Origin of the sequence: Pseudomonas sp. MWU12-2020, assembly GCF_023100605.1 — a bacterium.
GTDB lineage: Bacteria > Pseudomonadota > Gammaproteobacteria > Pseudomonadales > Pseudomonadaceae > Aquipseudomonas > Aquipseudomonas fluorescens_H.
In genome coordinates this window covers 461373-519043 of record NZ_JALMEX010000003.1, presented here as the reverse complement: position 1 = coordinate 519043, position 57671 = coordinate 461373, and the positions used below count along the sequence as shown (strand labels likewise).

Annotated in this window: 52 protein-coding genes (1 of these 52 only partly in view); 20 read left to right on the top strand and 32 right to left on the bottom strand. The window is 58.2% G+C overall.

Annotated features, from left to right (window positions below; translation table 11 throughout):
- Both M0814_RS09765 and greB read left to right on the top strand, forming a co-directional pair.
- Nucleotides 1-1390, top strand: partial view of an ABC transporter permease gene (locus M0814_RS09765; protein WP_103483840.1) — the 3' portion only. It extends 1115 nt beyond the left edge of the window; only the last 1390 of its 2505 coding nucleotides appear in the window; the start codon falls outside the window, past its left edge; the stop codon is at nt 1388-1390.
- A gap of 34 nt (nt 1391-1424) precedes the next feature.
- Nucleotides 1425-1922 carry a transcription elongation factor GreB gene (gene greB / locus M0814_RS09760; RefSeq protein WP_007964774.1) on the top strand — a complete coding sequence of 166 codons (498 nt, stop codon included), beginning with the start codon at nt 1425-1427 and terminating at the stop codon, nt 1920-1922.
- Nucleotides 1923-1927: 5 nt separating this feature from the next.
- Here greB and M0814_RS09755 read toward each other — a convergent pair whose 3' ends face one another.
- From M0814_RS09755 to M0814_RS09745, 3 genes are all read right to left on the bottom strand, one after another.
- Nucleotides 1928-2236 (bottom strand): hypothetical protein, encoded by a 309-nt coding sequence (locus M0814_RS09755; protein WP_103483841.1) that lies wholly within the window; start codon nt 2234-2236, stop codon nt 1928-1930.
- 248 nt (nt 2237-2484) lie between these two features.
- Complete coding sequence (locus tag M0814_RS09750) at nt 2485-2919, bottom strand: DoxX family protein (protein WP_003226822.1); 435 nt, start codon at nt 2917-2919, stop codon at nt 2485-2487.
- A gap of 106 nt (nt 2920-3025) precedes the next feature.
- Nucleotides 3026-4447: a transglycosylase SLT domain-containing protein gene (locus M0814_RS09745; RefSeq protein ID WP_103483842.1), complete on the bottom strand. Its 1422-nt coding sequence runs from the start codon at nt 4445-4447 to the stop codon at nt 3026-3028.
- Nucleotides 4448-4686: 239 nt separating this feature from the next.
- Here M0814_RS09745 and M0814_RS09740 point away from each other — a divergent pair, with 239 nt between their 5' ends.
- The 3 genes from M0814_RS09740 (at nt 4687) to M0814_RS09730 (ending at nt 7768) form a co-directional block, all read left to right on the top strand.
- Nucleotides 4687-5493 carry a TatD family hydrolase gene (locus tag M0814_RS09740; RefSeq protein WP_103483843.1) on the top strand — a complete coding sequence of 269 codons (807 nt, stop codon included), beginning with the start codon at nt 4687-4689 and terminating at the stop codon, nt 5491-5493.
- 215 nt (nt 5494-5708) lie between these two features.
- Nucleotides 5709-7190 (top strand): methyl-accepting chemotaxis protein, encoded by a 1482-nt coding sequence (locus M0814_RS09735; protein ID WP_003226828.1) that lies wholly within the window; start codon nt 5709-5711, stop codon nt 7188-7190.
- A gap of 212 nt (nt 7191-7402) precedes the next feature.
- Nucleotides 7403-7768: an Mpo1-like protein gene (locus tag M0814_RS09730; protein ID WP_003226831.1), complete on the top strand. Its 366-nt coding sequence runs from the start codon at nt 7403-7405 to the stop codon at nt 7766-7768.
- Nucleotide 7769: 1 nt separating this feature from the next.
- Here the strand turns inward: M0814_RS09730 and M0814_RS09725 are convergent, their stop codons facing one another.
- The 3 genes from M0814_RS09725 to M0814_RS09715 form a co-directional block, all read right to left on the bottom strand.
- Entirely contained in the window at nt 7770-8564 is a 795-nt protein-coding gene (locus M0814_RS09725) for an acyl-CoA thioesterase domain-containing protein (RefSeq protein ID WP_003226833.1), read from the bottom strand.
- A gap of 225 nt (nt 8565-8789) precedes the next feature.
- Nucleotides 8790-9557 carry a CHAD domain-containing protein gene (locus tag M0814_RS09720; RefSeq protein ID WP_103483844.1) on the bottom strand — a complete coding sequence of 256 codons (768 nt, stop codon included), beginning with the start codon at nt 9555-9557 and terminating at the stop codon, nt 8790-8792.
- 79 nt (nt 9558-9636) lie between these two features.
- Nucleotides 9637-9915, bottom strand: a complete 279-nt coding sequence (locus M0814_RS09715) for a hypothetical protein (protein ID WP_007963692.1) — start codon at nt 9913-9915, stop codon at nt 9637-9639.
- 216 nt (nt 9916-10131) lie between these two features.
- Between M0814_RS09715 and M0814_RS09710 the strand changes: the two genes are divergently transcribed.
- The gene (locus tag M0814_RS09710; protein ID WP_003226842.1) at nt 10132-11178 is read left to right on the top strand and encodes a patatin-like phospholipase family protein; all 1047 of its coding nucleotides are present in this window, start codon (nt 10132-10134) and stop codon (nt 11176-11178) included.
- A gap of 142 nt (nt 11179-11320) precedes the next feature.
- Here the strand turns inward: M0814_RS09710 and M0814_RS09705 are convergent, their stop codons facing one another.
- The 6 genes from M0814_RS09705 to kdpF all read right to left on the bottom strand — a co-directional run bounded on the left by M0814_RS09705 (nt 11321) and on the right by kdpF (nt 19481).
- Nucleotides 11321-12019, bottom strand: a complete 699-nt coding sequence (locus tag M0814_RS09705; protein ID WP_003226844.1) for a response regulator — start codon at nt 12017-12019, stop codon at nt 11321-11323.
- 48 nt (nt 12020-12067) lie between these two features.
- Nucleotides 12068-14719, bottom strand: a complete 2652-nt coding sequence (locus tag M0814_RS09700) for a sensor histidine kinase KdpD (protein WP_103483845.1) — start codon at nt 14717-14719, stop codon at nt 12068-12070.
- 127 nt (nt 14720-14846) lie between these two features.
- Nucleotides 14847-15392, bottom strand: a complete 546-nt coding sequence (gene kdpC, locus M0814_RS09695) for a potassium-transporting ATPase subunit KdpC (RefSeq protein ID WP_003226848.1) — start codon at nt 15390-15392, stop codon at nt 14847-14849.
- A gap of 228 nt (nt 15393-15620) precedes the next feature.
- Complete coding sequence (gene kdpB / locus M0814_RS09690; protein WP_103484360.1) at nt 15621-17678, bottom strand: potassium-transporting ATPase subunit KdpB; 2058 nt, start codon at nt 17676-17678, stop codon at nt 15621-15623.
- A gap of 10 nt (nt 17679-17688) precedes the next feature.
- On the bottom strand, nt 17689-19383 hold the full coding sequence (kdpA, locus tag M0814_RS09685; RefSeq protein WP_003226852.1) for a potassium-transporting ATPase subunit KdpA: 1695 nt from the start codon (nt 19381-19383) through the stop codon (nt 17689-17691).
- Nucleotides 19384-19391: 8 nt separating this feature from the next.
- Nucleotides 19392-19481: a K(+)-transporting ATPase subunit F gene (gene kdpF, locus M0814_RS09680; RefSeq protein WP_003226853.1), complete on the bottom strand. Its 90-nt coding sequence runs from the start codon at nt 19479-19481 to the stop codon at nt 19392-19394.
- 417 nt (nt 19482-19898) lie between these two features.
- On the opposite strand from kdpF, the gene eat reads away from it, so the two are divergent.
- The 3 genes from eat to M0814_RS09665 all read left to right on the top strand — a co-directional run bounded on the left by eat (nt 19899) and on the right by M0814_RS09665 (nt 22254).
- On the top strand, nt 19899-21263 hold the full coding sequence (gene eat, locus M0814_RS09675) for an ethanolamine permease (RefSeq protein WP_003226855.1): 1365 nt from the start codon (nt 19899-19901) through the stop codon (nt 21261-21263).
- A 129-nt stretch (nt 21264-21392) separates the two neighbouring features.
- Nucleotides 21393-21560, top strand: coding sequence for a DUF2897 family protein (locus M0814_RS09670; protein ID WP_003226857.1), 168 nt, complete (start codon nt 21393-21395; stop codon nt 21558-21560).
- Between the two features lie 136 nt (nt 21561-21696).
- Nucleotides 21697-22254, top strand: a complete 558-nt coding sequence (locus M0814_RS09665; RefSeq protein ID WP_045122570.1) for a TetR/AcrR family transcriptional regulator — start codon at nt 21697-21699, stop codon at nt 22252-22254.
- Here the strand turns inward: M0814_RS09665 and fabF are convergent.
- The 4 genes from fabF to M0814_RS09645 all read right to left on the bottom strand — a co-directional run bounded on the left by fabF (nt 22251) and on the right by M0814_RS09645 (nt 26990).
- On the bottom strand, nt 22251-23525 hold the full coding sequence (fabF, locus tag M0814_RS09660) for a beta-ketoacyl-ACP synthase II (RefSeq protein WP_103484361.1): 1275 nt from the start codon (nt 23523-23525) through the stop codon (nt 22251-22253). The two genes, M0814_RS09665 and fabF, sit on opposite strands and share 4 nt — an antisense overlap.
- A 17-nt stretch (nt 23526-23542) precedes the next feature.
- Nucleotides 23543-24340, bottom strand: a complete 798-nt coding sequence (locus M0814_RS09655; protein WP_103484362.1) for an SDR family oxidoreductase — start codon at nt 24338-24340, stop codon at nt 23543-23545.
- A gap of 209 nt (nt 24341-24549) precedes the next feature.
- Nucleotides 24550-24885 carry a helix-hairpin-helix domain-containing protein gene (locus tag M0814_RS09650; protein WP_103484363.1) on the bottom strand — a complete coding sequence of 112 codons (336 nt, stop codon included), beginning with the start codon at nt 24883-24885 and terminating at the stop codon, nt 24550-24552.
- A 110-nt stretch (nt 24886-24995) separates the two neighbouring features.
- On the bottom strand, nt 24996-26990 hold the full coding sequence (locus M0814_RS09645) for a nucleoside-diphosphate sugar epimerase/dehydratase (RefSeq protein WP_103484364.1): 1995 nt from the start codon (nt 26988-26990) through the stop codon (nt 24996-24998).
- Between the two features lie 671 nt (nt 26991-27661).
- Here M0814_RS09645 and M0814_RS09640 point away from each other — a divergent pair.
- Genes M0814_RS09640 through M0814_RS09590 form a run of 11 tightly spaced genes read left to right on the top strand, consistent with a single transcriptional unit; the run spans nt 27662 to nt 40965 of the window.
- Nucleotides 27662-28483, top strand: coding sequence for an ABC transporter permease (locus tag M0814_RS09640; RefSeq protein ID WP_103484365.1), 822 nt, complete (start codon nt 27662-27664; stop codon nt 28481-28483).
- A complete protein-coding gene (locus M0814_RS09635; RefSeq protein WP_103484366.1) occupies nt 28473-29753 on the top strand; it encodes an ABC transporter ATP-binding protein in 1281 nt (426 codons plus the stop codon). Before M0814_RS09640 ends, M0814_RS09635 begins: the two co-directional genes overlap by 11 nt.
- Nucleotides 29750-32821 carry a glycosyltransferase gene (locus tag M0814_RS09630; RefSeq protein WP_103484367.1) on the top strand — a complete coding sequence of 1024 codons (3072 nt, stop codon included), beginning with the start codon at nt 29750-29752 and terminating at the stop codon, nt 32819-32821. The genes M0814_RS09635 and M0814_RS09630 overlap by 4 nt, the downstream gene beginning before the upstream one ends.
- Before the next feature lie 8 nt (nt 32822-32829).
- Nucleotides 32830-34278, top strand: coding sequence for a glycosyltransferase family 39 protein (locus M0814_RS09625; protein WP_158547267.1), 1449 nt, complete (start codon nt 32830-32832; stop codon nt 34276-34278).
- Nucleotides 34278-35357 carry an acyltransferase gene (locus M0814_RS09620; protein WP_158547266.1) on the top strand — a complete coding sequence of 360 codons (1080 nt, stop codon included), beginning with the start codon at nt 34278-34280 and terminating at the stop codon, nt 35355-35357. The genes M0814_RS09625 and M0814_RS09620 overlap by 1 nt, the downstream gene beginning before the upstream one ends.
- Nucleotides 35354-36445, top strand: a complete 1092-nt coding sequence (locus M0814_RS09615; RefSeq protein ID WP_103484369.1) for a DegT/DnrJ/EryC1/StrS family aminotransferase — start codon at nt 35354-35356, stop codon at nt 36443-36445. Before M0814_RS09620 ends, M0814_RS09615 begins: the two co-directional genes overlap by 4 nt.
- Nucleotides 36446-36458: 13 nt before the next feature.
- Nucleotides 36459-37394, top strand: coding sequence for a glycosyltransferase family 2 protein (locus M0814_RS09610; RefSeq protein WP_103484370.1), 936 nt, complete (start codon nt 36459-36461; stop codon nt 37392-37394).
- Nucleotides 37384-38343 (top strand): WxcM-like domain-containing protein, encoded by a 960-nt coding sequence (locus M0814_RS09605; protein WP_103484371.1) that lies wholly within the window; start codon nt 37384-37386, stop codon nt 38341-38343. The genes M0814_RS09610 and M0814_RS09605 overlap by 11 nt, the downstream gene beginning before the upstream one ends.
- Before the next feature lie 4 nt (nt 38344-38347).
- Nucleotides 38348-38725 (top strand): GtrA family protein, encoded by a 378-nt coding sequence (locus M0814_RS09600; RefSeq protein WP_218565912.1) that lies wholly within the window; start codon nt 38348-38350, stop codon nt 38723-38725.
- A gap of 42 nt (nt 38726-38767) precedes the next feature.
- Entirely contained in the window at nt 38768-39862 is a 1095-nt protein-coding gene (gene wecB, locus M0814_RS09595) for a UDP-N-acetylglucosamine 2-epimerase (non-hydrolyzing) (RefSeq protein ID WP_103484372.1), read from the top strand.
- Nucleotides 39862-40965 (top strand): glycosyl transferase, encoded by a 1104-nt coding sequence (locus M0814_RS09590; protein ID WP_103484373.1) that lies wholly within the window; start codon nt 39862-39864, stop codon nt 40963-40965. The genes wecB and M0814_RS09590 overlap by 1 nt, the downstream gene beginning before the upstream one ends.
- A gap of 82 nt (nt 40966-41047) precedes the next feature.
- Here the strand turns inward: M0814_RS09590 and M0814_RS09585 are convergent, their stop codons facing one another.
- The 16 genes from M0814_RS09585 to serC form a co-directional block, all read right to left on the bottom strand.
- Nucleotides 41048-42139 (bottom strand): acyltransferase, encoded by a 1092-nt coding sequence (locus M0814_RS09585; protein WP_103484374.1) that lies wholly within the window; start codon nt 42137-42139, stop codon nt 41048-41050.
- A gap of 117 nt (nt 42140-42256) precedes the next feature.
- The gene (locus M0814_RS09580; protein ID WP_103484375.1) at nt 42257-43273 is read right to left on the bottom strand and encodes a glycosyltransferase family 4 protein; all 1017 of its coding nucleotides are present in this window, start codon (nt 43271-43273) and stop codon (nt 42257-42259) included.
- Nucleotides 43270-44232, bottom strand: coding sequence for an SDR family oxidoreductase (locus M0814_RS09575; protein WP_103484376.1), 963 nt, complete (start codon nt 44230-44232; stop codon nt 43270-43272). The genes M0814_RS09580 and M0814_RS09575 overlap by 4 nt, the downstream gene beginning before the upstream one ends.
- Nucleotides 44229-45152 (bottom strand): glycosyltransferase, encoded by a 924-nt coding sequence (locus M0814_RS09570; protein WP_103484377.1) that lies wholly within the window; start codon nt 45150-45152, stop codon nt 44229-44231. Before M0814_RS09570 ends, M0814_RS09575 begins: the two co-directional genes overlap by 4 nt.
- A gap of 54 nt (nt 45153-45206) precedes the next feature.
- The gene (rfbA, locus tag M0814_RS09565; RefSeq protein ID WP_103484378.1) at nt 45207-46097 is read right to left on the bottom strand and encodes a glucose-1-phosphate thymidylyltransferase RfbA; all 891 of its coding nucleotides are present in this window, start codon (nt 46095-46097) and stop codon (nt 45207-45209) included.
- Complete coding sequence (gene rfbD, locus M0814_RS09560; RefSeq protein ID WP_103484379.1) at nt 46094-46987, bottom strand: dTDP-4-dehydrorhamnose reductase; 894 nt, start codon at nt 46985-46987, stop codon at nt 46094-46096. Before rfbD ends, rfbA begins: the two co-directional genes overlap by 4 nt.
- Nucleotides 46984-48060: a dTDP-glucose 4,6-dehydratase gene (gene rfbB, locus M0814_RS09555; protein WP_103484380.1), complete on the bottom strand. Its 1077-nt coding sequence runs from the start codon at nt 48058-48060 to the stop codon at nt 46984-46986. The genes rfbD and rfbB overlap by 4 nt, the downstream gene beginning before the upstream one ends.
- A 223-nt stretch (nt 48061-48283) precedes the next feature.
- Nucleotides 48284-48523: a lipopolysaccharide assembly protein LapA domain-containing protein gene (locus M0814_RS09550; protein WP_103484381.1), complete on the bottom strand. Its 240-nt coding sequence runs from the start codon at nt 48521-48523 to the stop codon at nt 48284-48286.
- 27 nt (nt 48524-48550) lie between these two features.
- Nucleotides 48551-48847, bottom strand: a complete 297-nt coding sequence (gene ihfB, locus M0814_RS09545) for an integration host factor subunit beta (protein ID WP_003189779.1) — start codon at nt 48845-48847, stop codon at nt 48551-48553.
- A gap of 152 nt (nt 48848-48999) precedes the next feature.
- Nucleotides 49000-49278: a hypothetical protein gene (locus tag M0814_RS09540; protein WP_103484382.1), complete on the bottom strand. Its 279-nt coding sequence runs from the start codon at nt 49276-49278 to the stop codon at nt 49000-49002.
- A 211-nt stretch (nt 49279-49489) separates the two neighbouring features.
- The gene (rpsA, locus tag M0814_RS09535) at nt 49490-51178 is read right to left on the bottom strand and encodes a 30S ribosomal protein S1 (protein ID WP_003226898.1); all 1689 of its coding nucleotides are present in this window, start codon (nt 51176-51178) and stop codon (nt 49490-49492) included.
- Nucleotides 51179-51297: 119 nt separating this feature from the next.
- On the bottom strand, nt 51298-51987 hold the full coding sequence (gene cmk / locus M0814_RS09530; protein WP_003226900.1) for a (d)CMP kinase: 690 nt from the start codon (nt 51985-51987) through the stop codon (nt 51298-51300).
- Nucleotides 51984-54191: a bifunctional prephenate dehydrogenase/3-phosphoshikimate 1-carboxyvinyltransferase gene (locus M0814_RS09525; protein ID WP_247868477.1), complete on the bottom strand. Its 2208-nt coding sequence runs from the start codon at nt 54189-54191 to the stop codon at nt 51984-51986. The genes cmk and M0814_RS09525 overlap by 4 nt, the downstream gene beginning before the upstream one ends.
- A 28-nt stretch (nt 54192-54219) precedes the next feature.
- The gene (gene hisC / locus M0814_RS09520; RefSeq protein WP_003226905.1) at nt 54220-55332 is read right to left on the bottom strand and encodes a histidinol-phosphate transaminase; all 1113 of its coding nucleotides are present in this window, start codon (nt 55330-55332) and stop codon (nt 54220-54222) included.
- Between the two features lie 12 nt (nt 55333-55344).
- The gene (gene pheA, locus M0814_RS09515) at nt 55345-56439 is read right to left on the bottom strand and encodes a prephenate dehydratase (RefSeq protein WP_003226907.1); all 1095 of its coding nucleotides are present in this window, start codon (nt 56437-56439) and stop codon (nt 55345-55347) included.
- On the bottom strand, nt 56439-57524 hold the full coding sequence (gene serC / locus M0814_RS09510) for a 3-phosphoserine/phosphohydroxythreonine transaminase (RefSeq protein ID WP_103484384.1): 1086 nt from the start codon (nt 57522-57524) through the stop codon (nt 56439-56441). Before serC ends, pheA begins: the two co-directional genes overlap by 1 nt.
- Nucleotides 57525-57671 lie beyond the last annotated feature (147 nt).

Here is a 57671-nt window from a genome sequence, read left to right as displayed (position 1 = left end):
ACCGCTTGCCGCGCTGGGCCGGGTGCCACCGCTGCGCGTATTGCGTCGCGACATGCTGCCGATTCCGTCGAGCACCTGGATGGTTTATGGCGCAGCGCTGGGTGCGCTGGGCCTGATCATGTGGCGCCTGAGTCTGGATCTGTTGCTGACTTTCGCCCTGCTGGGCGGTGGTGTGGTCGCTGCGCTGCTATTGGGAGGCTTGCTGCTGTTGTTGCTCAACAGCCTGCGGCGGATGCTCGCCCGTGCGCCTCTGCCGTGGCGCCTCGGTCTGGGTCAGTTGCTGCGTCATCCGCTGGCCGCTGCCGGGCAAGCGCTGGCGTTCGGGTTGATCCTGCTGTCGATGGCGCTGATCGCTCTGCTGCGCGGTGAATTGCTCGACACCTGGCAAAACCAGTTGCCGAAAAACGCCCCCAACTACTTCGCCCTGAACATCCTGCCGGCTGACAAACAGGCCTTCACCGATCATTTGATCAAGGTGTCCGCACAAGCGGCGCCGCTGTATCCAGTGGTGCCGGGACGGCTGATCAGCATCAACGGCGAACCGGTGCAGCAGATCGTCAGCAAGGATTCGGCGGGTGATCGCGCGGTGCAACGTGACTTGAGCCTGACCTGGGCGGCTGACCTTCCGGCCGGCAACAAGCTCACCGCCGGTACCTGGTGGACCGAGCAACCCTCGGATGACGTGCCGGGCGTTTCAGTTGAAGGCAAAGTCGCCGAAAGCCTCAAGCTCAAACTCGGCGATCACATGGTGTTCAGCGTGGGCGGAGTCAATCGTGAAGCGAAAGTCACCAGCCTGCGCGAGATCAACTGGGACAACTTCCAGCCGAACTTCTTCATGATCTTCCAGCCCGGCACCCTGAAGGATCTGCCGGCAACCTACCTGACCAGTTTCTATCTGGCACCCGGTCACGATCAGCAGATTGTCGAGCTGTCGCGGGCATTTCCGGCAGTGACCATTCTTCAGGTCGAAGCCTTGCTGGAACAACTGCGCAGCATCCTCGCCCAGGTCACCCTGGCGGTGGAATACGTGTTGTTGTTTGTGTTGGCGGCGGGGATGGCCGTGCTGTTCTCCGGCTTGCAGGCAACCCTGGATGAACGCATTCGCCAAGGCGCGCTGTTACGTGCGCTGGGGGCGCAACGGCAGTTGCTGGTCAAGGCCCGGCGCATCGAGTTCGGCTTGCTCGGGGCGGTCAGCGGTTTGCTGGCAGCCATTGGTTCGGAGGTAGTGAGCCTGGTGCTGTATCGCTATGCGTTCGATCTGCCGTGGCATCCACATCCATGGTTGCTGGTGCTGCCATTGATCGGCGCCGTGCTGATTGGTGGGGCGGGTGTATTCGGCACACGCCGGGCGTTGAATGCGAGTCCGCTGACAGTCCTGCGCGAGGGTTGATAGACTCCTGTCTTCGTCACCACAAGAAGCTGCCATGAGCCGTTATCGCCCTCCCCGCACCGCCGGCACCGCGCTGATCACCCCTGAAGGTGAAGCGCGGATGCGCGCCGAATTCCATGAGCTGTGGCATGTGCGCCGCCCGCAGGTGACGCAAGCGGTCAGCGAGGCAGCGGCGCAGGGTGATCGCTCGGAAAACGCCGAGTACACCTATGGCAAGAAAATGCTGCGCGAGATCGACAGCCGCGTGCGTTTTCTCACCAAGCGGCTCGAAGCCTTGAAGGTCGTCAGCGAAAAACCCAGCGATCCGAACAAGGTCTACTTCGGTGCATGGGTGACCATCGAGGACGAAGACGGCAAGCAGTCGCGCTACCGCATCGTCGGCCCGGATGAGCTGGATCTGAAACTCGGCCTGATCAGCATCGACTCACCGCTGGCCCGCGCCTTGATCGGCAAGGCGCTGGACGCCGAAGTCCGGGTACAGACGCCAACCGGTGAGCAATTTGTCTATATCGTGGCGATCGACTATCCCTGAGCGTTTCAGCGGCGGGTGATCAAACCCTGCCGCGCGACGCGAACCAGTTGCTTGATCATTTCCGGGGCATCTTCCTGGGTCGGTGCCTGAATCACTGCCAGATCGAAACTGTCACTGGCAAAGCGCGCCAGCGATTCACCATCTTCGACAAACTGGATCAGGAACGCGGCAGGACCGCCGCTGCGACGTGGCCAGCCATCGAGATAACGCAACAGCGTCGGCTGGTGTTTGCCGCCAAGCAGGATTTTTGGGTTGCGCTGGGTGATATGAGCCGTGATCGGCGCGGGACGTGCTGGAGGGCGTAGTGCATTCATCGTGTCGTGTCTCTGCCTCAAAAGTCTGCATGGCAGGTGAGAGGCAACACCGAACCAGCGCTTTAGCGGTATTTCGAAGCCCTGTTCCGGCTTCTGACGGCAACTGTAGAAGTCACCTGGCGCCCCGCAAGTAGCTGTTTAAATCGGCGCATGAGCAACATCCTAGAGAACGTGACCGATGAGTGTCAAGAATCGGCCGCAACAAAAAAGGCCCGCACAATGCGGGCCTTTTGCTGGAGCCAGAGCGCTCAACCGGCGATGGCGCGATCCACCGACAGTTTGCCGGCGCCTTCGATCATCACCGCAAGACTGCCACCCAGCAGCGCCAGAGCAAATTCGTAACCGTTGTTGGCCATGAACAGACCGTTGCTGATGTGAACGGTGAAGATCGCCACCAGCGACAGGAAGGTCAGACCCAAGGCTGCCGGACGCACAAGCAGGCCGATGATCAGCGCCAGACCGGCAAAGAACTCGGTGCCGCCGGCCAGCGTGGCCATCAGGTAACCCGGGTGCAGACCGAGGCTGTCCATGTACTGCGCAGTCCCCGCCAGACCGTAACCACCAAACAGACCAAACAGCTTTTGCGAACCGTGGGCGGCGAAGATCACGCCAACAGCGATACGCAGAATGGTCAGGCCGTAACCGGCGCGGGTGAACAGTACCTTGTTGATCAGAGAGCTCATGTGGGTCATTCCTTTTGGAGAAGTGTGTGTTGGTTGGCCGCCATATTAATCAGATAATTTCATGTTAAAAGCGGAAATATTCCACCATACCAATCGATTTATTTGATTATTTGCGTGAGGCTACTTTCTGTCCCCGGGGCTCCAACGACTCCCGCTCCCGGTCGAACGCCAGGTAATACTTGTTCACGCTATTAACATAGCTGACCGGCCCCATGCCCACCTGCTCCATGGCGATGCGCTCGACCTGAAAGAACCACTGGTTCGGATTCAGCCCGCGCCGCCGTGCCTCGGCGCGCATGCCTTGCACACGCTCCGGGCCGATGTTGTAGGCCGCCAGGGTGAACGCCATGCGCTCACGCTCATTGAGTTTCGGACTGTTGAAAAACTTGCGACGGATCATCGCCAGGTACTTGGCCCCGGCCTGCACATTCGCATCAAGATTCTGGATGTTGTTCACCCCGACCCGCTGCGCGGCGGACGGGGTGATCTGCATCAGCCCGGTCGGCCCACTGCCGCTGCGGGCGCTGGGTTGCAGGGCCGATTCCTTGAAGGCCAGCGCCGCCAGATTCAGCCAGTCCATGCTTTGCGCGTCGGCGTGTTTTTGCAGGGTCGGGCGCAGTTTTTCCAGACGCTGACGATCAGCCTTGGCCAACGGATAGTGCACCTGGTAAAGGCGCCGATAGATCCGCAGAAACTCAGCATCCTCGTTCGCCGGTTTCTTGTAGCCGACCAGGAAGCGATCAATGCTTGCCCGCAGCATCGAGGCATCACGGCGCACAAACCAGTATTCCTCACCCGGCTCGCTGATCATCAATTGCCGATCGAAACGCAGCTTGGGCAGGATCTTGCCCCAGCGTTCGGCGATCGGTTGCTCGACGATGGTCAGATGAAAAATCCCGCCCTGCACCATCTCCAGCACGTCCTCGACCGCCAGGGTCGGATCGACCCATTCGATCTTGATCGGTGCCAGTTTGCGCAGCGCCAGTTTCTGATTGAGCTGACTGACCGCCTCCCCCGCCGCACTGCCGGTCGGCAAGGCCAGGGTCTTGCCGGAAAGCTGTTCGACCTTGGTGTAGCGACGCTCGCCCTTGATGCCGACCAGCACCAGCGGCACGTTGCTGGCGATCGGCTCGCTGCTGGCCACCGCGTGGCCGGGTTGCAGATCGAGCAGTTCGCCGGGCGCGACCAGATCACCTTCGCCGCGCTGCAACGCGCCGAGCAGTTGATCCTTGGCTTTGGGAATGATTTTTAGGGTGATTTCCTGGCCATCGCGGGCGTGGCCATTGAGGTATTGCTCGAAGGCGCGCAGGCGATGGTATTCGACACCGATGGCCTGGCCCTGGACTTCACCGGAGCTGTTGCGACTCTGGTTGACCAGCACGCGCAACACGCGACTACTGCGTATCTCCGACAGGTCGCGGACCTTGGCGGCCGGCACGGCTTGCAGTGGCCCGGGCAAGCGCGCAACCGCCGTTATCGGCAGCAGCAGCGACGCACACAACAGGAGCAAAACCGAGGGACGATGCATCCACTCTCCGGAAAGAATACGGGGGCGTTTTCTAACCGCTGAACGGTCGAAATCGCCGACGAAAACAGAGCGCCTGGAGCGCTGACAAAGTGCAAGAGACTGGCACGAGGATGGCATTTGCGCCAACCCAAGCAGTCTCGCGGCATCAAAAGACAGCTATAACTCGTTGTAGTTCTTGGCTTTTCTTATGAATCTACAGCTCTGGTATGCTTTCCGGCCTTCGGCCCGAGGTAGCAACCATGCAACTCATCGATATCGGCGTCAACCTGACCAACCCAAGTTTCGCCGAAAAACATCAGGCCGTGCTCGACCGCGCCTACGCTGCCGGGGTCTGCCAACTGGTGCTGACCGGCACCAGCGTCGAGGGCAGCGAACAGGCGCTGGAGCTGTGCCAGCAACTGGATCAAAGCGGCCAGCGACTGTTCGCCACCGCCGGCATTCACCCGCATTCGGCCAGTGACTGGAACGCTGACAGCGCGCGCCGTTTGCGCAGTCTGCTGCAAGAAGCAAACGTGGTCGCCGTGGGCGAATGCGGGCTGGATTTCAACCGGGATTTCTCGCCGCGTCCGCAGCAGGAAAAAGTCCTCGAAGAACATCTGGCGCTGGCCGCAGAACTGCAGTTACCGGTGTTCCTGCACGAGCGTGACGCCAGTCAGCGTCTGCTGGAAATCCTCAGGGACTTCCGCGATCAATTGCCCGCCGCCGTGGTGCACTGCTTTACCGGCGAGCAAAAAGCCTTGTTCAGTTACCTGGATCTGGACCTGCACATCGGCATCACCGGCTGGATCTGCGACGAGCGACGGGGCACGCACCTGCATCCGCTGGTCAAGGAGATCAAGCGCGGACGGCTGATGCTCGAAAGCGACGCGCCGTACCTGCTGCCCCGCACCTTGCGCCCAAAGCCGAAGAACGGGCGTAATGAACCGGCGTATCTGACCGAAGTGCTGCGCGAAGTGGCGCTGCATCGCGGCGAGACAGAGGAAGATCTGGCAGCACATACCACAGCGTGCGCCCGCGCATTCTTCAACCTGCCCACCCTGCCCTGATACACCTCAAATCCCATTGTGGGAGCGGGCTTGCTCGCGAAAGCAGTGTGTCAGGCAGAAATGAGCTGAATGACACACCGCATTCGCGAGCAAGCCCGCTCCCACAAAGGGGCTCAGCGTAGAACCTGTTGACCTGTATCAAGATCTTCAGACCTGCATAGCGGCACAATACTGGCACCTTGCCAAAACTGTTTCCGCTATCAGAGAAGACCTCCATGGGTGCCTGGCTTAGCAATATCTCGCTGAAATACAAATTCTGGGCGGTCAATGCGGTCGCTTTCGTCACCACCCTGCTGCTGGTGCTGTACGCCGTGCAACTCGAGCAGCAGGCCCGCAGCCAAGCCTCACAAGCGTCTGCTCAGGCTCAGGCGCAATTGCTCAAGGCCTGGCCGGCCGGGCAGGCGTTGCCCAAGGCTGACCAGGTGCTGACATTCAAACGCGGTGAAGCGCCGCGCCTTAACGACCAACCTGTGCTGGAGATCAGCGAAAGCAACGGCTGGAACGAGATCAATCACCTGCCGCTGTTCGGCAACAACCCGCTGATGGGTGCCGAAGTGTTCAGTCGCGCCGACGGCCAGCAAGTCGCGGTCATTGCCTATGGCCCAAGCCTGGCGCAAGTGTTCAGCGAGCGTTTTGCCAACTACGCCGTGGCGGTGTTCATCCTGATGTTCGCCATGCTTTGCGCCTCACAGTTGCTGATCCGTTTCCTGCTCAGTCAGCTCAACACGCTGAAAGACGTGATGCTGCACGTCGAAAAAAGCGGTGACCTCTCGGCCCGCGTGCCGCTGGCCTGCAAGGACGAAGTCGGGCAGATGGCCAATGCGTTCAATGCGATGCAGGCCGGTTATCAGCGCGTGGTCACCACCGTCGCCAACACCGCGCGGCAACTGGACGTCGGTGCCGCACGTCTGGCGGCGAGCATGAACGACGTGCGCCACGGCATGCTCGGTCAACAGAGCGAGACCGATCAGGCCGCCACCGCGATCAACGAAATGACCGCCACGGTTTATCACATCGCGCAGCACGCCGGTGCCACTCGCGACCTGTCGCAAACCGCCGACAGTCTGGCCGGCAGCGGCCAGCAAGTGGTCAGCCGTGTGCAGCAGTCGATTGCCGGACTCTCCAGCGGCGTGCAGCAAACCGCCGAGATGATTCAGCGTCTGGCCGAGGACAGCCAGAAAATCAACGGTGTGGTCAGCGTGATTCACAGCATCGCCGAGCAGACCAATCTGCTGGCGCTGAACGCCGCCATCGAAGCGGCCCGTGCCGGCGAGATGGGTCGTGGCTTTGCGGTGGTCGCCGATGAGGTGCGCAACCTCGCCAAGCGCGTGCAGACCTCCACCGATGAAATCACCACCATGGTCTCGGCACTGCAGGCAGGCACGCGCGATGCGGTGGACTTCATGCAGGAGAGTTCGTACAAGGCCGACGACTGCGTGCAGCAGGCGCAGGAGGCTGGCGAAGCGCTGGCGGAAATCACTGGCGCCGTGGCGCAGATGCGTGAGAGCAACACGCAGATTGCGGTGGCGGCGGAGCAGCAGAGTCAGGTCGCGGAAGAGATGAATCGGGCGGTGGTGAGCATTCGTGATGTGACCGAGAATACCGTGCAGCAGACCGTGGATTCGGCGACCACCAGTAATGAGTTGGCGACGTTGGCCGGGGAGCTCAACAAGGCTATTGGTCAGTTGAAACTCTGACGACGCCTTCGCGAGCAAGCTCGCTCCCCAGGGAATCTGTGGCGTACACCAATCCCCTGTGGGAGCGGGCTTGCTCGCGAAGGCGTCAGTCGGGTCAACATCGAATTCGGCGATGACGCCTATCACTTCAATAGCCAACCTTGATTCGCCGCCCCACCCGCCCCGGCCTATTCTCCAACCATGTGTTCAACATGGATCGAGGAGTAGCAAACATGGGCAAACGTCACCCCAACCTTCCCGCGTGGCAATGGCGCGCGTACCCGAACAATCACCAGCACCCGACCAATCTGGTGTTGCACCTGATTGCCGTACCGTTGTTCATCGTCGCGTTTCTGTTGATCGTCTCTGGCGTGTTCAGCCTGAGTCTGGCCAGTGTCGCCATCGGCGTGATTGGTATTGTCGCGGCGCTGGCTTTGCAGCGCCACGGCCACAGCCTGGAGGCGCAAGCCTCCGAGCCGTTCAGCGACCGCCAGGATGCAGTGTCACGCTTGCTGGTCGAACAGTTCCTGACCTTTCCGCGGTTCTTGCTCAGCGGTGGCTGGTGGCGCGCCTGGCGGGAGCGGCACCGTCGGCATTGATTCAGGCAAAAATCGTTACGGTCTGACGACTCATGGCGATCAACTCCCCGTCCGCACTCCACAGCTTGGCGGCGACATGGCCGTAACCGTCGGCGGCGTATTCGATGTCTGCCAGATATTTGCACCAGTCCAGGGTGCTCAAGTCGCGTAGCGGCTGCACGAATTCAATGGTCCAGGTCAGCGTACTGCCCGGTGCCGGCTTCTTCAGATACGGCAACAATGCCGGTGGCCATGCATCCACCAGTGCCAACAGATGCGCCTCATTGACCGGCTCTTCCTTCACATCGCCACGCAAACGCACCCAACCGCCCATCTGCCGCGATTTATTGCCGGTGAACGGCATGCCGCCGACACTCCAGCGCATCGATAGATGCCGCATGAACTCCGGGGTCACGCCTTTGATATAGGGCAACTCCTGGCATTCATCCCAGTGTTTCATTTCGGCAGCGGGATAGGCCTCAACCGCCACTTCCGAGGGCCGCGAAGCGCCGAAACTGCCTTGCACGATCGTTACCACCTGACCGTTCTGCATGGCCCGCCCCAACACCTGGCTGACTGCTTTGCCTTCGCGCAACACATCGACTTCGAAACTCACCGGTACTTCCGGCTCGACCGGGCCGACAAAGGTGATCGCCAGCGAACGCACCGGGCGCTCGGCTGGCACTTTCGCGCGCATGGCTTCGTATTGCAGCGCCGCGACCAGGCCACCAAAACTGGCCCGACCCTGGCCCCACTCGGCGGGAATGGTCAGTTCTGGATCGCGACGGACCGCATCGAGCAGATCGGAAAAGCGCATGACAACCTCAGCAAGCGAAAATTGAATGCTGCGATCTTAACCAGCATGAGAGAGCGCCGCAGCGTCTATTCCGGTCAAATGGACTGACAGAAAGGCCTTAAGGTCAGGAAGATATTCGAATGTGGGAGCGGGCTTGCTCGCGAAAGCGCTGTGTCAGTCACCGATGTGTCTACTGATACAGCGCTTTCGCGAGCAAGCCCGCTCCCACAGGGGATATGAGTGGATTCAGGATTTGAAGCAGCTTGAACTGAGTTTATCCAGCACCCGATCGGCCTTGGCTTCAGCCTTGATCAGGCCCGCCTGCCAGGTCGCGACGCACGGTTGCAGATCGCTTTCCAGCTCGGCCCGCGCCAGCCACTGCCAGCAATCGTGCCAGTCGCCCAGCGCGCCCTGCGCCGACTTCAGCCGTGCCAGCGCCGCTTCAGGCAGGCGATCCAGTTCCGGATAGGCTTCGATGCCATAGCGCACGCGCTTGATCAGCAAGCGCAGGCGATGCCGATCGTGGGCAGGATCGTGCAGGGCCTGGTCGAGTTTTTTCCATTGTTTGTGCAGGCGTTTTTCGATTCGTTTGGCCAGGCCCTTGAGCAATCCCTGGCGCTCGGAGGCGCGCAGGAATCGCGGGAACGCGTCGAGGATGATCAGCAGCGAAGCCACCTCGGCACTCGCCGCCAGCGTCGGATACGCTTCCGCCATCTGCGCCATGCGCCGCTGCGCGGCCTGCGGTTGATCGTGCTGGAGCAGGTAGGCAGCCAGCACCTCGCGGTCGCGCCACGGTGTGGTCAACTGACCGACCGCCGACGCGGCGCCCTCCAGTTGTTCTACACCCGGCAAGCCACGCAAGGGCCGCAACAGGCTGCGCAAGCGGCGCACCGTGGTGCGCAAGTCGTGCAGCGCCTCGGGGTCGGTACGCGCAGTCATACGCGCCTGACAGGCCAGCAAACGCACTTCCAGACTCAGGACATGAGCCACCAACCGGTCAACCAACGCAGACATCGCTTGCTCCTGATTCACATGGTTTGAAGGATGAGTCTGCCGTGGTCCGCCAGCCGCATCCTTGCGTCAAGTCAGCAGCTTAGCGCCCGGCGCGGGATTCGCGAATATAGAAACGTGCCTTCTCGGCTTTGTTGCTGCAGCCCTCGAAACCTTCAAATTGCTGTTGGGTCTTGGCAGCCGTCAGCAACGACAGCGCCTTGGAGTAACTGACCGTGCCGGCGAAACCTTCGGCCTTGGCCAGATCCAGTTCATGCCACGCCGCATCGAGCTGACTGCCGCAGCTGTCGCGATAAGCAGTCTTGCCAGCGCAACCGGCCAATGCCAGCGCGATCAACGGCACACAGATCCAGGCTTTCATCACTAACTCCTCAAATAGGTCAACAGTCGTGCAGGTAAGACGTTACGGCGCGAAAAAAGTGCCTTGGCGCCCGGTGAATCTGCGGTGACGAAAAGATAACCCCGACGGGTCACACAGTATCGGAAAACGACTCTGCTGCCGCCCCGAACGACTCTGGCGATTGTCGCCCGCCCATGGATGGGTGCATTGTGGTGCCTTGTCGGGGGAGGAAGTTTGATGAAAAAGCGTGTCGCACTGGTGCTGGGCTCCGGAGGCGCCCGGGGCTACGCCCATATCGGGGTCATTGAGGAGATCGAAAGACGCGGTTACGACATTGCCTGCATTGCCGGTTGTTCGATGGGCGCAGTGGTCGGCGGGATCTATGCGGCGGGCAAACTCGACGAGTACCGCACCTGGATCGAAACGCTCGATTATCTGGATGTGCTGCGTCTGGTGGACGTGAGCTTTCGCCTCGGGGCGATTCGCGGTGAGAAAGTCTTCGGGCAGATCCGCAAGATCGTCGGCGAGATCAATATCGAAGACCTGCGCATTCCCTACACCGCCGTCGCCGCCGACCTCACCAACCAGCAGGAAATCTGGTTCCAGGAAGGCTGCCTGCATCAGGCGATGCGCGCCTCGGCGGCGATTCCCAGCCTGTTCACCCCGGTGATGCAGGGTAACCGGATGCTGGTGGATGGCGGCATTCTCAACCCGTTGCCGATCGTGCCGGTGGTCTCCAGCCACTGTGATCTGATCATCGCGGTCAACCTCAACGCGACCAACCAGCGCCACTACAAATTGCCGGTGATCCAGCGCCCGCCAGCCTTTCGTTCGCGCTTCGACAGCTTGCTCAGTTCGCTGGGTTCGAAGATGCCGTTCCGCCGCAAACAGGCCGAGCAGTTGCTGTTGCTGGAGCAGGAAGCGCTGCGCGCCGAAGCGGGCGAGATCAACCCGTGGCTGGAAGGCAGCGAACCGGAGAGCCAGCAACCGGCAGCGGCTCCCGAACGCGAAGGCGCGCCGAAATCCGCCACCGGCTCGTTCATCATCGACAACGTCGGACCGGCGTCACTGCTGGACCTGATCAACCAGAGTTTCGAGGTGATGCAGACCTCGCTGGCGCAATACAAGATCGCCGGCTATCCGCCGGACATCCTGATCAACGTGCCGAAGCGCGTGTGTCGGTTTTTCGAGTTCTACAAAGCGCCGGAGTTGATCGCTTTGGGGCGGGAGATTGCGCGGGATACGCTGGATCGGTACGAGAGTGAGCAGAGCAGAGAGCCCTGAAGTTCTCGGCTGGCTTTCAGGGCCTCTTCGCGGGCAAGCCCGCTCCCACAGGGTTCTGGGGTGTTATTAAAATTTGTGTATCACACCGACCACTGTGGGAGCGGGCTTGCTCGCGAAGGGGCCAGACCAGACCACACAAAACCTACAGACTGTTCTCACTCAACAGCCGATACCCAACCCCCGCCTCCGTCACAATAAACCGCGGCCGGGTCGGATCATCCGCCAGCTTCTGACGCAAATGCCCGACCACAATCCGCAGGTAATGACTGTCCTCGGTATGCGTCGGCCCCCAGATATCCTTGAGCAATTGCTGCTGGGTGATCACCCGTCCCGGATGCCGCGCCAGTTGCGCCAGCACCGCGTATTCCTTGCGGGTCAGCGCCACTTCGACACCGTCGAGCAGCACCCGCCGATAAGCCAGATCCACGGTCAGCGGGCCGAACGTCAGCGCCGCTTGCTGGGCCTCGCCGGCCGGCGCCTGACGCAACAACGCGCGGACCCGGGCGAGAAACTCCTGAATGCCGAACGGCTTGGTCACGTAATCGTTGGCGCCGCCATCCAGCGCCTGGACTTTCTGCCCCTCACTGGCGCGCACCGAGAGCACCAGCACGGGCGCGGTGGCCCACTCGCGAAACTCGCGCAGCACCTGCTGGCCGTCCATGTCCGGCAAGCCGAGGTCGAGCACCAGCAGGTCGGGTTTGTTCAACGCCGCCTGGGCCAGGCCCTCGGCGCCGGTGCCGGCCTCCAGCACTTTGTAGCCTTGTGAGGCGAGGCTGATGCGCAGAAATTTACGGATCTGTGGTTCGTCATCAATGACCAAAATGGTCGCGGTCTGGCTCATGAATTCACATCGACACAAAAGATTGGCAAGAGAGTAGCGCAGTCGCGATCAGGCTTCATTGTCCATCCCCGGTTGCGTCTGCAACGGCAGGTGCAGGGTGATGCAGGTGCCGCGGCCGTCGATGCCGTCGGCCACGCTGATCCGCCCGCCATGCGCGCCGACCATGCCCTGACAGATCGCCAGCCCCAGCCCCGTGCCCTGCCCTCCGCGATCACCCCGCGCGGCGGTGTAGAACATGTCGAAAATCTTCGCCCGCTCGTCCTCGGGAATCCCCGGGCCTTCGTCGCTGACCGAGAAGAAAATCTCTTCGTCACTGGCGCCGGCACGCAGTTGCAAACGCCCATGGGTCGGCGAGAACCGCGCAGCGTTTTCCAGCACATTGACCAGCGCCTGTTCGATCAGCGCCGCGTGCACGAACAGCAACGGCAGCTCGGCGGGCACGTCGGTGCTGACCTGCAATGGCGCGAGTACCGCACGCAAGCGATTGAGCGAACTGCCGACGATGTCTGCCGGCGACACCCAGTCCCGCGCCAGCTTCAACGCACCGTGGCCGAGGCGCGTCATGTCGAGCAGATTCTGGATATAGCGATCGAGGCGTTCGGCTTCATCGCGGGTGCCTTCGAGCAACTCGCGGCGATCCTCCAGCGGAATGGCTTCGCCGAGGGCCAACAGGCTGTCGATACTGCCGCGCATGGACGTCAGCGGTGTACGCAGATCGTGGGACACCGAGGCCAGTAGCGCACTGCGCAGTTGTTCGGTTTCGCCGTGCAGGCGCGCGGCTTCCAGATCATCGGCCAGTTGCGCCCGGGACAATGCCTGAGCCAGTGGCTGACTCAACGCGGTGAGCAGGCGTCGGCGCTGGCCGCTCAAGGTCTGGCCCTCTTTGGCGCAGACCCCGAGCAGCGCCAGCGGCCCGTCCTCCACCGACAGCGGCCACCACCACCAGCGACCGAACGGCAGCGTGCCGGTGCCCATGCCGGCCGGTTGATCGTGCTGCCAGGCCCAATCGGCCGCAGCCCGTTCCGCCTCGGTGAACTCCAGCGGCCCGCCGGTCTCGACTTTCCAGCCGCCCTGCCCGTCCCGATTGAGCAGGCACAACTGCAAATCGCTCCAGCCATTGAGGTGCTGCGCCGCAGCGCTGATCACCGCCTGACGATCCGTCGCGGCAGTCAGTTTACGTGACAGGTCGAGCAGTTCGCTGGTCTCCTCCTGCGTGTCGCGCAGGGCCTGTAACTGGCGGCGCTGGCGTGCGGCGAGATTACCGGTGAGCGCGGCCATCAACAGGAAGAACAGCAAGGTCAGAACGTCTTCTTCGCGCTGGATGGCAAAGGAAAAATTCGGCGGAATGAACAAAAAATCGTAAGTCAGAAACGACAGCGCCGCGCACGCCAGCGCCGGCCCCAGGCTGCTGCGCACCGCCACCAGCAACACCGCTGCGAGGAACACCAGCGAGATGTTCGGCAGCGGCAAAATACTCGACACCGCCCACGCCAGCGCACTGGCCAATACCGTGGCGACCAGTGCCAGCGCGTAATCGAACCACACCAGCGTCGGCGTGACGCGAAGGCGCGGCGCAGGCTGCTCGCGATCATTGTCGAGCACGTTGATTTCCAGGCCGTGGGCCTGACGCAGCAAACGCGCCGCCAGACCACCGCCCAACAGGCGACGGCGCAGACTCGGCCGCGACTGGCCGACCAGCACCAGACTTGCCCGGCGTTCGGCGGCATGCTGGATCAGGGTTTTCGCCACTTCGCCGGCGCGCAACAACACCACTTCGCCGCCGAGGCGTTCGGCCAGTTGCTGGGCATTTTGCAGGCGCAGGCGCGATTGCTCGTCGCGCACCGTGCCGTTGTCGACATGCACCAGACTCCACGGCAGATGCCGACGCTGGGCCACCCGGCTGGCGTGGCGCACCAGGCGTTCGGCATGCGCATCGCCATCGACGCCGACCAGCAAACGCCCGCGCACCGCCGGCGCCGCCTGACCGAGTTGGCGATAGCCTTGAGCGAGATCGTTATCGACCTGCGCGGCCGCCGTTTGCATCGCCAGTTCACGCAGCGCGGTGAGGTTGGTCTGGGTGAAAAACGCATCGATCGCCGCCCGCGCCTGTTCCGGCACGTAGACCTTGCCTTCGCGCAGACGCTCCAGCAATTCACGCGGTGGCAGGTCGATCAGCAGCAGTTCGTAGGCTTCCTGCAGCACCCAGTCCGGCAGGGTTTCGCGCACCTGCACACCGGTGATCCCGCGCACCTGATCGTTGAGACTTTCCAGGTGCTGGACGTTGACCGTGGTGTACACGTCGATGCCGGCGGCGAGCAGTTCCTGAATGTCCTGCCAGCGCTTGGCGTGGCGACTGCCGGGGGCGTTGGTGTGCGCCAGTTCGTCCACCAGCACCAGTTTCGGTTTGGCCGCGAGCAAGCCGTCGAGGTCCATTTCTTCGAGCATCACGCCACGGTATTCCGAGCGCACCAGCGGCTGCTGCGGCAAACCGCCGAGCAGCGCTTCGGTTTCCGCTCGGCCATGGGTTTCGACGACGCCGGCAATGATTTTCACGCCCTGACGCAATTGCGTGTGCGCGGCCTGGAGCATGGCGTAGGTCTTGCCGACACCGGGGGCGGCGCCAAGGAAAACCTTGAGTCGGCCACGGCCGTCGCGGGGCAGTTCTGCTAACAGTGCGTCGGCGCGGCCGGCGTCGCTCATGCTTGATCTCTTCAGTCAGATGTTGATGTGTTGCCAGTTATGGCCTCTTCGCGAGCAAGCTCGCTCCCACAGGTTCAGTGTTGCTCTTGTGGGAGCGAGCTTGCTCGCGAATGGCAGCGCCGCAGAATTACAGTTTTTCCAGCGCCATGTTCAGCTCCAGCACATTCACCACCGGTGGCCCCACCAGCGGCTGTTCGATGTGCGCATCGAGCAGTTGCTGCAGGGTCGACACCGGGAGATTGCGCGCTTGCGCGACACGCGCCAGTTGATAGGCAATTGCCGCCGGTGGCAAGTGCGGATCGAGGCCGCTGCCGGAGGTGGTCAGCAGCGCCAATGGCACCGGCCCCTGGCCGGGCACCTGCAACTTGTTGGCGTCATCGATCACCCGTGTGGCGAGTGCCGGATTGCTCGGCGCCAGGTTGCTGGCGCTGCTCGACACGGTTGCAAACGCGCCCGCCGAAGGACGTGGATGGAACCACGCATCACCGACGAAATCCTGAGCGATCAGGGACGAGCCGCGCACCTTGCCATCGGCATCGTGCACCAGGCTGCCATTGGCCTGTTCAGGGAAAGCGACCTGCGCAACGCCAGTCACCACCAGTGGATAGGCCACGCCGGTGATCAGGGTCATCAGCACCAGCAGGCTCAGGGCCGGACGTATCATTGTGGACATTGCAAAATCCTCGAATTCGTTGGGCAAACTTTTGCGGGGTGCCAGGGAGATCTTTTCCCCCTCACCCCAGCCCTCTCCCCCAAGGGGGCGAGGGGAAAGGGAGCCGATCTCTGCGCTTTTCCAGACCTGAGTTCGGCTCGCTATCCCAGGTCGGTACGCCTCTTACAAACACCTCGATCAGTCCCCTCTCCCTCCGGGAGAGGGTTAGGGTGAGGGGCTCTTCCAACCTCAAACCAAATGCAAAGCCGTGAGCAGCATGTCGATCGCCTTGATCCCCACGAACGGCACCAGAATCCCGCCCAGTCCGTAGATCAGCAGATTGCGCCGCAGCAGTGCCGCGGCACTCGCTGCCTGTACGCGTACGCCACGCAATGCCAGTGGAATCAGCACCACGATGATCAGGGCGTTGAAGACGATGGCCGAAAGGATCGCGCTCTGCGGACTGGTCAGGTGCATGATGTTCAGCACGCCCAGTTGCGGATAGATCGCGGCGAACAGCGCCGGCAGAATCGCGAAGTACTTGGCGACGTCGTTGGCGATGGAGAAAGTCGTCAGCGCGCCACGGGTCACCAGCAATTCCTTGCCGATCTGCACCACGTCCAGCAGCTTGGTCGGGTCGCTGTCGAGGTCGACCATGTTTGCGGCTTCGCGTGCGGCTTGCGTGCCGTCATTCATCGCCATGCCGACGTCAGCCTGGGCCAGCGCCGGAGCATCGTTGGCGCCGTCGCCACACATCGCCACCAGACGACCGTCGTTCTGCTCATGACGGATGCGTGCGAGTTTCTTCTCCGGGGTGGCTTCGGCGAGTACGTCATCGACGCCCGCTTCTGCCGCAATGGCCGCCGCGGTCAACGGGTTGTCACCGGTGACCATCACCGTGCGAATCCCCAGTTTGCGCAGCTCGGCGAAACGCTCACGAATGCCTGGCTTGACCACGTCCTTGAGGTGGATCGCACCGAGCAGTTTGCCGTCGGCGCAAACCAGCAACGGCGTACCGCCGCTCTGCGCGATCTTGTCGATTTCCCGCGACAGTGCCGGGGCCAGATCGGAGCGTTGTTGACCGAGGAACGCCAGCAGCGAATCGACTGCGCCCTTGCGGTACACGCGGCCCTGATAGTCGATACCGGACAAGCGGGTTTCCGCGCTGAACGGCACCGCTGTCAGGCTATCCAGCGCCGGCTCGGTTTGCGGGTGCAGACCGCGCAGGTATTCGACGATGGATTTGCCCTCGGCGGTTTCGTCCGCCAGCGAGGCGAACAACGCGCCTTCGGCCAACTCGCGACCACTCACGCCCGGCGCGGCATACACCGCGCTGCAACGGCGGTTACCGAAGGTGATGGTGCCGGTCTTGTCCAGCAACAGCACGTGCACGTCACCGGCCGCTTCCACTGCACGCCCGGATTTGGCAATCACGTTCAGCCGTACCAGTCGATCCATCCCGGCGATACCGATAGCCGACAACAGGCCACCGATGGTGGTCGGAATCAGCGTGACCAACAGCGCCACCAGAAACACCAGCGGCAGGCTGCCGTTGGCGAAGTGGGCGAACGGTTGCAGGGTCACGACCACCAGCAGGAAGATCAGGGTCAGGCCGATCAGCAGGATATCCAGCGCGATTTCGTTCGGTGTTTTCTGACGTTTGGCGCCTTCGACCAGCGCGATCATACGGTCGAGGGTCGATTCACCGGGGTTGGCGGTGATCTTCACCAGCAGCCAATCGGACACCAGGCGCGTGTTGCCGGTGACCGCCGAGCGGTCGCCGCCGGACTCGCGAATCACCGGCGCCGATTCACCGGTGATCGCCGCTTCGTTGACCGCGGCGATGCCTTCGATGACTTCGCCGTCACCGGGGATCATCTCCCCCGCTTCGACGCGCACCACATCGCCTTTGCGCAGGTTGGCGGCGGGCACCACCTGGAAGCTGCCATTGGCCATTTTGCGTCGTGCGCTGAGGCCTTCGCTGCCAGCCTTGAGGCTGTCGGCGCGGGCCTTGCCGCGACCTTCGGCCAAGGCTTCGGCGAAGTTGGCGAACAGCACGGTGAACCACAGCCACAGGGCAATCTGCGCGGCGACGAACGTCGGCACGACGTTGTCCGGGATGAAGCACAGCACGGTGGTGAAGATCGCCGTCAGTTCGACCACCAGCATCACCGGCGAACGCACCAGTTGGCGCGGGTCGAGCTTGACGAAGGCTTGCAGCAGCGCCGGACGCCACAGGGCCGAGATCGCGGTTTTCGCTTGTTCCGGTGCCTTGACGGCAGCGGGTTTGATTGCAGGCATATTCATGATCTATTCCTTAGAAACCCATGCTCAGGTGTTCAGCAATCGGACCCAGCGCCAGCGTCGGCAAGAACGTCAGGCCGCCCACCAGCAAAATGGTCACGGTCAACAGAGTCACGAACAGCGGGCCATGGGTCGGGAAGCTGTTCTGGCCGATCGGTGCGGTTTTCTTCATCGCCAGGCTGCCGGCCAAAGCCAGTACCGGAAGGATGTAACCGAAGCGACCGATCAACATGCCCAGACCGAGCATCAGGTTGTGGAACGGCGTGTTGGCGCTCAGGCCACCGAAGGCCGAACCGTTGTTCGCGCTGGCCGAGGTGTAGGCATAGAGCAACTGGCTGAAACCGTGCGGGCCGGGGTTACTGATAGTCGCCGCCGGGCCAGGCAGAGTGGCGGCAATCGCACCGAGCACCAGCACGCCGACCGGCATCACCAGCAGGGTGACGACCAGCAATTGCACTTCCCGCGCCTGCAGTTTCTTGCCGAGGTATTCCGGGGTGCGGCCAATCATCAGGCCGGCGAGGAACACCGCGATGAGCACGTTGAGCAACATGCCGTAGAGCCCGGCACCGACGCCGCCGAAGATCACTTCGCCGACCATCATGTTGACCAGCGCGACCATGCCGCTGAGCGGATTGAGGCTGTCGTGCATGCCGTTGACCGAACCGTTCGACGCCGCGGTGGTGGTCACCGACCACAGCACGGTGGCGGTGGTGCCGAAGCGTGCTTCCTTGCCTTCCAGCGGCGCGGTCTGCTCGACGGCAACGTTGTTCAGCGCAGGGTTAGGCTGATATTCGGCCCACAGCGAAGTTGCGCCGCCGATCAGGAACAGTGCGAGCATGCAGGCGATGATCGCGCGGCTCTGACGCAGGTCCTTGACGTAGTGACCGAAGGTGAACACCAGGGCCACCGGGATCAGGATGATCGAAGTGACTTCGAACAGGTTGCTCCACGCGGTCGGGTTCTCGAACGGGTGCGCCGAGTTGACACCGAAGAAGCCACCGCCGTTGGTGCCCAATTGCTTGATCGCAATCTGACTGGCCGCCGGGCCGAGCGGGATCACTTGATCAACGCCCTGCATGGTCACCGCGTTCACATATTGCGCGAAGGTCTGCGGTACGCCCTGCCACACCAGGTACAGCGCCAGCAGCAGGCACAGCGGCAGCAGGCCGTAGAGGGTGGCGCGGGTCATGTCGACCCAGAAGTTGCCCAGGGTCTTCGCCGACTTGCGACCGATGCCACGGCACAGTGCAACCAGCACGGCGAGGCCGGTAGCGGCGCTGACGAAGTTCTGCACGGTAAGGCCGACCATCTGGCTCAGGTAGCTGAGGGTCGCTTCACCGCTGTAGGACTGCCAGTTGGTGTTGGTCATGAAACTGACCGCGGTGTTGAACGCCTGAGTCCATTCCTGGCCCGGCAGGTTTTGCGGGTTCAGCGGCAGGTGATCCTGGAACAGCAGGATCGCAAACAGCAGCAGGAAACCGGCGAGGTTGAACGCCAGCAAGGCCAGCGTGTACTTCTGCCAGCTCTGTTCAGCCTGCGGATCAACCCCGGAAATGCGATAACAGCCACGTTCGACCGGGCCCAGAATCGGCGTCAGCCAGGTGCGCTGACCTTCCATCACCTTGTAGTAAAAGCGCCCGAGGAACGGCGCCGGCAACAACACCACCGCAAAAAACGCGAGGATCAGCCAATAGTCATAACTGTGCATAGCCGCTCCTAGCCCCGATCCGCGCGCAATAGCGCAACCAACAGATAAATGAACAGCCCGGCTGCCAACAGCAGGGACACCCCGTCCAGAACGCTCATGGAAGATCTCCGTGTTACGGCGTATTGCCGCTTGTCGGGGCATTGTCGGAAAGGAGGCTGTAAAGGCGCGAGACCGAGGGAGTTGGCTGGGCATAAAGAAAGCGTAAAGAGTGGGTTTATGCTGGCGTTACAGGTGGGTTTTGCGCCGTATGGGCTGGCCTCTTCGCGAGCAAGCCCGCTCCCACAGGAGTAGGCGTTGTCTGGGCGAGCGCATTTCAAAAATGTGGGAGCGAGCCTGCTCGCGAAGACGGCATAACCGCCTACATCGCACCCAACTGGCGCACAAAACGCAGCTATCCCACCGCGAACATCCTCGATACGACAGCTTTCTTCACATTACGACCTGATTCACGGCAATGGCACGCCCACTGCACACGCCCTCCCCCGAGCTTTCCAAACCGTTCAGGGAGCATGCGCATGAACACACAACTCAAACCCACGCTGGGCACCTTGCACCTGTGGGGCATCGCTGTCGGGCTGGTGATTTCCGGCGAGTATTTCGGCTGGAGTTACGGCTGGGGCGTGGCCGGTACACTGGGCTTTCTGGTGACCTCGTTCATGGTCGCGACCATGTACACCTGCTTCATTTTCAGCTTCACCGAACTGACCACCGCGATTCCTCATGCGGGTGGGCCGTTCGCCTACAGTCGCCGAGCCTTCGGGGAAAAAGGCGGACTGATTGCCGGGCTGGCCACGCTGATCGAATTCGTCTTCGCGCCGCCGGCCATCGCCCTGGCGATTGGCGCCTACCTGAATGTGCAGTTTCCGGCGCTCGATCCGAAACACGCAGCGGTCGGCGCATATATCGTCTTTATGGGTTTGAACATTCTTGGTGTGAAACTGGCGGCGACGTTCGAACTGATCGTCTGCGTGCTGGCGGTGATCGAATTGCTGGTGTTCATGGGTGTGGTCGCACCGGCCTTCAGCTTCAGCAGCTTTGCCCTGAATGGCTGGGCCGGTTCCGATGTGTTCGGTGTGCCGGCGATTGCCGGGATGTTCGCCGCGATTCCGTTTGCGATCTGGTTTTTCCTCGCCATCGAAGGCGCGGCGATGGCCGCCGAAGAGGCCAAGGATCCCAAGCGCACGATCCCCAAGGCCTACATCAGCGGGATCCTGACCCTGGTATTACTGGCGATGGGCGTGATGTTCTTCGCGGGCGGCGTCGGTGACTGGCGCACCCTGGCGAACATCAACGACCCGTTGCCACAGGCGATGAAAACCGTGGTCGGCGACAACTCCGGCTGGTTGCACATGCTGGTGTGGATCGGCCTGTTCGGCCTGGTGGCGAGTTTCCACGGGATCATCCTCGGCTACTCGCGGCAGTTCTTCGCCCTCGCCCGCGCCGGTTACCTGCCGGCATCGCTGGCGAAACTCTCGCGCTTCCAGACTCCACACCGCGCGATCATCGCCGGCGGCATCATCGGCATCGCCGCGATTTACAGCGACGGCTTGATCAACCTCGGCGGCATGACCCTGACCGCCGCGATGATCACCATGGCCGTGTTCGGCGCGATCGTGATGTACATCATGAGCATGCTCAGCCTGTTCAAACTGCGCAAATCCGAACCGAATCTCGAGCGTACTTTCCGTGCGCCGTGCTACCCGCTGATTCCGCTGATCGCACTGGTGCTGGCAGTGGTGTGCCTGATCGCCATGGCCTGGTTCAACGCACTGATCGGGCTGATTTTCCTCGGCTTCATGGCAGTCGGCTTCGGCTACTTCCTGCTCACCGGGCAGTTGCGCGCTGACGCTCCGGCCGATGCGATGCTGACCGGCCGCTGAGGGATTTCAGATACACCGGGCATAACCAGCCTAGAATGGAACCACTGCGAACTCACTTCGCTCAAAAGTGGTATGCAGCGTCGCACCGCGAAATCCTCGCCCGTCGAACTGCCCTTAAGGAGAGCCGTTATGCCCTGGTATGCCTGGTTGATTCTGGTCGTTGCAATCGGCTCGATCGTTGGCGGATTGATGATGTTGCGCGATACCGCCAACAAGGTTGAACTGACCGATGAAGAACGCAAACGCGTTGCGCAGCGCAACGCCGAAGCGGACATCAAGGACGCGCAGGATCGCTGAACGAAGAACCCCGCCTGAATCGGCGGGGTTTGTTTTTTATGGCTTTGGACTTATCCGCACGCTTTTTAGAAGTAGAAGTACAGTCACCATTTAATTTTCCGTGGTTAAGATGGTGGCCTTGTCGCGGAGAGTCGAAATGCGTTACTCGCAGGATCACAAAGCCCAGACCCATCAGCGCATCATCAAGGAAGCCTCGGCACGCTTTCGCCAGGACGGTATCGGCGCCACCGGTTTGCAACCATTGATGAAAGCGCTCGGGCTGACCCATGGCGGGTTCTATTCACATTTCAAGTCTAAGGACGAATTGGTGGAAAAAGCCTTGCAGGAGGCTGGCGCGCAGCTGGACGCGCATTGCGCCATGCTGTTCTCCGAGGAACGCCCGCTGGAGGCGTTCATCGACAGTTACCTCTCCGAATGGCACTACAGCTCCGCGCACGAAGGCTGCCCGTTGCCGACCATGTCCTCGGAAATGGGTCTGCGCGGTCAGCCCAGCCCGACCACCGACGCGGTGCTCAACAGTCGACTGGAACAAGTGCAAAACACGCTGGAAGGCCCATCCGCCGCTGATCGCAGCATTGTCATCATGGCCACACTGGTTGGTGCACTGGTGCTCGCACGCAGCGTCGAAAATCCGCAGTTGGCCCAACGGATTCTCGACGTCACACGTGACACCCTGAAGAAAGATCAGGACTAGCCTTCCCAGCGCTTGAACAGCACGCTGGCATTCACCCCGCCAAAACCGAAGCCGTTGGACAACGCATATTCAATCGGCATCGACCGCGCCTGGCCGTGAACGATGTCCACACCAGCACTTGCCGGGTCAGGGTTTTCCAGATTGAGCGTCGGCGGCACCACCTGATCGCGGATGGCCAGTAACGTGAAGATCGCCTCCAGCCCGCCGGCCGCGCCGAGCAAATGCCCGGTAGCGGACTTGGTGGAAGTGACGGCGATTTTGTTCTGCTCGCCAAACACACTTTTGATCGCCGCCAACTCACCCAGATCGCCGACCGGGGTGGAGGTGGCATGTGCGTTGAGATGTTGCACCTGATCCGGCGCGATACCAGCCTGAGCCAGCGCCAACTGCATCGCCCGTCGTGCACCACTGCCGTCCTCCGGACCGGCGGTCAGATGATAGGCGTCGGCACTGGTGCCATAACCCACCAACTCGGCCAATGGCTGTGCACCACGTGCCAGCGCATGCTCAAGCGACTCGATCACCAGCAAACCCGCGCCCTCACCCATCACAAAGCCATCGCGACCGCTGTCAAAGGGCCGCGAAGCGCGCTCGGGAGTGTCGTTATAGCCGCTGGACAAAGCTCGCGCGGCGGCAAAACCGGCCAGGCTGACCCGATCGATGCAGGCTTCCGCCCCGCCGCAAACCGCGATATCCGCTTCACCGGCACGAATCATCCGCGCAGCATCGCCGATCGCCTGGACGCCGGCAGCACAAGCAGTCACCGGTGCACCCAACGGGCCTTTCAAAGCATGCTGGATCGATACGTGTCCGGCCGCCAGATTGACCAGAAACGATGGGATGGTGAACGGCGACAGACGACGCGGGCCACGACTGTCGGTGGTGCGTACAGCGTCGGCTATTGCCCCGAACCCGCCAACACCGGAGCCGATGATCGTTGCGGTGCGCTCCTGATCCCTGGCCTCGGACGGCTGCCATTCGGCCTGCGCCAACGCCTGGCGCGCCGCTTCCATGGCGAACAGGATGAAGCGATCCATCTTCTTCTGCTCTTTGGGTGGCGTGGCAAGGTCCGGATCGAAACCGGCCTCGACGTCCTCTGCCGCCGTTGGCACCATCCCGGCGACCCGGGTCGGCAGATCTGCACTCACCGCGTCCGGCAAATTGCGCAAGCCCGAGCGCCCGTCCAGCAAGCGCTGCCAGACAACCTCGACGTCACTGCCCAAAGGAGAAACCAGGCCCATACCGGTGACAACAATTCGACGCTGACTCATACCGCAGTTACCTCTGATCAATTTTTGTAGCGTTCAGCCGCCGAACTGCGCGACAGATTTGGTGCCATGACATGCCGCGCACGCACGAATGCCTGCCATTCACCTTCGTCCGGTAGCGACGGGATGGTGATCAACTCACCCTGATCCAGACCGGCCAGCGCCGCATCCACCATCTCACCGGCCTCCATCACCATCTCCGCCGGAATGCCGCTGGCGTCGATGCCCGAGCGTTCCCAGATTTCAGTACGGGTAACGCCGGGCAACACCGCTTGCACCTTCACGCCAGTACCTTCGAGTTCGGCGTTGAGCGATTGAGTCAGGCTCAACACGTAGGCTTTGCTGGCGCTATAGGTCGCGTTGAAGCGCTCCGGAAACAGCGCCACCACCGAGGCGATGTTGATGATCGTGCCGCGTCCGGCCTTGGCGAAACTGGCGGCTGCTGCTGATGCCAGCAACGTAACGGCGGTGACGTTCAACTGGATCAGACGCTCCAGTTGCTCGGCGTCGGAATTGGCCAGCAAGCCATCGGCTGCAACCCCGGCGTTATTCACCAACAGGCTGATGCTCGAATCACTGCGCAGGCGTTGCTGGAGTTTCAGCACATCGTCCTTTTGTGTCAGATCGGCTTTAAGCACTTCGACCTGAACACCATGGGCCTCGCGCAACTGGCTCGCAGCGTTTTCCAGACGCTGCTGATCGCGGGCGACCAACAGCAAATCAAAACCACGTGCTGCCAGCCGCTGCGCGTAGATGGCACCGATACCTGATGATGCCCCGGTGACGACGGCCGTACCTTGAGACTGGACTGAACTCATGAGAGCGCTCCTGAAATACTTTGGGATTGGCCCTCAGCGTTGTTTGCATGAAGGCGGCGGAAATTATTATAGGCATAATCTCACGGCAATATGATACCCATAATTTTCAGCTCACCGACAAACGCGACGCCGCTCCCTCTGTCGCATATCTGCCACTAGAAAGCAGAAAGGCCGGTCAATGACCGGCCCCTTGGCGTTGAATTATCAGCTTAGTTCACTTCCAGCTTGTCGCGATTGCGATCAAGGATCGCCTTGCCGATGCCCTTCACTTCCAGCAGTTCATCCACCGAGGCGAATGGCCCATTAGTATCACGATACGCAACAATGGCTTTTGCCTTCGCCTCGCCGACTCCGGACAACTGTTTTTGCAGAGTTGTTGCGTCGGCGCCGTTGAGATCGACCTTTTCACCTAGAGATACCGTTACCGCCTCCGTCACCATCGTCGCCTTTTCCACCTGAGGGGCCGCAACAGGTGCCGCAATCGCAGCGATCGAAGCACTTGTGAGGAAGGCGAAAACCAGGGAGTAGAAAAAACCGTTACGCATAAATGACGCTCCATCATCGTTTGAGAAAGCAGCTTTTCCGAAGCTGCTCTTCAAACTTAGGCGATGGTTGGCGGGTGTCAAAAATGCGTCTATTACAGGATGTGAAACAATCAGGGTTCGAGACGGCGTTGCTGATAGATCCAGTCGACGATTTCGCCGTCGGGGGTGTAGCCGCTGACGGTTTCTCGCAGCAACTGACGGACTCGTGAGTAATCATCCTTTTCGACCGCGACAAGCAATTCGTGCAGGCGAGCCTTGAGTACGTCCCAGGGAAGATGATCCTCGTTGGCGGTCATGATCATCGGGTGTGGGGTTGCTGCCACGTTGTCGCCGATCAACAGCTCCTCGTAGAGCTTTTCACCTGGCCGCAAGCCAGTGAACTCGATGGAAATATCGCCCTGGGGGTTGCGCTCGGAGCGAATGCTCAAGCCCGACAGGTGGATCATTTTTTCTGCCAGCTCGACAATCCTGACCGGTTCCCCCATGTCCAGCACGAAGACATCACCGCCCTGCCCCATGGATCCGGCTTGAATGACCAACTGCGCAGCTTCCGGAATCGTCATGAAGTAGCGGGTGATCTTGGGATGGGTGACCGTCAGCGGGCCGCCTGACTTGATCTGGCTGTGAAACAGCGGGATCACCGAACCCGACGATCCCAGCACATTACCGAAACGCACCATCGTAAAGCGGGTTTTATTGACTCGGGACACGTTTGAACTGTCGCCAAACAATACCGGTGCAATCTCACGGCTGAGAGCCTGAAGGGTCAACTCGGCCAAACGCTTGGTACTGCCCATGACGTTAGTCGGGCGCACGGCCTTGTCAGTAGAAATCAATACAAAGTTAGATACCCCAGACTGCAGCGCCGCCTGGGCGGTATTAAGGGTACCGATAACGTTATTAAGTACGCCCTCAGCGATATTGTGCTCAACCATCGGCACATGCTTGTAAGCCGCCGCGTGATAGACGGTATCGACTTTCCAGGTTTTCATGACATCGAGCAGCTTGTCCTGATGACGGATCGAGCCAAGAATCGGTAGCAGGCGAACCGATACCGACTCCCTGTCCGCACGTCGCTCGAGCTCGGTCAGGATGCTGTAGAGATTGAATTCACTGTGTTCGAACAGCAAAAGCGTTGTGGGCGCCAAGGCAAAAATCTGCCGACACAACTCCGAACCGATCGAGCCGCCCGCACCTGTGACCATCACCACTTTACCCTTGATGCATCGCTCGAGCAGATCGGGCTGGGCCGGCACTGCATCTCTGCCCAACAGATCGGCGATATCCACCTCCTGAATGTCCTCGACTTTCACCCTGCCGCTGGCCAGATCGGTAAAATTGGGAACACTTCTTACATGAAGTGGAAATCCTTCCAGCAGATTGAGGATTTCTCGACGCCGGGCGCGTGTCGAAGATGGCAGAGCCAGGAGAATTTCCTGCGCACCGGTGACATCGATCATTTGCTGGATGTGCTTGGGTTTGAAGACCTGAAGACCGGAAATAGAGCGATCAGCAATGCTCGCATCATCATCGATGAATGCGACCGGCCGCATGACACGCCCCATTCGCAGAGCCGCAACCAACTGGTTCCCCGCCACACCCGCACCATAAATCGCCACCTTGGTAAGGCCATCTTCACGATTGGCGAACGGCACGTGTTGCACCGCAGTAAACCAGTCCCCCATGAAGTATTGGCGCATGCATAGACGCAAACCGCCAATAATGACAAGGCTAAGCCACCAATAGTTGAAAATGATCGAGCGTGGAATGACCGCTTCGTGATTACTGTACCAATAGACCACAAGCGCAAGAATCAAGGAAGAAAGACTGACAGCCTTGATAATAGCAACAAGGGCATCATTACCGAAGTAGCGCATTACCGCGCGATACATGCCGAACCGGATGAACAGCGGAATGGCAATCAAAGGTGCACAGGCGAACAACCAGAAATGGACGCGAAAAGGGTTATACATGTCGTCGATGCCGAGACGCACGATGAACGCAAGCCAAAGTGCCAGCCACACCAGCATGCAATCAGTGGCGACTTGCAATAGCCGTTTCTGCCGCCGCGGTAGACTCAGTAAAAAAACCCTAAATTTATCCATAAATCTCCAGTCGCCTTTCCGACTTCGCTCCTCGCAAAAACTGCGCTTCATTGTACGTAAATGGAAACACAGTGCACGGCTAAAAAAGGAACAACATACACATTCAGCCAGTTACCATTGGACCACCCGAGTAACGTTTTCTTCCGGCAAGCTTGCCCGCCACTCAAAACCTGGCTGTTTCGGACATGCCCTCACAACCCCTAATGTATAGCTGTCGAGCCAAAAAATTCGTGAAGATTTCAAACGAAAGGCCGTCGCACAGCAAAATCATGCCCAAGTATTTCATCAACATATTTGACCGGATCCGGCGATCAGAAGCGGCTGCGCAGTCAGGATCAAGCGAACCAATGGCAATATGACTCCATTTCTGCCATGCGCAGCAAAGCCATGATGCGTGCAAGTGGCTGACCGCTCGGGAAATCGGAGATTATTGGGTGAAATGGCATGCCCCAATACGATATCATGCGCAACGCGGTCGAGACGTTGGGCTCATAAGCCGGGCCATGCTTGCGAGCAGCCAATTGTTCCTCCTGTTCAAGACTAAATTTACATGGATTGGTAGCAGCCGACCTGATCAGGCCTCGCCTGATCAGCCTGAAAAATGGACACCCCTCGCTGTCAAGATTGAACACTAATAGGCCACCTGCACGAAAAGTCGAGTCAAATTACTGATGCAAAATTATTCAGCAAAGCCGATAGAAATGATCAGCAGTTTTTGGCGTAACAAACGCTTGATAATGCAACTGAGCAAGCGCGAAGTACTCGGGCGTTATCGCGGTTCGACACTGGGCTTATCGTGGTCTTTTTTTAACCCAATTCTAATGCTGATCATTTACACCTTCGTTTTCTCGGTTGTATTCAAAGCGCGCTGGGGAGTTTCTGCTGACGAAAGCAAAACTGACTTCGCCATCATCCTTTTTGTTGGACTTCTCATTCACGGTTTATTTGCCGAGTGCATTAATCGCGCACCGACACTAATAACCTCCAATGTCAGCTATGTGAAAAAAGTCGTTTTCCCTCTGGAAGTGCTTTCATGGGTGACATTCATGTCGGCGCTGTTCCATGCCGCCATCAGCCTGATCGTACTACTGCTGGCGCAAGTCATCATCAACCATGGAATCCCATGGACAGCGGTGTTGTTTCCATTCGTCATGCTGCCGTTGTTTCTCGCCATCATGGGAATGAGCTGGCTTTTCGCCTCGCTGGGTGTCTACTTGCGCGACATCAGTCAGATCACGGTCATGTTCACCACCGTGATGCTGTTCATGTCTGCCGTGTTCTTCCCGATTACCGCGCTGCCGGAAAAATACCAGTTCTGGATAAGGATCAATCCATTGGCCTACATCATTGAACAAAGTCGTAACGTTCTGATATTCGGCCAGGTACCGGATCTCAAGACCTGGAGCATCATGCTTGTCGTGGGCGCCGCGGTGGCCTGGTGCGGATTTGCCTGGTTCCAAAAGACTCGCAAGGGGTTTGCCGATGTACTCTGAGCCAGCCATTACCGTAGAAAACCTCAGCAAATGCTACGAAGTGTATGACAAGCCGCACAAACGGCTGCTGCAGATGCTGTTTCGCGGAAAACGCAAATACTTCAGCGAATTCTGGGCGCTGAGAAGCGCCTCGTTCGAAGTCCAGGCCGGGGAGACTGTCGGGATCATCGGAAGTAACGGCTCCGGGAAGTCCACATTACTGCAGATGCTTTGCGGCACCCTGAACCCAAGTGCCGGCGAGATCAACGTACGCGGGCGCATTGCAGCTCTGCTGGAGCTCGGCGCCGGCTTCAACCCGGAGTTCACCGGCAAGGAAAACGTTTATCTCAATGCCGCAATCCTAGGGTTGTCGCTCAAGGAAATCGATGAGACGTACGCCGACATTGAAGCCTTCGCGGAGATCGGCGAGTTCATCAACCAACCAGTCAAGACGTACTCTTCCGGTATGTACGTGCGCCTGGCTTTTTCCGTGGCGGTACACACTAAACCAAGCATTCTCGTCGTTGACGAAGCGCTCTCGGTTGGCGATGCGCGCTTTCAGGCCAAATGCCTTGATCGCATCAAGCAAATGAAGGATTCCGGCGTCAGTATTCTTTTCGTGTCCCACGATGTCGCGGCGGTTCGCACGTTGTGCGACCGTGCACTTTGGCTGGACAAAGGCAGCGTTCGCGCGATCGGCGATGTGTTTCCGGTTACCGCGCAATACACCGAATTCCTGTTTGACCGCAGCCCGGAAAAGGTGCCGGATATCTCCTCTCCCGACGCCAAGCCAGAACCGCGTCAGGCGCAGCAGCCGATCAATCACTGGGGCTCGCATATCGGTATTATCGAAAGTGCCGGGATTTATGACGAACAGGGCGTCAGAAAGAATCTCTACACCGACCATGAGAAAATGATCATCAAGATCCGGTTCAATACGCAACCGTTGAAATCTACCGATGGCTTGTCGGTTTCATTCTCTCTGAAGAACCTAGCTGGCAGCGATCTGATTGTCGGCAGCACCTGGAATCAGAAGCTGACGTTCAGCCCGGACGATGGAGCCGGCCAGGAAGTGCACTTCGAAGTTGATAACTACTTGTGTTCCGGTGATTACCTGCTGGTGGCAGCTATCGAAAACAGAACTTCAGCGGCCATCCACTACTACGAATATCTTGAAGGGGCGCAGTATTTCTCCTCCTCTTTTATAAGCAATGCATCCGGACAATTCATGCCGAGAATTGCCATGACCATTGAAAATAATGCGGTGAGTAAAGGAGCACTTACACCATGAAAAAACCAACAGACGACGCAGCTGCAACTGGTGAAGTCAACTCCAAAACCTACTGGGACCATCGCTTTTCCAGCGACTGGGAAGAAAACTTCGGTCGTGAACAAAGCATCTTCTTCAGTAACGTTGCGGCCGACAACTTTCCCTCCTGGCTCACCGCGCAAATCAAAGACCAGCATCTGACAATGTGCGACTGGGGTTGCGCACAGGGTGATGGCACGCAAAACCTGGCTAAACGCTTGAGCCTCCCGGATCTGGTGGGCGTGGACTTTTCATCCGAAGCCATTGCCAAGGCCAGCGCGGCATACCCTGAATACCGGTTTGTCTGTGATGACTTTCTCGGTGAAAGTTCCGATGCCGCGTGGGATGTGTTGTTCTCCTCCAATACGCTCGAACACTTTGCCTCGCCGTGGACGGTACTCGAGCAGATTCGTGCCAGAGCCAAAAAGTTTATTGTGCTGCTCCTGCCATTCAGGGAGCAGGAGCTGATCGATGAGCATTTCTACTCCTTCGACTTCGACAACGTCCCGGCCAGCGTCGGCAATTGGGCGCTGACGCACAGCAGCATCGTAGATACCTCGCAGCACGAGCCCAACTATTGGCGCGGCGAGCAGATCCTGCTGATCTACTCCAACCTGGATAACCCGCAGGGTACGCAACTGCACTTGAGCAATCTCAATATCGATGCCGGCATCTTGCGCGACTTGAATAGCCGGATCATGACCCAGCGCCAACGCCTTGAACAAGAGCACGCCGAATTCGAAGAGGCGCGCCGCAACCTTGAGCTCCGCCAGGCAGAGCTGATGGCAAGCCAGGCCGAAACCGAAGCCAGACTTAACGCGAGCCTGCAGGACAATCAAGCCTGCGTGGAAGCGCACAAGATCACCTCCGATCAACTCAAGCTTGTCGAGGCTCAATATCGCCAGTTGATCAACAGCCATTCCTGGAAACTGACCAAGCCACTGCGCCTGGCCACTCGCCTCGCCCGGCATGGACTGTCGGCGGGTGATAAGCGCGCCCTGAAAAACAAACTGCGCAGCATTTATCACAAATTGCCACTACCGGCAGCGGTAAAGCGCGGACTGCGCCAGTCCTACTCGAAAGTGGTTGAAGCGCCCATCTCGGTTGTAAAGAACCAGTTGTTGGACGGCAACACGTTCAAACTGCCGACGCTGCGTCCGGCACCGCAAGAGAAAGGTCTGGCCGACTATATTTTCTGGGGGGTAATTGACTGGCACTTCCGTCACCAGCGCCCACAGCAACTGGCTCAGGCACTGGCAGGCGCCGGGCGCCGGGTGTTTTACATCTCGGTCAATCTGGTGGATGACCCACGCCCCGGCTTCAATGTCGAACAACTGGATACGCAGGGGCGCCTGTTCCAGATCAACCTCTACGCCAAAGGCGCACCGGTGATCTACACCACGGCACCGGGCGTCGATATCGCCGATCAGCTCAAAGGTTCGATCGGACAGGTACTGGACTGGGCGGGTACTCGCCAGATCGTTTCGCTGATCCAGCATCCATTCTGGTATGAAACCTCGTCGATGCTGCCCGACAGCGAACTCGTCTACGACTGCATGGATCACCATGAAGGTTTCGGCAATGTGTCCGAGGAAGTGTTGTCGATCGAGCGCGCACTCATGCGCAATGCCGACATCACGATCACCACCTCGACGTGGCTGGACGAAATCGTTTCGCAGCATACGCAGAACCGTGTACTGATCCGCAACGCCGGTGAGTTCGAACACTTCGCCGCGCGTCCGGCCGACGTGTATGTCGATCCGCAGCAACGCAAGATCATCGGCTATTACGGTGCAATTGCCGAATGGTTCGATCTCGATCTGCTGGAAAGTGTCGCCAAGGCCTTCCCGCAACACAGCGTACTGATGATAGGTGCTGATACCGTCGGGGCGCGCGCCAGATTGGCACATCTGAGCAACGTCACCTTCACTGGTGAAATGCCCTACAGCGAACTGCCGAAATACCTGCACGCGTTTGACGTTTGCCTACTGCCCTTCCAGGTCATTCCGCTGACTCTCGCCACCAATCCGGTCAAGGTTTACGAGTACCTGAGCGCTGGCAAACCTGTGGTCTCCGTCGATCTGCCGGAAATCAAGCAGTTTGAAAACCTGGTGCACGCCGCAGCGACCACCGATGACTTCATCAAGGCTATCGCCGAAGAGATCGAGGCCCCAGACGCTGCAGAACGTATACCCGCGCGCCAGAATTTCGCCAGAAACCAGACTTGGGGTCATCGTGCCGAACAGATGATTCAACGCATCGAGCACGAGCGCACCGTACCGCGCGTCAGCGTTATCGTGGTCACGTACAACAACATAGAACTGACCAAGGCCTGTCTCACCAGCCTGGAAGAGAACACCAATCACGAGAATCTCGAGATCATTGTTGTCGACAATGCCTCCGCCGATGGCACGCCTGCGCTGCTCAGCGAATGGGTGACCCAAGGCGAAAACCGCAAAATCATCCTGAACGAAGATAATCGTGGTTTTGCCGCCGGCAACAACCAAGGCCTGGCCATTGCCGATGGCGAGTATCTGGTGCTGCTCAACAACGATACGTTTGTCACGCCAGGCTGGATTCGCACGCTGTACCGCCACTTGGAGCGTAACAAGACCATCGGCATCATCGGCCCGGTCACCAACAACATCGGCAACGAAGCAAAGATTCAGATCAGCTACCAGACGATGGACGAAATGCTGGTCGAATCAGGCAAATACACCCACAGTCACATTGGCAAACTGCAGAACATTCAGACCGCCGCCTTCTTCTGCGTCATGTTCTCGCGCCAGACCTACGAGGCCGTGGGTCCACTGGATGAAGCGTTCGGTCGCGGGTTCTTCGAGGATGACGACTATTGCCGACGCGTCGAGCAGCTTGGCCTGTCCATTGCGTGTGCAGAAGACGTGTTCATTCACCACCATTTGTCGGCCTCCTTCAACAAACTCAGAAGCGCCGATCGACAAGCCCTGTTCGAGCAGAACAAAGCCACTTATGAGGCCAAATGGGGCACATGGACGCCACACTCTTACAAGAACGTAGAAAAAAAATGAATGAACCAATGAACACGATGCAAAACTCGGTGCAGTCAAAGCTCTTGAATATCCTTTCATTTGCATTGATTTCGGTCGTCTTCTACTACATGGCCTACTACTCCGTGTCGGATCTGCTGCCCAGTTCCGTGCCGGTTCACCATGACGACTACACCAACTACTCATCCGCGGCCGGCGGATTGGCCCTGTCGTGGATCCGCCCGTTGTCGACCTGGCTGATTTTCATATTTTCCTCGCTGGGCCCTGAATGGTTGATCTGGTCTGTCAGAATCTTCACCGCCACCTATGTCTTCCTGGCCTGGAAGATCCTGATTGAAGTCGTTCGACCTCGTCAGTACTGGATCAGCCTGCTGCTGTTCGCTGTGGCAGCACTGTGCAGTCCGATCGTGGCCGAGTACGCACGCTACACCGGCATGGTGACGCACATGATGTCCGGTTGCCTGGGCCTCGCGGCGGTGTACTGCCTGTTCAAAGATGACCGTGAAAGCAATAACGGCTGGCTCTATGCGTCGGTGGTTCTGCTGGTGCTGTCCACACTGGCCAAGGAAGACTTCATCCTGTTTTACGTGTTTTCCTTTGTGTACGTCATGATCAAGTCGGACAAGCCGCTCAAACCACGCCTGCTGGTCGGGTTGGCCGGACTGGCGGTGTCCCTGCTGATGGTGGCAGGTGCGAAGTTTCTCGCCGCCTCCAGTTTTCTCGGGGCAAGTGACACCCAATCGTCGTACTTCATCGATACTTCGATCATGGGCGTCGCCACAACGGTCTGGCGCTACCTGACCGGAGCCGGACATCCGGCCATGGCCGGACACGGCCAAATCATTGCAGGCGCCATGATATTTGCCAGCATCGCTTCGCTGATCGTGCTGATACGAGACAGAAAAATCCCGAAATCGCTTTATGTCGTGGGTGCCACCCTGACTTTGATCGCGCCGTATTCGGTTCTGCCAAATCACGTCAATGCCTATTACGAACTGATCTGGCTGCCCTTCATAATCGGCGCGGTGTACGTAGCGCTGGCAGAATTGCTCAACACCTGGAAACCGGCTGCCACACGATCCTATGCAGCGTGCGCGGCGCTCGCCGCACTGGCATTCTGGCTGGCCATGACCGACGCACCGGGTCGATTAAGTGTTGCGCACTGGTATGACGCCGTCGGTTCCGACAATGCCAGGTTTTTCAAACAGCTTGAGGACAATAAAGCCGCCATTAACGCTGCACCGTCGGTGTGCGTTTACGGCGCCAATGCATTCTCTCCGTGGTACATGCACAGTGGCCAGTATCTGGAAACCGTGATGGGACTGCACACCGTATGGAATGTAGTTGCAGACAAGAGCTCCGCGCTCTACCCGGGCTTTGCCCAAGGCGCTGGTTCTTCCAAGGGGCGAGTGGTCGTGACGGATGCGTCCGAGACCAATGCGAACTGCCTGAAACTCACGCTCGCAGGGGCTCAATAATGCGTACGCTTGCGGACGTCTTCGTTGGAAAAAACAACAACCTGACTTTCATTCGGCTTGTCGCTGCATTGTCAGTCATCTATGGGCATACCTCGGCAATAGTCGCGGGGGCGCCCGCAGACTGGGTGGCAGTCACTACCGGCTATGCATTCATCGGCGGTGTGGCGGTTGACCTGTTTTTCCTTATCAGCGGTTTCCTGGTCACTGCCAGCATCATGAACGGCGGTGTAAAGAACTATGTCATCGCGCGTGCTCTGCGCATCTATCCGGCACTATGGGTCAACCTGATACTGGTCACTTTTGTGCTGGGCAGCATCGTCACCACCCTGTCCGTGTCGGATTACCTTACCCGTGGCGAGACCTGGTCCTATTTCAAGGGGTTGGCTTTCACCTTCCGGGGTGGCTTCTTCCTGCCCGGCGTATTCACAACCAATCATGATCAGGCAGTGAACGGCTCAATCTGGTCGGTACTTTATGAAGTCTGGCTTTATGTAGTGGTGCTGTTTTTCTATATTTTGGGCCTGATGCGCAGTCGTGCCGTCTTCAACACTCTGTTCTTTGTATTGATCGTGGTGCTATGGAACGATAAATCCTACGTGCCAGCGGCTGTCAGCAGCGCAACAGCAATGCACGTCTGCCTGCTGTTCTATATTGGTTCATTCCTATATATCAATCGGGACAGCGTGCCGATCAGCCCATACTTCCTGTTGATCGCACTGTTCCTGGCAGGCATTACGCTGGGCACTGATAAATTCCCTTACGGCTACATCCTGTTGTTGGTAACGTTCTTTTGCACTGTGAGTTTCCTGAAACAATTCGCCTGGATGGACAAGTGGGGAGATTATTCCTACGGCGTTTATCTGTATGGTTGGCCTGCACAACAACTTGTCGCCTGGGTGTTTCCTGAATTTTCAGGTACTCAAAACTGCCTGGCAGCGAGCGTGATCGCCCTGGTTTGCGGCATTGCCTCTTGGCATCTCATCGAAAAGAAAGCGATGCGCCTGAAAAAGGTTTTTCTCGGAAAACCAAAAACCTCTACAACCAATTCCGGCTTGAACACCCAAGGAGCATCGATATGATCCCCCTCTTTTCCGACGTGGCAATGAACAAAAACCTCGACTTCCTTGGCGCAGTCAAGAAAGTGCTCGACCGCCACTGGTATGTACTGGGCGAAGAGGTAACCGGATTCGAGGCTGAATTTGCTGACTATGTGGACGCAAGTCACTGCGTATCGATGGCCAATGGTACAGATGCCATTGAAATTGCGTTGCGCAGTGTCGGCGTCGAGCGTGGCGACCTGGTCGTGACAGTGGCCAACGCCGGTTTCTATAGCAGCACGGCGATTCACGCCATCGGCGCCACGCCACTGTATGTCGATATTGACCCATCGACCATGACCATGTCGGTTGACGCCCTCGCCGAAGCGCTGAAGCAAAATCCCAAGTGCGTGATCGTCACCCACCTGTATGGCCAATTGGCGAACATCGAAAAGCTGCTGGATCTGGCCAAGGCTGCCGGCGTCAAGCTGATCGAAGACTGCGCACAGTCCCACGGCGCCAAGCGTGACGGTCGTCAGGCGGGCAGTTTTGGCGACGTCGCCTGCTTCAGCTTCTATCCGACCAAGAACCTTGGCGCAATGGGTGACGGCGGTGCAGTCGTGACCAGCGACGCCGATCTGGCCGCGCGTCTGAAAACTCTGCGCCAATATGGCTGGTCCTCTAAATACCACGTCGGCCATGCTGGCGGGAAAAACAGCCGCCTGGACGAAATGCAGGCGGCTATTCTGCGCATCAAACTGCCTTTGCTCGACGCATGGAACGCCTCTCGCCGCGACATCGCAACCCGTTACAATGCGGCCTTTGCCACACTTGGTTTCGACGCGCTGCCATCGGTAGATGATTCCTACGCCGCGCATCTGTATGTTGCGCGCTTGCAGAACCGCGATGGGTTCCGTGAGTTCCTGAAATCCGAAGGCGTTACTACGGACGTTCACTACCCGGTTCCGGACCACCTGCAAGCGGCTTACACCGAGCCTCGTATTGCCGGCACTCTGGAAGTGACCGAGAGTACCTGCAAAAACCTGGTGACACTGCCTTGCTTCCCGGGCATGGCCGACGAAGCGGTGGAAGCGGTCATTGCGGCCGTGAAAAAATATTTCGCACAATAAGGAGCACCATCGCTTGCTAACGTTAGTCATCCCTGTCTACAAAAATGAAGGCTCGTTGCCTGACTTGTTGGTCGCCATCGATGGACTGAACAGTAAGTTGGCAGGCGATTTCGAAGCGGTCTTCGTGATCGACGGCAGTCCTGACCGGTGCTATGAAATCCTGCGCGACGAGTTGCCCAAGCAGCGCTTCGAGTCACGCCTGGTTCTGCTCTCGCGCAACTTTGGCTCATTCCCGGCCATCCGAGTCGGGCTTGAGGCCGGTCGCGGCGATCGTTTTGCAGTCATGGCCGCCGACCTGCAGGAGCCGCCCGACCTGGTGCTCGAGATGAACTCGCAGCTGCTGACCGGACAGTTTGATGTTGTCCTGGGCGTTCGCGAAGGTCGCGATGATCCGCTGCTCTCGCGCATCGCCTCCAAGACGTTCTGGAATCTGTATCGCCGCTATGTGGTATCCGAGATTCCGGAAGGCGGCGTGGATGTGTTCGGCTGCAACAAGGCTTTTCGCGACACACTGCTGACCCTGGATGAACGGCACAGCTCGCTGATCGCGCAGATTTTCTGGCTGGGCTATCGTCGCAAGACCATTTCCTACAACCGTCTGAAACGTGAGCACGGCAAATCGGCGTGGACCTTCTCCAAGAAGGTCAACTACATGATGGACAGTATTTTCGCCTTCACGGACCTGCCCATCCGCCTGCTCACCCGACTGGGTGGGGCTACCACCATCCTCGCGGCCGGTTTCGGTATCGTCGTCACCATTGCACGGCTTCTTGGGCTGATTACAGTCTCGGGCTATGCAATGACCATCAATGTCATCGTCTTTCTGGGAGCCGCCAACCTGCTCGGCCTGGGGATCGTCGGTTCGTACGCATGGCGTACCTACGAGAACACCAAGGCCCGCCCGCTGGCTATTCCCATGAGAACCGAGAGTTTCAATCATGAAAAATGAAAACGCCGAGTACTTCGTTCACCCCAACGGGCTTTGCGAGTCTCCCCATATTGGCAAGGACACGAAAATCTGGGCCTTTGCACACGTGCTGCCGCAAGCCCGACTCGGTTCCGAATGCAACATCTGCGACAACGTCTTCATTGAGAATGATGTGGTCATCGGTGACCGTGTCACAATCAAGTGCGGAGTTCAGGTGTGGGACGGCATCGAGATCATGGATGACGTGTTCATCGGTCCCAACGCCACCTTCACCAACGACCGCTTTCCGCGCAGCAAGCAGTATCCGGAAGAGTTCCTGCGCACGGTGGTCAAAGCCAAAGCAACCATCGGTGCCAACGCCACCATTTTGCCGGGGCTGACCATCGGCGAGAATGCCATGATTGGCGCCGGAGCCGTGGTGACCCGCTCCGTACCGCCCTTTGCGATTGTCGTGGGTAATCCGGCCAAAATCATTGGCTATGCCGATGCCGTGCCAAGTTCCAATGACAGTGGCAAGATCAGCACCTCCTCGAAGCCGGCAGTGACCGGCACCAACGTTTCCGGGGTCACACTGCATACCTTCAAGGCAGTCCCGGATCTGCGCGGCAGCCTGTCAGTCGGCGAGTTCGAGCGTGAGATTCCATTCAGCCCGAAACGCTACTTTCTGGTTTATGACGTGCCCACCGCCGATACCCGCGGCGAGCACGCCCATCACCAGTGCCATCAGTTCCTGATCGCCGTCAGAGGCAGCATTCGGGTAGTAGTAGACGATGGCGAAACCCGCGAGGAAATCACTTTGGATCGGCCAAACATGGGCCTCTACCTGCCACCCAAAACCTGGGGGATACAGTACAAGTACTCTGCCGACGCCATGCTGCTCGTGTTTGCATCGGACTACTACGACGCCGACGACTACATCCGCGACTACAGCGAGTTTGTCGATCTGATCAAATCGCAAAAGCGGGCTTGAGCGGATGTCTCGGCAAAAAACCTTCACCGATCTGATCAAGTTTGTAATAGGCGGGGGTATCAACACCGCCTTCACTTTTGGCCTCTACTTCGGCCTGCAGATCCTGCTGCCCTATCAGGTGGCGTACGCCCTGGCATTCGCCACGGGCGTCGTTTTTTCGTACTGGTTCAATGCCACGATCGTGTTCAAGACGCCCGTGAGCTGGAAAGGATTCTTCGCCTTTCCCCTCGTGTATCTCGTGCAGTACTTGCTTTCAGCTGTACTGTTGAGCGTCTTCGTCGAACGTTTTGGCATTCCTCAAAGTGTCGCGCCGCTGGTTGTCATCGTGGTGACGATCCCGATTACTTTCGTGTTGACCCGCTGGTTCATGCGCCGTACCTAGGCACCCGTCATCACGCCCCAAATTAGCAAAGGAAACAGTCAGATGAAAATCATGTGCACCGTGGGCACCCGGCCAGAAGCAATCAAGATGGCACCAGTCATCCTTGCGCTGAAGGAACAGCCCTGGGCTGATGTCTGCGTTCTGGCGACCGCACAACACCGCCATATGCTCGACCAAGTGATGAACTTCTTCGGTATCGTGCCCGATATCGACCTGAACATCATGAAGCCCAACCAGACCCTGACAGAGCTGACAGCCCGCCTGTTGCTGGAACTGGACAAAGTGTTGCTCGACGAAAAGCCCGATGTGGTCCTGGCCCAAGGTGACACCACCACGGTATTCGCCATGGCGCTGGCGTGCTTCTACCGACGCATTCCTTTTGGCCACGTCGAAGCGGGCCTTCGGACTTGGGACATGCAAAACCCTTTCCCTGAAGAAGCCAACCGCGTCCTGGCCGGCCGACTGACCCGCTGGCATTTCGCACCGACCGAAAGCTCGCAGGCCAACCTGTTGCGCGAAGGTATTCCGGCTCAGGACATTACCGTCACTGGCAACACCGTCATCGATGCCCTGCTGATGACTGCAGCCAAGGATCTGACTTTGGATATCGACCTGGACGACAGCAAACGCCTGATCCTGGTCACCTCGCACCGCCGCGAGAACTTCGGTGCTCCGTTTCGGGACATTTGCCGCGCCCTTAAGGCCTTGGCCGAGCGCAACAGCGATGTACAGATTCTCTACCCGGTTCACCCGAATCCTAACGTGAAGGATGTTGCCCACGAAGTGTTGGCCGACGTTCCCAATATCGTGTTGTGCGAGCCTCTGGATTACGCTCCATTCATCGCCGCCATGAAGAAGTCCTACCTGATCATCAGCGACTCCGGTGGTGTGCAGGAAGAAGCACCGGCACTGGGTATTCCGGTGCTGGTATTGCGCGATGAAACCGAACGTCCGGAAGCGGTGGAAATGGGGGTGGTCAAACTGGTCGGCCCGAACTACGAGCGCATTATCGAAGAAGCACAGACCTTGCTCGACAGCCGGGAAGCCTATAAGGCAATGGCCCGTGGTGTTTCTCCGTATGGCGACGGTAAAGGCGCAGAGCGCATTGTTGCGGTGCTCAAAGAGTACTGCGCTTGATGCGTCTGGTTTATCTGTCACCGGTGCCCTGGGCAAGCTTTGCCCAGCGTCCCCAGAAATTCGTCCGCTGGTTCCATGAAAAGACCGGCGGCGAGGTACTGTGGCTGGAGCCCTATCCGAGTCGTTTTCCGTGCCTTGCCGATTTCAGGAAAATGGGTGTCAGCGATAAAACCGAAAGTGATGTTCTGGAACCTTGGCTGAGGGTGTTGAAGCCTCGTGCCCTGCCGATTGAGCCATTGCCGGGATCCGGCCTGCTAAACAAACATCTTTGTTGGTCCGAGATTTTAGAGTCGATAAACAAGTTCAGCCGCGATCAAGAAGTGATGCTGGTCATCGGTAAGCCGACAACACTCGCGTTACAGGTCCAGACGCTGCTGAAAGACCACCCGTCGATTTACGATGCCATGGACGACTTCCCGACGTTCTTCTCGGGCATGTCAAAGTTGGCGATGACGTACCGCGAACGAAAGATCGGCCAAACAGTTGACACGGTTTTGGCGTCGTCAACCAAACTTCAAAAAAAATGGGAACATCAGAATACGAATGTGAAATTCGTTCCCAACGGACTTGATGTCGCACTGTTGCCGCCCCCAAAAATCAACGTGGCCAGTCGACCAACCACTTTTGGATATCTCGGTACTGTCGGTGCATGGTTTGACTGGCGATGGATAATTGATCTAGCGCGTTCGCGACCCGACGATAATGTTCATATCGTCGGCCCAGTGTTCAATCCCAGTCCTGTTAAACTTCCCGACAACCTTAGATTGTTCCCCCCGTGTAGTCATAAAGAGGCACTGGCGACCATGCTATCCTTCGATGTGGCCGTTATTCCGTTTATCAAGAACGAGCTGACATCATCCGTAGATCCAATCAAATACTACGAGTATCGAGCGCTGGGATTGCCAATCATATCCACTGGCTTCGGTGAAATGGCATACCGGGATGGGCAGGACGGGGTCTACCTTTGCGACAGCACGGCTGATTTGAATCCACTGATTGAAAAAGCCTTGGCTTATACGACAACAAAGACATTTTGCGATGACTTCAAGAACGCCAATAGTTGGGAAACTCGCTTCAATGCAGCCAGCGTGATTGCGCGCTGACCTCTCTCCTGCTGCTTTAGACAGTCCAGACAAAAAAGCCCAGTATCAACTGGGCTTTTTTGGGTTTGAAAAATGATGAAGTTTATGGTGCTCCGACGGGGATTATTGTAGAGGGAGCTTTCGCACGGTTTCTGTAAAAAACCAGCACCTTTTTACCTAATTTTATGCCTTGCATTTCGATTGTCTTATGCATGAAGTAGCAGACAACAATAAGAAGAATGAACGTTTGCAGGCTGGGCGAAACAGATTTAAACCCTCGTCCTGCCACAAGCAGACTCAAATACAACCAGAGCCAGTTATGAAACAAGTAAACCGAATAGGTCAAATCCGACGCCATTCGTAAAATCTTGCCGTCCGGCAGTTTTGATCCATATAACCAACCAGTAACAAATATACCAAGAGCCATTATCGCAAAGTGGCTCTGACTCCATCCAGGCTGGAATCGCGAGATCAGGAGCATATAAATCAGAAACATAATGCCAATTATCACTGCGCAACTTTTCCTATTCGCTGTACCGACCTCCATTAGATAAACCAAGGAGCCCATCAGCAAAAACGGTGCGTAAAGCGTGAAGTAACCATGATTCCACATTTCCTTACCGGGAATCTGCGGTAACAGATAAAGTACACAGGCGCTACCGAATAATATCCAGGGTAGTCGATTCTGCTGCCTGAAAGCCCCGACCGCCTTGAGCAACCCCATGTAGACATAAAACATCACTTCAATTCTTAATGTCCATTCAACACTGGCCAATGTGTTCGGGGTCTGAAAGAAGTCGCCGATCAACAAGAGCTGCGGTATCAAAACCGAGAGTGGTGGAAACGGAATATTGTTCAAGTGATGCCACATGACCCACTCAAGTAGAACGGCAACCACGTAAAGAGGATAAATACGGAAGATCCGTTTTATCATGAACTCCAGAGGTGCTTCCATTTGCAAGACATGGGAAATGATATAACCAGAGGTCAGAAAGAATACAACGACCCCCGCGGCGCCTCCCAAACAAAGCGTATATGCCAATTCTGCGATTAAACGAAGTGTCGCATGCTGAGAGCCATTCGCGATAAACGCTTGCAACTGCAGTTCGAGTTTATGCCCGATCAACACACTCATGAACGCAAACACGCGCATGTAATCGAGGAAGACAATGCGCCCCGAAATCTTTGAAGACATTATTTCACCTGATGCTGGACTTTTTTATGTGGCAGTTTTTTGGAGCATTCTACAACTTGGCCTCTACGTCCAACAGAGCTGCAAGCTTCAGGCCATTACTTGATTCAGCGGTTCAGACTAGACCGCTTCGCGTCTTCCGGCTTTGAATTTGAAGGCCAGCGCCATCAGCGGAACGTAAGCCAGCACCAGCCCGGCAAGACCGTCCAGCATCCCCTTGGCGACCGCGAGTGCTAACGGCAGGAGCCAGACCAGATTTATGCACGCCACACCCATTGTCACAGTCCGGTGGCTGGAATACTGACGAGAGGCATACTGATAGGCATGACTGCGGTGGGCCTGATACACCTTCTCCTGACGGCACAAGCGCCTGAGCAACGTCAGCGTTGCGTCGACAATGAAAACACCGAGCAGTATCAGCCAGCTCCACAACAATTGCGGGGCTTGCCAACCCGCGTCAAGCGACAGCGCGCCCAGCATCAAGCCGAGAAAACCACTGCCGGCGTCCCCCATGAAGATGCGCGCCGGCGGGAAATTCCAGAGTAGAAAACCTCCCACCGCAGCCGCCAGCAACAGCGGACCGCCAATCAATGCCAGATGACCGGTCGACCAGGCGACGAGGCTGCCGCCCAGACAGACAAAGATCGCCTGCAAGCTGGCGAGACCATCGATACCGTCCATGAAGTTGTACAGGTTAAGCAGCCATACCAGGTAGAAGACCGCCAACACCTGCCCCAGCCAGCCGAGATCGACCAGCGTGCCGAACAGTTGTATCGGAGCGAGACCATGCAATCCGACCAAGACCCCGATGGCGGCGATGAAATGCCCCAGCAGACGCCACCGAGCCGCAATGTGCCCATGATCATCGGCAAACCCGATAATCGCCACCAACAGGCCCGCTCCCAGCAGCCCGAAAAGGCTTTGCGTGTCGACCAGCCCCAGAACGGACAGAATCGGCAAGCTCAAGGAAAACGTCAGCACAATCGCCACCCCGCCTCCCCGCGGGGTAGGAATCGAGTGCGAACTACGCTCGTTGGGAATGTCCATCAAACTTTTCGCCAGTGCGTAGCGGCGCAATATCAATGTCATGACCCATGACACAAGAAATGCTGCCAACAGCAGCCCGATAAGCATCATTTGTTTAAATTTTCCCGATAATGGTCGGCAGTCTGGCGCATGGCGCGAACCAGATTGACCGGCGGTCTCCATCCCAGCAACTGTTGATTTTTGCTGATATCGATCTGTAACGATCCGAGAACTCGGCTGGCGACATTCCGCTTACCCAGCATGCAAGCGCACAGCTTCAAAAGCCATTGCGGCAGTGGCAACAATCGAGGCCTTTTGCCTAAAGCGAGTGCGAGTTTTTTCAACAGGCGCGTCGTAGAAACATCATCGCCATCGCTGACCAGAAACGTCTGATCGGTCGCCGCAGGATGATCGATACAGGTCACCATCAGATCCACCAGATTGCCCAAAAACACAAGACTGCGCTGATTCTTTATGGCCCCCAGTGGCAGCGGTACACCCCTCTCGAGCCAGTTCAGCATACTCAGGAAATTCGCCTTGACCCCGGGACCGTACACCAGTGGCGGGCGAATAATGACGATCTCCATGCCGGTCGCATCACCGAGCTGGCGCAGTGCCTGCTCCGCCTCCCACTTGGAAACAGCGTAAGGATCATTCGGGCAAGGCTTGTCATCAGCCCTGAATGGTTTGCCCAAGGGGGTATGTTCACCGTTGACCTTGATCGAACTGATGAAAATGAACCGCTTGACCCCTGCTTTGGCCGCCTGACGGGCCAAATCGAGCGTGCCCTGCACATTGATCCTACGAAACTCTGCCAAGGCATCGGCTGCGATTTCGTTCATGACATGCACGCGAGCTGCGGCATGAACCACGACCTGAACCTGATCAAGCGCAGCAAGCCGCTGCCCGCCGGTCAATTCAAAGGACACGACGTCACACAAGCCATGCAAGCGCGTGGCCCCCCGTGCAGTCGCAATCGGGGCAAATCGCTTGTCGAGCAATAACCTGAACACCAGGGCCTCGCCGACCAACCCCGTTGCCCCGGTCACCAACACTTTAGGCGCAGTCATGTTGTTCTGTTTCCAATCAATGCGGTAGCCCAGCAAATACAAAAGAAAAAGATTTTGTCTCGCAAGCGCCGACGGCATTGCCAGGCACTGAACGACAGCTTGATCAGATGCCAGCGCCGCAAGGGTAACCAGCTTCTGACAAATGCGTTTTTATCCTGGCCGACCAGACTTGCAATCATCTGTACCTGACTGAACCACCAACCGCCATGAATGGTTTTGTAGCGGGCAATCAATGGACTCAATCCCTTGTTGGCACCTACCTGATTGCGTTCGTGCTGGCGATAGTCCATCGACGGCGTAGGATCGATGTACCAGTCAAAATCATGACTGCGGGCAAAGGCATAGCAATACCAGTCATGCAGGCTGACCCGCTGTAATGAATCCCAATGCACAATGACCGAGCTTTTGATGGCCTGGGCCAGACGCCGGGTCATCACATAAGTACAACCGGGACCGGCGGCCTCGAACAGGAAGTCCCATTTGACCTGAGGCTGCGCCTTGTTCAACACATGGGTCCTGCCATTCGGCCAAAACGCCGAAACATTACTGGAATAGGCATCACTGCGCTCACGCAGGAGGGATTCCGTGGCCCGTTGCAGCTTGTCCGCGTGCCAGCGATCATCCTGGTCGGCAAATGCAATAAAATCGCAATCGTCGAAATCGACGTCGCGTATCAGGCGAAAGAAATTCGCGGAGGCGCCGCCGAACCTGCCTGCAGAAGGCATGACAACGACGTCCGCATGCGTGGCGGCATAGGCAGCACACCACGATTCTGTGCCGTCGACTGACGGGTCAATACTGATGTAAACAGTAACGTCCACGGCGGACTGACCGAGGATCGTGGCCAACTGCTCTTCGATCCACTGCATGCCATTATAGGCAGCCAGCAAAACCGCAACCTTCGGATGTTTGACTGGCATACCGTTCCTGCATCTACCGGTTAAACGCGACTGATCGCGCGAATAGGCACGCAATCAGCGGGAAGGCGAATCCAGCAGTTTTTGCAGGTACTGGCCATAACCGGTCTTTTTCAACGCGTCGGCTTGAGCCGCGAGTTGCTCAGCGCTGATCCAACCGTTGTTGAAGGCGATCTCTTCCAGGCAAGCTACTTTCAGGCCCTGGCGCTGCTCAATGGTATGGACAAAGTGACTGGCTTCCAGCAGCGAATCATGTGTCCCGGTGTCCAGCCACGCGAAGCCGCGACCGAGCATTTCGACATTCAGTGTTTGCTTCTCGAGATAGGCGCGATTGACATCGGTGATTTCCAGCTCGCCACGCTCCGACGGCTTGATGGACTTGGCAATCTTGACAACTTCGTTGTCGTAGAAATACAGGCCGGTGACCGCGTAATTTGACTTCGGCCTTGCAGGCTTCTCTTCGATACTCAGAGCACGGCCGGTCTTGTCGAACTCGACAACGCCAAAACGTTCCGGATCCGAGACGTGATAGCCAAACACCGTAGCTCCCTGCTGCTGGGAACTGGCCGAACGCAGATTGTCGGAAAAATGCTGACCGTAAAAAATATTGTCGCCCAGAATCAGGCAGCACGGGTCAGAACCGATGAACTCTTCACCGATGATAAACGCTTGTGCCAAACCATCCGGGTTTGGTTGCTCGGCATAGGTCAGTTTGACGCCGTACAAACTGCCATCACCGAGCAATTTACGGAAACAGGGAAGGTCCTGCGGGGTGGAAATGATCAGAATTTCGCGCATGCCGGCAAGCATCAATACCGACAACGGATAAAAGATCATCGGCTTGTCGTAGATCGGCAACATCTGCTTCGAGACGCCAAGGGTCAACGGGTGCAGGCGCGTGCCCGAGCCACCAGCGAGAATGATGCCTTTACGATTTGTCGTGGTCATTTGTTCAGAACTTCCCTAAGCATTCGGGTTACACCACTTTGCCAATCCGGCAAGTGTAGAGAAAAATTGTCGCGCAGTTTTTGAGTATTCAGGCGTGAATTCAGCGGGCGACGTGCGGGTGTCGGATAAGCAGTGGTATCGATCGGATTCACGGCCTGTACGGCAAGCTGTTCGCCATTGGCTTTGGCAAAGGCGATCACATGGCTTGCATAGCCGTGCCATGACACTTCACCGCTGGCTGCCAGGTGATACAACCCGGATAACTCCGGATGCCGAAAGGCTTGACGTATGGCCAACGCGGTAACGTCCGCAATCAGATCTGCACCGGTTGGTGCACCGATCTGATCGGCGATTACGTTCAAGCTTTCGCGATCCGTGGCTAGACGCAACATAGTCTTGGCGAAGTTGTTGCCTCGGGCGCCATAGACCCAACTCGTGCGAAAGATCAAGTGCTTGCAGCCCGACGCGGTGATGAGCTGTTCGCCGGCCAGTTTGGTTGCACCATACTTGTTGACCGGCGCTACGCTATCCGTTTCCTGCCAGGGCAGCACACCTTGGCCGCTGAAAACATAGTCGGTCGAGTAATGAACCAACCAGGCGCCAAGGGCAGTAGCTTCTTCAGCCAGTACTCCGCTCGCATGAGCATTGACCCACTCTGCCAACTCGACTTCTGACTCGGCCTTGTCAACGGCGGTGTAAGCCGCTGCGTTGACAATGACATCAGGCTTTATCTGGCGGATCGTCGAACGCAAACCATCAAGATTCGACAAATCGCCACACAATCCATCAACCAAATGGCGATCCAGTGCAACCAGCTCGCCAAGCGGAGCCAGAGAGCGTTGCAGCTCCCAGCCAACCTGGCCGTTCTTACCCAGCAGGAGGATTTTCATGCCTTGTTCGAGCGATCCGCATAATTGTGATCAATCCACTCCTGGTAGCTGCCGCTCTTCACGTGAGCGACCCAATCAGTATTGTTCAAATACCATTCGACGGTCTTGCGGATACCGGTTTCGAAAGTTTCTTCTGGAGTCCAGCCCAACTCGCGCTGAATCTTGCTTGCATCGATCGCGTAGCGCTGGTCGTGACCAGGGCGGTCTTGCACGTAAGTGATCAGGCTCGCGTGCGGACGATGCGCAGAGTCTGGACGCAGTTCATCGAGGAGTGCGCAAAGTGTGTTCACAACTTCAATGTTCTGCTTTTCGTTATGGCCACCAATGTTGTAGGTCTCACCAATAACACCTTCGGTCACAACTTTATAAAGTGCACGGGCGTGGTCTTCGACATACAACCAGTCGCGAACCTGATTGCCTTTGCCATAAACCGGCAACGGCTTGCCTTCCAGCGCGTTGAGAATGATCAACGGGATTAATTTCTCGGGAAAATGGCAAGGGCCGTAGTTGTTCGAGCAGTTGGTAACCAACGTCGGTAGGCCATAAGTGCGAGCCCAGGCGCGAACAAGGTGATCGGAGCTGGCCTTGCTGGCCGAGTAAGGCGAGCTTGGCTGATACGGCGTAGTTTCGGTGAAGAGGTCCTCAGGACCTTCGAGATCCCCGTAAACTTCGTCAGTCGAAATATGATGGAAGCGGAAGTTGGCTTTACGCGCATCATCCAGCGCCGCCCAGTAGTGACGGGCAGCTTCCAGCAGAGTGTAAGTACCGATGATGTTGGTCTGAATGAACTCGGATGGACCGGTAATCGAGCGATCGACGTGAGATTCTGCGGCCAGATGCATGATGGCATCTGGTTGGTGTTCACGCAGAACACGATCGATCTGATCACGATCACAAATGTCGACGCGCTCGAACACGTAGCGCGAATCTCCGCTGACTTCCGCCAGCGACTCGAGGTTACCGGCATACGTCAGCTTGTCGACGTTGATCACCGCGTCGCTGGTATTGGAAATGATGTGACGGATGACTGCCGAGCCAATGAACCCGGCGCCGCCGGTAACTAGAATTTTCACGCGAAACCATACCCTTGAGCTGCGGACAGTGACCCCAGCGAGCACTGTCAATCCATGAATGCAGAAGCCATCAAACCTGAAGCTTCTGTCAGAGTCAGTCTGAATCGATGTTGGTAAAAGCCACTATCGAACAAGGGACGCATTTTACAGCTTAATCAATCTTTTACTAATGGATATAGGCAGGTAGAGGCGCAATTTCGACAGACGCCATGCAACTGTCGTTTCAGACAAGATGCTTGCGTGCTGCTCTGGACGAGCGCCCCAGAAACCAGCCAAATACCGGGCCGACAAGCATACCGATCAGCAATGCCAGCACTACAAGCAGAGACACTGGGAGTTGAGGACCCGCCCATCCCAAGAACAACAACGACACTGACTGTTGGTTCTCAAGCAAGAATGCGAGAATTGCCAATACAAGCAAAAGAATAAACACGCCAAGAAGTATGCGCTTGAGGTTACGCATGAGTAACTCCTTGAAAAATAGCGACTGTCAAACCCCCTCCTCCTCTTCCTCATTCACCCGGTCACGCAATTCCTTGCCCGGCTTGAAATGCGGAACGAACTTGCCGTCCAGACTGACCGACTGACCAGTCTTCGGATTGCGACCGACGCGCGGCGCACGATAGTGCAGAGAAAAGCTGCCAAACCCACGGATCTCGATGCGATCACCGGTAGCCAGGCACTGGGACATTTGTTCAAGCATGGTCTTGATGGCCAGCTCCACATCCTTGGATGAGAGTAGCCCTTGATGGGTGACAATTCGTTCGATCAACTCCGACTTCGTCATATTTTTCCCTTCTTTTTCAAGCAGCTAGATCAGCGCTTGAAAGGTTTTAGCACGCCCGGAAGAATTTGAACAGCCCAGGGATTGACATATCTTCCTTGGCGCCGAAACGCCTGTTTTCAGTGCACAAAAGCACAAGCGGAAGCAGCGCACACTCAACGGCACATCACGAGCATGGTTCGAGTGACGTAGCCTGCGGGATTGAAGCCAAACGGATATTCATCTTCATCCTTCGCCTGATCAGATCGGGTGATCACCCTGTAACTCGCCCCCTTGCACTCCTTCGCCGCGCGCCTTTGACATTTTTCCCACCCTGACCCCAGACCAGAGCAGTCAATTTCTATACCGCTGACACCTCGCACAGCATGAGTCTTGGCACTCGTGGTACAGCCAGCCAATACCAACAACGCCATCAAGACAATAAATCTGTTCATCCACTTCCTTATGCCAGGCAATGCCCGACTACTACACGACTAATACCCAGCTTAGTCGCGAATAGGCGATTGATCCGATTAAAGAAACAGACAACCAGGCAGGAGGATTGGTTTCACGACAAACCCGATGCAGCCCAAGCACCCTTCTCCACCAAATCGCAGGCACAAAAAAGGGCGACCGAAGTCGCCCTTTTTCATGATCAAGCAGAACTTAGTTCTGTTTGGCCATTGCTTGACGCAGCAGTGCAGCCATAGTGGTGTCTGCTTCGCCTTCAGCTGCCGGAGCCGATTTCAGGCTCTGGATAGCTTCTTTCTCTTCAGCATCGTCTTTCGACTTGATCGAGAGCTGGATTACGCGGCTCTTGCGATCAACGCTGATGATCTTGGCTTCAACTTCCTGGCCTTCTTTCAGAACGTTGCGCGCGTCTTCAACGCGGTCACGGCTGATTTCGGAGGCTTTCAGGGTCGCTTCGATGTCGTCAGCCAGAACGATGATGGCGCCTTTGGCGTCAACTTCTTTCACGGTGCCAGTAACGATAGCGCCTTTGTCGTTAACCGAGACGTACTCGGAGAACGGATCGCTTTCCAGTTGCTTGATGCCCAGGGAGATGCGCTCGCGCTCTGGGTCAACCGACAGGATGACGGTATCCAGCTCGTCGCCCTTCTTGAAACGACGTACGGCTTCTTCGCCCACTTCGTTCCAGGAGATGTCGGACAGGTGAACCAGACCGTCGATGCCGCCGTCCAGACCAATGAAGATACCGAAATCGGTGATCGACTTGATGGTGCCGGAGATCTTGTCGCCCTTGTTGAACTGGCCAGAGAAGTCTTCCCATGGGTTCGACTTGCACTGCTTGATGCCCAGGGAGATACGACGACGCTCTTCGTCGATGTCCAGAACCATGACTTCCACTTCGTCGCCGACTTGTACGACTTTCGAAGGGTGGATGTTCTTGTTGGTCCAGTCCATTTCCGAAACGTGTACCAGACCTTCAACGCCTTCTTCCAGCTCAGCGAAGCAGCCGTAGTCGGTCAGGTTGGTTACACGAGCGGTAACGCGAGTGCTTTCTGGGTAACGGGCTTTGATAGCAACCCATGGATCTTCGCCCAGTTGCTTCAGGCCCAGGGAAACACGGTTGCGTTCGCGATCGTATTTCAGAACCTTGACGTCGATTTCGTCACCAACGTTGACGATCTCGGAAGGATGCTTGATGCGCTTCCAGGCCATGTCGGTGATGTGCAGCAGGCCGTCCACGCCACCCAGATCGACGAATGCGCCGTAATCGGTGAGGTTTTTGACGATACCTTTGACTTGCTGGCCTTCCTGCAGGGATTCCAGCAGAGCTTCACGCTCGGCGGAGTTCTCGGCTTCCAGGACGCTGCGACGGGAAACGACAACGTTGTTGCGCTTCTGGTCCAGCTTGATGACCTTGAATTCCAGCTCTTTGCCTTCCAGGTGCGTGGTGTCGCGCACTGGACGGACGTCAACCAGGGAACCTGGCAGGAACGCACGGATGCCGTTAACGTCGACAGTGAAGCCGCCTTTAACCTTACCGTTGATAACGCCCTTGACCACTTCCTCAGCTGCGAAGGCTGCTTCCAGAACGATCCAGCATTCAGCGCGCTTGGCTTTTTCACGGGACAGCTTGGTTTCACCGAAACCGTCTTCAACCGAATCCAGAGCAACGTGAACTTCGTCACCGACATTGATAGTCAGGTCACCAGCATCGTTGTAGAACTGTTCCAGCGGGATGAGTGCTTCAGACTTCAGACCAGCGTGAACGGTTACCCAGCGAGCCTGGTAATCGATATCAACGATAACACCGGTGATGATGGAGCCTGCCTGAAGGTTCAGGGTCTTTAGGCTTTCTTCAAAGAGTTCCGCAAAGCTTTCGCTCATTTTAATTCCTGTAGATGAGGGCGAAGAATACGCCCATCTCCACACCCCAGACGGCGTGGGTTAGTTTCATTTAAAAGAAGCGCTGCAGGACTATGACTGGTCCCCTGCGGCCTTCTTGGTCACCCGGCGATATCGCGAATGGCGATCTCGCTCATGATGCGTTCAAGCACCTGATCGATGGACAACTCCGTGGAATCCAGCTGTATCGCGTCTGCCGCCGGTTTGAGCGGGGCTACTGCGCGCTGGGTATCACGCTCGTCGCGTGCACGGATCTCATCTAGCAGACTCGACAGACTAACACCCTCGACTTTGCCCTTCAACTGCAAATATCGGCGGCGCGCCCGTTCCTCGGCACTGGCGGTGAGGAAAATCTTCAACGGTGCATCAGGAAAAACCACTGTGCCCATGTCGCGACCATCGGCCACCAGGCCCGGCACCTCCTGAAAAGCACGCTGGCGCTGCAGCAGCGCCTCGCGGACTGCCGGCAATGCAGCCACCTGAGAAGCACCGGAACCGACGCTTTCAGTGCGGATGACATCGCTGACTTCATCACCTTCCAGAATGATGCGCTGCAGCTGACCGTCGGTCGCCGCGATGAACTGCACATCCAGATGAGCGGCCAGTTTCTTCAGCAGCTCTTCATTGGTCAGGTCGACACCATGATTGTGCGCAGCGAACGCCAGCAGGCGATAAAGCGCACCGGAATCCAGCAGGTTCCAGCCCAGACGCTTGGCCAGAATCCCGGCGACCGTGCCTTTGCCCGAACCGCTTGGCCCATCGATGGTTATGACCGGTGCAATGTTTTTCACGACTGAGCCTCTTGAGCCACACGAATGCCGACCTGCGCGCACAGCGCGAGGAAGTTCGGGAACGACGTCGCGACGTTGGCGCAATCATGGATGCGGATCGGGGCAGTGGCGCGCAGCGAAGCGACGCTGAAAGCCATGGCGATACGGTGATCACCATGACCATGCACTTCGCCACCACCGATCTGGCCGCCATCAATGATGATGCCGTCCGGGGTCGGCTGGCACTTGACGCCCAGCGCCAGCAAGCCGTCCGCCATGACTTGAATACGATCCGATTCCTTGACGCGCAGCTCTTCGGCACCGGTCAGCACGGTACGGCCTTCGGCGCAGGCCGCCGCCACGAACAGCACCGGGAATTCGTCGATGGCCAGTGGTACCAGCGCTTCCGGAATCTCGATACCTTTCAGTTTAGCCGCTCGCACGCGCAGGTCAGCTACAGGTTCGCCGCCGACTTCACGTTGGTTTTCCAGGGTGATATCAGCGCCCATCAGGCGCAGGATGTCGATCACACCGGTACGGGTCGGGTTGATGCCGACGTGTTCCAGCACCAGCTCGGAGCCTTCGGCGATCGAGGCCGCCACCAGGAAGAACGCCGACGACGAGATGTCGCCCGGCACTTCGATGTGGGTCGCGGTCAGCTTGCCGCCGGATTCGACCGACGCCGTGGCGCCATCGACGCTTACCGGATAGCCGAAACCACGCAGCATGCGCTCGGTGTGGTCGCGGGTCGGCGCCGGTTCAGTGACGGTGGTCTTGCCTTCGGCGTACAGACCCGCCAGCAGCAGACAGGACTTCACCTGAGCACTGGCCATCGGCATGGTGTAGGTCAGCCCCTTGAGCTTGTGACCGCCACGAATGGTCATCGGCGGACGACCTTCGGCAGCGGTTTCGATCACGGCGCCCATTTCACGCAGCGGATTGGCCACGCGATTCATCGGACGCTTGGACAGCGACGCATCACCGGTCAGGGTGCTGTCGAAGTTCTGCGCCGCCAGCAGGCCGGACAACAGACGCATCGAAGTGCCGGAGTTGCCCAGATAGATCGGACCCGGTGCCGGCTTCAAGCCATGCAGGCCGACACCGTGAATGGTCACGCGACCGTGGTGCGGGCCTTCGATGACCACGCCCATGTCGCGAAAAGCCTGCAAGGTCGCCAGGGCATCTTCGCCCTCGAGGAACCCTTCAACCTCGGTCACGCCTTCGGCCAGCGAGCCGAGCATGATCGAACGGTGGGAAATCGATTTGTCACCTGGTACGCGAATCCGACCGGACAGGCGGCCACCAGGTTGAGCCAGGAAAATCAGATCGTTGGAATTCATAGCGTCCACATAGGCCCTGCGGGCCAGGATTTTACTGAAATGCTCGCGGGCAACCCGGGCGCGCGTGAAGACGCCCAACAATTGGTGCCCATCCCCTGCATCGACCGCGTCGCGCAAGGCGTCGAGGTCGCTGCGAAATGTATCGAGTGTGCGCAGGACAGCCTCGCGGTTGGCGAGGAAGATGTCGTGCCACATCACCGGGTCGCTTCCGGCGATTCTTGTGAAATCGCGGAAACCGCCCGCAGCGTAACGGAAGATCTCAAGGTTTTCATTGCGTTTGGCCAACGAGTCGACCAGACCGAAGGCCAGCAGGTGCGGCAGATGACTGGTCGCGGCCAACACTTCATCGTGGCGCTCGACCTGCATGTGCTCGACGTCGGCACCCAGTTCGCGCCACAAGCGATCGACCACCGCCAGTGCGGCCGGGTCGGTTTGCTCGAGCGGCGTCAGAATCACTTTGTGCCGACGGAACAGCTCGGCATTGGAAGCTTCAACCCCACTCTGCTCGGAACCGGCAATCGGATGCCCCGGGACGAAACGCGCCGGCATGCCGCCGAACGCCTCGGTCGCCGCGCGCACCACATTGCCCTTGGCGCTGCCGACATCGGTCAGAATCGCCTGACCCAGATCGACGCTCGCCAGACGGGCCAGCACCTTCTCCATGGCCAGAATCGGCACCGCCAGTTGAATCACGTCGGCGCCCTGACACGCTGAGATCAGGTCATCCTCGCAACGATCCACCACGCCCAACTCGACCGCCAGCTTGCGCGATTGCGGGTCGAGATCGACCCCGACCACCTCACGGCAGATACCGCTTTCACGCAAACCTTTGGCAAACGAACCACCGATCAATCCCAGACCGACGACCACAAGGCGACCGATCATAGGTGCAGCAGATTGCAGAGCAGTGACATCACCCACGAGCCAGAACCTTACGCAGCGCTTCGAGGAAGCGGCTGTTTTCCGCCGGCAGACCGATGGTCACCCGCAGGTGGTTCGGCATGCCGTAATTGGCCACCGGACGCACGATCACGCCTTCACGCAGCAGGCCCTGGAAAATCGGCGCTGCCACCTGACCGAGGTCGACACAAATAAAGTTGCCTTTGGACTCGATCCAGCTCAGACCCAACTCACGGAAACCATCCTGCAACTGCTGCATGCCGGATTCGTTGAGCTGACGGCTTTGCGCCAGATACTCCTCGTCCTTCAACGCCGCACAGGCCGCGGCCAGGGCCAGACTGTTGACGTTGAACGGCTGGCGCACGCGGTTCAGCACGTCCGCCACCACCGCAGTGGACAGGCCATAACCTACGCGCAGCGCCGCCAGACCGTAGGCCTTGGAGAACGTGCGCGATACCAGCAGATTCGGGTACGCCGCGAGGAAGTCCAGACCGTCTGGCAGATCGCTGCCTTCGGCGTATTCGATGTACGCCTCGTCCAGCACCACCAGCACGTGCTCCGGCACGTCCTGCAGGAACTCGTCCAGCGCTTCGGCGCCGAACCAGGTGCCGGTCGGGTTGTTTGGATTGGCAATGAATACCACGCGAGTGTTGGCGTCGATGGCCGCGAGCATCGCAGGCAGGTCATGCCCCCAATCCTTGGCCGGAACCACTTTGGCCTGCGCGCCGACCGCCTGAGTGGCAATCGGATACACCGCAAACGCATGCTCACTGAACACGGCGTTGAGGCCCGGCGCCAGATAGGCGCGCGCTACCAGCTCAAGAATGTCGTTGGAGCCGTTGCCCAGGGTCACCTGATTCAGCTCGACACGGCACTGCTCGGCCAGCAGCGATTTCAGCGCAAAGCCGTTGCCGTCCGGATAACGGGTCAGCTCGGCCAGCTCTTCGCGAATCGCTGCCAGCGCTTTCGGGCTGGCGCCCAACGGGTTTTCATTGCTCGCCAGTTTGACGATTTTCGCCGGATCCAGATCCAGCTCGCGCGCCAGTTCGTCCACAGGCTTGCCCGGAACGTACGGCGAAAGTTGTTGCACGCCCGGCTGTGCCAGAGCGAGGAAGTTGCCACTCATTTGCTACCGCCCTTAGAGAACTGCTTTCGGGTAGGAACCCAGCACTTTGAGTGCTACTGCTTCCTGACTGATCTTTTCCAGCACGCCCTTGATCAACGGATCACGGTGGTGGCCGACGAAGTCGATGAAGAACACGTAAGTCCATTTGCCGCTGCGCGACGGACGGGTTTCGATCCGGGTCAGGTCAATCCCGTTGTCATGGAACGGCACCAGCAGCTCATGCAGCGCACCGGGCTTGTTGCTCATCGAGACGATGATCGAGGTCTTGTCGTCGCCGGTCGGCGGCACTTCCTGGTTACCGATCATCAGGAAGCGCGTCGAGTTGTCCGGACGGTCTTCGATCTTCTCGGCCAGACGGGTCAGGCCATACAGGCCTGCCGCCATGTCGCCGGCAATCGCCGCCGAGTTCCACTCACCCTTGACCCGCTTGGCCGCTTCGGCGTTGCTCGATACTGCCACGCGCTCGACATTCGGGTAATGCGCGTCCAGCCACTTGCGACACTGGGCCAGCGATTGCGCATGGGAGTAGATGCGACTGATGCTGTCAGTCTTGGTGTTTTCACCGACCAGCAAATGATGGTGAATGCGCAGCTCGACTTCGCCGCAGATCACCATGTCGTGTTCAAGGAAGCTGTCGAGGGTGTGGTTGACCGCGCCTTCGGTGGAGTTTTCCACCGGCACCACGCCAAAGTTCACCGCCCCCGCCGCCACTTCACGGAACACTTCGTCGATCGCCGCCATCGGCTTGCTGATCACCGCGTGACCGAAGTGCTTCATGGCCGCCGCTTGGGTAAAGGTGCCTTCAGGGCCGAGGTAAGCCACTTTCAGCGGCTGCTCGAGCGCCAGGCACGAAGACATGATTTCGCGGAACAACCGCGCCATCTCTTCGTTACCCAGCGGCCCCTGATTGCGCTCCATCACGCGCTTGAGCACCTGAGCTTCACGCTCGGGACGATAGAACACCGGCACTTCGCCTTCGGCCAGCGAGGCCATCTTTACTCGCGCGACTTCCTGGGCGCAGCGGGCACGCTCGCTGATCAGCTCGAGGACCTTGCTGTCCAGAGCATCGATGCGAACGCGCAGTGCCTTGAGTTCTTGCTCGGACATCAGCCGTGTTCCTTCTCGAATTCAGCCATGTACGCCACCAGCGCATTGACGGCGGTGATGTCGACGGCGTTGTAGATGGAGGCGCGCATACCGCCCACGGAGCGGTGGCCCTTGAGGTTGAGCAAGCCGCGCGCGTCGGCACCGGCCAGGAACGGCTTGTCCAGACGATCGTCAGCCAGACGGAACGGCACGTTCATCCACGAGCGATCCGACTTGTTGATCGGGTTGCTGTAGAGACCGCTGGCATCGATGAAGTCGTACAGCGTGCGCTGCTTGACGTCATTGAGTTTGGCGATCGCTTCGACGCCGCCCTGCTCCTTCAGCCACTGGAATACCAGGCCGGACAGGTACCAGGCCAGGGTCGGCGGGGTGTTGTACATCGAGCCGTTATCGGCCGCGACCTTGTAGTTGAGCATGGTCGGGCACAGCGAACGCGCCTTGCCCAGCAGGTCTTCGCGGATGATGTTGACGACGATGCCGCTCGGGCCGATGTTCTTCTGCGCGCCGGCGTAGATCATGCCGAATCGCGAGATATCGACCGGACGCGAGAGAATGTCCGACGACATGTCGGCCACCAGCGGTACGTCGCCGGTTTCCGGGATCCACTGGAATTCCAGACCACCGATGGTTTCGTTCGGCGCGTAGTGAACGTAAGCGGCGTCTTTCGACAGGCTCCACTCGTTCTGGCCCGGAATGGCGAAATAGTCATAAGGCTTGGCGGTGGCGGCAACGTTGACGTGGCCGTAGCGCGAGGCTTCTTCGATGGCTTTCTGCGACCAGATACCGGTGTCGATATAGTCGGCGCTGCCGTTTTCCGGCAACAGATTCAGCGGGATCTGCGCAAACTGCTGGCTGGCGCCACCTTGCAGAAACAGCACTTTATAGTTCGACGGGATATTCAGCAGGTCACGCAGGTCCTGCTCGGCCTGGGTGGCAATGGACACGAACTCATCACTGCGATGGCTCATTTCCATGACCGACAGCCCCTTGCCGTGCCAATCAAGGAGTTCACCCTGGGCACGTTGCAGTACAGCTTCAGGAAGCGCCGCAGGACCGGCACAGAAGTTATAGGCTCGCTTGCTCACATCCAATCTCGCTCTGATTTGGTGGTATCACGCAATAAATCACACTACCGATCAACACAGCCCTGTGGGAGCGAGCCTGCTCGCGAATGCATCACCGCGGTGCGTCAGAGGTACCGCAGCGTCTGTATTCGCGAGCAGGCTCGCTCC

Bases quoted from the DNA above. Each gene is read 5' to 3' on its own strand.
- greB (WP_007964774.1), top strand. From the start codon at position 1,425: ATGAGCCGTTATCGCCCTCCCCGCACCGCCGGCACCGCGCTGATCACC.
- M0814_RS09755 (WP_103483841.1), bottom strand. From the start codon at position 2,236: ATGAATGCACTACGCCCTCCAGCACGTCCCGCGCCGATCACGGCTCAT.
- M0814_RS09750 (WP_003226822.1), bottom strand. From the start codon at position 2,919: ATGAGCTCTCTGATCAACAAGGTACTGTTCACCCGCGCCGGTTACGGC.
- M0814_RS09745 (WP_103483842.1), bottom strand. From the start codon at position 4,447: ATGCATCGTCCCTCGGTTTTGCTCCTGTTGTGTGCGTCGCTGCTGCTG.
- M0814_RS09740 (WP_103483843.1), top strand. From the start codon at position 4,687: ATGCAACTCATCGATATCGGCGTCAACCTGACCAACCCAAGTTTCGCC.
- M0814_RS09735 (WP_003226828.1), top strand. From the start codon at position 5,709: ATGGGTGCCTGGCTTAGCAATATCTCGCTGAAATACAAATTCTGGGCG.
- M0814_RS09730 (WP_003226831.1), top strand. From the start codon at position 7,403: ATGGGCAAACGTCACCCCAACCTTCCCGCGTGGCAATGGCGCGCGTAC.
- M0814_RS09725 (WP_003226833.1), bottom strand. From the start codon at position 8,564: ATGCGCTTTTCCGATCTGCTCGATGCGGTCCGTCGCGATCCAGAACTG.
- M0814_RS09720 (WP_103483844.1), bottom strand. From the start codon at position 9,557: ATGTCTGCGTTGGTTGACCGGTTGGTGGCTCATGTCCTGAGTCTGGAA.
- M0814_RS09715 (WP_007963692.1), bottom strand. From the start codon at position 9,915: ATGAAAGCCTGGATCTGTGTGCCGTTGATCGCGCTGGCATTGGCCGGT.
- M0814_RS09710 (WP_003226842.1), top strand. From the start codon at position 10,132: ATGAAAAAGCGTGTCGCACTGGTGCTGGGCTCCGGAGGCGCCCGGGGC.
- M0814_RS09705 (WP_003226844.1), bottom strand. From the start codon at position 12,019: ATGAGCCAGACCGCGACCATTTTGGTCATTGATGACGAACCACAGATC.
- M0814_RS09700 (WP_103483845.1), bottom strand. From the start codon at position 14,719: ATGAGCGACGCCGGCCGCGCCGACGCACTGTTAGCAGAACTGCCCCGC.
- kdpC (WP_003226848.1), bottom strand. From the start codon at position 15,392: ATGTCCACAATGATACGTCCGGCCCTGAGCCTGCTGGTGCTGATGACC.
- kdpB (WP_103484360.1), bottom strand. From the start codon at position 17,678: ATGAATATGCCTGCAATCAAACCCGCTGCCGTCAAGGCACCGGAACAA.
- kdpA (WP_003226852.1), bottom strand. From the start codon at position 19,383: ATGCACAGTTATGACTATTGGCTGATCCTCGCGTTTTTTGCGGTGGTG.
- kdpF (WP_003226853.1), bottom strand. From the start codon at position 19,481: ATGAGCGTTCTGGACGGGGTGTCCCTGCTGTTGGCAGCCGGGCTGTTC.
- eat (WP_003226855.1), top strand. From the start codon at position 19,899: ATGAACACACAACTCAAACCCACGCTGGGCACCTTGCACCTGTGGGGC.
- M0814_RS09670 (WP_003226857.1), top strand. From the start codon at position 21,393: ATGCCCTGGTATGCCTGGTTGATTCTGGTCGTTGCAATCGGCTCGATC.
- M0814_RS09665 (WP_045122570.1), top strand. From the start codon at position 21,697: ATGCGTTACTCGCAGGATCACAAAGCCCAGACCCATCAGCGCATCATC.
- fabF (WP_103484361.1), bottom strand. From the start codon at position 23,525: ATGAGTCAGCGTCGAATTGTTGTCACCGGTATGGGCCTGGTTTCTCCT.
- M0814_RS09655 (WP_103484362.1), bottom strand. From the start codon at position 24,340: ATGAGTTCAGTCCAGTCTCAAGGTACGGCCGTCGTCACCGGGGCATCA.
- M0814_RS09650 (WP_103484363.1), bottom strand. From the start codon at position 24,885: ATGCGTAACGGTTTTTTCTACTCCCTGGTTTTCGCCTTCCTCACAAGT.
- M0814_RS09645 (WP_103484364.1), bottom strand. From the start codon at position 26,990: ATGGATAAATTTAGGGTTTTTTTACTGAGTCTACCGCGGCGGCAGAAA.
- M0814_RS09640 (WP_103484365.1), top strand. From the start codon at position 27,662: ATGCAAAATTATTCAGCAAAGCCGATAGAAATGATCAGCAGTTTTTGG.
- M0814_RS09635 (WP_103484366.1), top strand. From the start codon at position 28,473: ATGTACTCTGAGCCAGCCATTACCGTAGAAAACCTCAGCAAATGCTAC.
- M0814_RS09630 (WP_103484367.1), top strand. From the start codon at position 29,750: ATGAAAAAACCAACAGACGACGCAGCTGCAACTGGTGAAGTCAACTCC.
- M0814_RS09625 (WP_158547267.1), top strand. From the start codon at position 32,830: ATGAACACGATGCAAAACTCGGTGCAGTCAAAGCTCTTGAATATCCTT.
- M0814_RS09620 (WP_158547266.1), top strand. From the start codon at position 34,278: ATGCGTACGCTTGCGGACGTCTTCGTTGGAAAAAACAACAACCTGACT.
- M0814_RS09615 (WP_103484369.1), top strand. From the start codon at position 35,354: ATGATCCCCCTCTTTTCCGACGTGGCAATGAACAAAAACCTCGACTTC.
- M0814_RS09605 (WP_103484371.1), top strand. From the start codon at position 37,384: ATGAAAAATGAAAACGCCGAGTACTTCGTTCACCCCAACGGGCTTTGC.
- M0814_RS09600 (WP_218565912.1), top strand. From the start codon at position 38,348: ATGTCTCGGCAAAAAACCTTCACCGATCTGATCAAGTTTGTAATAGGC.
- wecB (WP_103484372.1), top strand. From the start codon at position 38,768: ATGAAAATCATGTGCACCGTGGGCACCCGGCCAGAAGCAATCAAGATG.
- M0814_RS09590 (WP_103484373.1), top strand. From the start codon at position 39,862: ATGCGTCTGGTTTATCTGTCACCGGTGCCCTGGGCAAGCTTTGCCCAG.
- M0814_RS09585 (WP_103484374.1), bottom strand. From the start codon at position 42,139: ATGTCTTCAAAGATTTCGGGGCGCATTGTCTTCCTCGATTACATGCGC.
- M0814_RS09580 (WP_103484375.1), bottom strand. From the start codon at position 43,273: ATGATGCTTATCGGGCTGCTGTTGGCAGCATTTCTTGTGTCATGGGTC.
- M0814_RS09575 (WP_103484376.1), bottom strand. From the start codon at position 44,232: ATGACTGCGCCTAAAGTGTTGGTGACCGGGGCAACGGGGTTGGTCGGC.
- M0814_RS09570 (WP_103484377.1), bottom strand. From the start codon at position 45,152: ATGCCAGTCAAACATCCGAAGGTTGCGGTTTTGCTGGCTGCCTATAAT.
- rfbA (WP_103484378.1), bottom strand. From the start codon at position 46,097: ATGACCACGACAAATCGTAAAGGCATCATTCTCGCTGGTGGCTCGGGC.
- rfbD (WP_103484379.1), bottom strand. From the start codon at position 46,987: ATGAAAATCCTCCTGCTGGGTAAGAACGGCCAGGTTGGCTGGGAGCTG.
- M0814_RS09550 (WP_103484381.1), bottom strand. From the start codon at position 48,523: ATGCGTAACCTCAAGCGCATACTTCTTGGCGTGTTTATTCTTTTGCTT.
- ihfB (WP_003189779.1), bottom strand. From the start codon at position 48,847: ATGACGAAGTCGGAGTTGATCGAACGAATTGTCACCCATCAAGGGCTA.
- M0814_RS09540 (WP_103484382.1), bottom strand. From the start codon at position 49,278: ATGAACAGATTTATTGTCTTGATGGCGTTGTTGGTATTGGCTGGCTGT.
- rpsA (WP_003226898.1), bottom strand. From the start codon at position 51,178: ATGAGCGAAAGCTTTGCGGAACTCTTTGAAGAAAGCCTAAAGACCCTG.
- M0814_RS09525 (WP_247868477.1), bottom strand. From the start codon at position 54,191: ATGATCGGTCGCCTTGTGGTCGTCGGTCTGGGATTGATCGGTGGTTCG.
- hisC (WP_003226905.1), bottom strand. From the start codon at position 55,332: ATGAGTGGCAACTTCCTCGCTCTGGCACAGCCGGGCGTGCAACAACTT.
- pheA (WP_003226907.1), bottom strand. From the start codon at position 56,439: ATGTCCGAGCAAGAACTCAAGGCACTGCGCGTTCGCATCGATGCTCTG.